At 59.8% G+C, this 57,671-nt stretch carries 50 protein-coding genes (1 of these 50 running past the window's edge); 23 read left to right on the forward strand and 27 right to left on the reverse strand.

The window, feature by feature from the left end; genetic code table 11:
* A partial coding sequence (locus tag ACFO3E_RS14505; RefSeq protein ID WP_380805536.1) for an asparagine synthase-related protein occupies window positions 1–990 on the forward strand: 990 nt, incomplete at its 5' end.
* Between the two features lie 14 nt (window positions 991–1,004).
* Here ACFO3E_RS14505 and ACFO3E_RS14510 read toward each other — a convergent pair.
* From ACFO3E_RS14510 to ACFO3E_RS14550, 9 genes are all read right to left on the reverse strand, one after another.
* Complete coding sequence (locus ACFO3E_RS14510; protein WP_380805539.1) at window positions 1,005–3,047, reverse strand: Atxe2 family lasso peptide isopeptidase; 2,043 nt, start codon at window positions 3,045–3,047, stop codon at window positions 1,005–1,007.
* Window positions 3,044–5,635, reverse strand: a complete 2,592-nt coding sequence (locus tag ACFO3E_RS14515; protein WP_380805541.1) for a TonB-dependent receptor plug domain-containing protein — start codon at window positions 5,633–5,635, stop codon at window positions 3,044–3,046. Before ACFO3E_RS14515 ends, ACFO3E_RS14510 begins: the two co-directional genes overlap by 4 nt.
* 76 nt (window positions 5,636–5,711) lie before the next feature.
* Window positions 5,712–6,737, reverse strand: a complete 1,026-nt coding sequence (locus tag ACFO3E_RS14520) for a FecR family protein (protein WP_380805544.1) — start codon at window positions 6,735–6,737, stop codon at window positions 5,712–5,714.
* A complete protein-coding gene (locus ACFO3E_RS14525; RefSeq protein WP_380805545.1) occupies window positions 6,734–7,270 on the reverse strand; it encodes a sigma-70 family RNA polymerase sigma factor in 537 nt (178 codons plus the stop codon). Before ACFO3E_RS14525 ends, ACFO3E_RS14520 begins: the two co-directional genes overlap by 4 nt.
* 836 nt (window positions 7,271–8,106) lie before the next feature.
* Window positions 8,107–8,964: a Ros/MucR family transcriptional regulator gene (locus ACFO3E_RS14530; protein ID WP_380805548.1), complete on the reverse strand. Its 858-nt coding sequence runs from the start codon at window positions 8,962–8,964 to the stop codon at window positions 8,107–8,109.
* A 531-nt stretch (window positions 8,965–9,495) separates the two neighbouring features.
* Entirely contained in the window at window positions 9,496–9,885 is a 390-nt protein-coding gene (locus tag ACFO3E_RS14535) for a DUF4186 domain-containing protein (RefSeq protein ID WP_380805549.1), read from the reverse strand.
* Window positions 9,886–10,123: 238 nt separating this feature from the next.
* Window positions 10,124–11,008, reverse strand: coding sequence for a phytanoyl-CoA dioxygenase family protein (locus ACFO3E_RS14540; RefSeq protein WP_380805551.1), 885 nt, complete (start codon window positions 11,006–11,008; stop codon window positions 10,124–10,126).
* Entirely contained in the window at window positions 11,005–11,640 is a 636-nt protein-coding gene (locus tag ACFO3E_RS14545; RefSeq protein ID WP_380805553.1) for an acyl-homoserine-lactone synthase, read from the reverse strand. The genes ACFO3E_RS14540 and ACFO3E_RS14545 overlap by 4 nt, the downstream gene beginning before the upstream one ends.
* A gap of 75 nt (window positions 11,641–11,715) precedes the next feature.
* Window positions 11,716–12,450, reverse strand: coding sequence for a LuxR family transcriptional regulator (locus ACFO3E_RS14550; protein ID WP_380805556.1), 735 nt, complete (start codon window positions 12,448–12,450; stop codon window positions 11,716–11,718).
* 320 nt (window positions 12,451–12,770) lie between these two features.
* Here ACFO3E_RS14550 and ACFO3E_RS14555 point away from each other — a divergent pair, with 320 nt between their 5' ends.
* Both ACFO3E_RS14555 and ACFO3E_RS14560 read left to right on the forward strand, forming a co-directional pair.
* The gene (locus tag ACFO3E_RS14555; RefSeq protein WP_156518595.1) at window positions 12,771–13,148 is read left to right on the forward strand and encodes a MarR family transcriptional regulator; all 378 of its coding nucleotides are present in this window, start codon (window positions 12,771–12,773) and stop codon (window positions 13,146–13,148) included.
* Window positions 13,149–13,210: 62 nt separating this feature from the next.
* On the forward strand, window positions 13,211–13,792 hold the full coding sequence (locus ACFO3E_RS14560) for an RNA polymerase sigma factor (RefSeq protein WP_380805559.1): 582 nt from the start codon (window positions 13,211–13,213) through the stop codon (window positions 13,790–13,792).
* Between the two features lie 42 nt (window positions 13,793–13,834).
* Here the strand turns inward: ACFO3E_RS14560 and ACFO3E_RS14565 are convergent, their stop codons facing one another.
* Complete coding sequence (locus ACFO3E_RS14565; RefSeq protein WP_380805561.1) at window positions 13,835–14,002, reverse strand: hypothetical protein; 168 nt, start codon at window positions 14,000–14,002, stop codon at window positions 13,835–13,837.
* A 375-nt stretch (window positions 14,003–14,377) separates the two neighbouring features.
* Here ACFO3E_RS14565 and ACFO3E_RS14570 point away from each other — a divergent pair, with 375 nt between their 5' ends.
* The 5 genes from ACFO3E_RS14570 (at window position 14,378) to ACFO3E_RS14590 (ending at window position 17,867) form a co-directional block, all read left to right on the forward strand.
* The gene (locus tag ACFO3E_RS14570) at window positions 14,378–15,265 is read left to right on the forward strand and encodes a DUF7146 domain-containing protein (RefSeq protein WP_380805564.1); all 888 of its coding nucleotides are present in this window, start codon (window positions 14,378–14,380) and stop codon (window positions 15,263–15,265) included.
* Window positions 15,266–15,398: 133 nt separating this feature from the next.
* Window positions 15,399–15,677 (forward strand): hypothetical protein, encoded by a 279-nt coding sequence (locus ACFO3E_RS14575; RefSeq protein WP_380805566.1) that lies wholly within the window; start codon window positions 15,399–15,401, stop codon window positions 15,675–15,677.
* Window positions 15,678–16,047: 370 nt separating this feature from the next.
* Complete coding sequence (locus ACFO3E_RS14580) at window positions 16,048–16,641, forward strand: TonB-dependent receptor plug domain-containing protein (protein WP_380805569.1); 594 nt, start codon at window positions 16,048–16,050, stop codon at window positions 16,639–16,641.
* 81 nt (window positions 16,642–16,722) lie between these two features.
* Window positions 16,723–17,520, forward strand: coding sequence for a universal stress protein (locus ACFO3E_RS14585; protein WP_380805571.1), 798 nt, complete (start codon window positions 16,723–16,725; stop codon window positions 17,518–17,520).
* A 56-nt stretch (window positions 17,521–17,576) separates the two neighbouring features.
* Window positions 17,577–17,867, forward strand: coding sequence for an NUDIX domain-containing protein (locus ACFO3E_RS14590; RefSeq protein WP_380805659.1), 291 nt, complete (start codon window positions 17,577–17,579; stop codon window positions 17,865–17,867).
* Window positions 17,868–17,942: 75 nt separating this feature from the next.
* Here the strand turns inward: ACFO3E_RS14590 and ACFO3E_RS14595 are convergent, their stop codons facing one another.
* A complete protein-coding gene (locus ACFO3E_RS14595) occupies window positions 17,943–18,938 on the reverse strand; it encodes an NADH:flavin oxidoreductase (RefSeq protein WP_380805573.1) in 996 nt (331 codons plus the stop codon).
* 79 nt (window positions 18,939–19,017) lie between these two features.
* Complete coding sequence (locus ACFO3E_RS14600; protein ID WP_380805576.1) at window positions 19,018–20,040, reverse strand: zinc-binding alcohol dehydrogenase family protein; 1,023 nt, start codon at window positions 20,038–20,040, stop codon at window positions 19,018–19,020.
* A gap of 1,032 nt (window positions 20,041–21,072) precedes the next feature.
* Here ACFO3E_RS14600 and ACFO3E_RS14605 point away from each other — a divergent pair.
* On the forward strand, window positions 21,073–23,427 hold the full coding sequence (locus ACFO3E_RS14605; protein WP_380805661.1) for a TonB-dependent receptor: 2,355 nt from the start codon (window positions 21,073–21,075) through the stop codon (window positions 23,425–23,427).
* Here ACFO3E_RS14605 and ACFO3E_RS14610 read toward each other — a convergent pair.
* Window positions 23,424–23,645, reverse strand: coding sequence for a hypothetical protein (locus ACFO3E_RS14610; protein ID WP_380805577.1), 222 nt, complete (start codon window positions 23,643–23,645; stop codon window positions 23,424–23,426). The two genes, ACFO3E_RS14605 and ACFO3E_RS14610, sit on opposite strands and share 4 nt — an antisense overlap.
* Before the next feature lie 570 nt (window positions 23,646–24,215).
* On the opposite strand from ACFO3E_RS14610, the gene ACFO3E_RS14615 reads away from it, so the two are divergent.
* The 8 genes from ACFO3E_RS14615 to ACFO3E_RS14650 all read left to right on the forward strand — a co-directional run bounded on the left by ACFO3E_RS14615 (window position 24,216) and on the right by ACFO3E_RS14650 (window position 35,938).
* A complete protein-coding gene (locus tag ACFO3E_RS14615; protein WP_380805580.1) occupies window positions 24,216–26,600 on the forward strand; it encodes a TonB-dependent receptor in 2,385 nt (794 codons plus the stop codon).
* A 213-nt stretch (window positions 26,601–26,813) separates the two neighbouring features.
* On the forward strand, window positions 26,814–28,139 hold the full coding sequence (locus tag ACFO3E_RS14620) for an MFS transporter (protein WP_380805582.1): 1,326 nt from the start codon (window positions 26,814–26,816) through the stop codon (window positions 28,137–28,139).
* Between the two features lie 49 nt (window positions 28,140–28,188).
* Window positions 28,189–29,151: a sugar phosphate isomerase/epimerase family protein gene (locus ACFO3E_RS14625; RefSeq protein WP_380805584.1), complete on the forward strand. Its 963-nt coding sequence runs from the start codon at window positions 28,189–28,191 to the stop codon at window positions 29,149–29,151.
* Window positions 29,152–29,159: 8 nt separating this feature from the next.
* The gene (locus ACFO3E_RS14630) at window positions 29,160–30,467 is read left to right on the forward strand and encodes an FG-GAP repeat domain-containing protein (RefSeq protein WP_380805587.1); all 1,308 of its coding nucleotides are present in this window, start codon (window positions 29,160–29,162) and stop codon (window positions 30,465–30,467) included.
* A 79-nt stretch (window positions 30,468–30,546) separates the two neighbouring features.
* Window positions 30,547–31,077 (forward strand): RpiB/LacA/LacB family sugar-phosphate isomerase, encoded by a 531-nt coding sequence (locus tag ACFO3E_RS14635; protein WP_066531568.1) that lies wholly within the window; start codon window positions 30,547–30,549, stop codon window positions 31,075–31,077.
* The gene (locus ACFO3E_RS14640; protein WP_380805588.1) at window positions 31,074–32,021 is read left to right on the forward strand and encodes a ribokinase; all 948 of its coding nucleotides are present in this window, start codon (window positions 31,074–31,076) and stop codon (window positions 32,019–32,021) included. The genes ACFO3E_RS14635 and ACFO3E_RS14640 overlap by 4 nt, the downstream gene beginning before the upstream one ends.
* A gap of 104 nt (window positions 32,022–32,125) precedes the next feature.
* Complete coding sequence (locus ACFO3E_RS14645; protein ID WP_380805591.1) at window positions 32,126–33,304, forward strand: TolB-like translocation protein; 1,179 nt, start codon at window positions 32,126–32,128, stop codon at window positions 33,302–33,304.
* Window positions 33,305–33,574: 270 nt separating this feature from the next.
* Window positions 33,575–35,938, forward strand: a complete 2,364-nt coding sequence (locus ACFO3E_RS14650) for a TonB-dependent receptor (protein WP_380805593.1) — start codon at window positions 33,575–33,577, stop codon at window positions 35,936–35,938.
* Between the two features lie 127 nt (window positions 35,939–36,065).
* Here the strand turns inward: ACFO3E_RS14650 and ACFO3E_RS14655 are convergent, their stop codons facing one another.
* From ACFO3E_RS14655 to ACFO3E_RS14670, 4 genes are all read right to left on the reverse strand, one after another.
* Window positions 36,066–36,842, reverse strand: a complete 777-nt coding sequence (locus tag ACFO3E_RS14655) for an SDR family NAD(P)-dependent oxidoreductase (protein ID WP_066529675.1) — start codon at window positions 36,840–36,842, stop codon at window positions 36,066–36,068.
* 111 nt (window positions 36,843–36,953) lie between these two features.
* On the reverse strand, window positions 36,954–37,487 hold the full coding sequence (locus ACFO3E_RS14660) for a cytochrome b/b6 domain-containing protein (protein WP_380805596.1): 534 nt from the start codon (window positions 37,485–37,487) through the stop codon (window positions 36,954–36,956).
* Window positions 37,484–37,630: a hypothetical protein gene (locus ACFO3E_RS14665; protein WP_225870646.1), complete on the reverse strand. Its 147-nt coding sequence runs from the start codon at window positions 37,628–37,630 to the stop codon at window positions 37,484–37,486. Before ACFO3E_RS14665 ends, ACFO3E_RS14660 begins: the two co-directional genes overlap by 4 nt.
* Before the next feature lie 14 nt (window positions 37,631–37,644).
* A complete protein-coding gene (locus ACFO3E_RS14670) occupies window positions 37,645–38,190 on the reverse strand; it encodes a c-type cytochrome (protein WP_082919693.1) in 546 nt (181 codons plus the stop codon).
* Window positions 38,191–38,441: 251 nt separating this feature from the next.
* Between ACFO3E_RS14670 and ACFO3E_RS14675 the strand changes: the two genes are divergently transcribed.
* The 5 genes from ACFO3E_RS14675 (at window position 38,442) to ACFO3E_RS14695 (ending at window position 44,967) form a co-directional block, all read left to right on the forward strand.
* Window positions 38,442–39,734, forward strand: coding sequence for a glycerate kinase type-2 family protein (locus ACFO3E_RS14675; RefSeq protein WP_197486388.1), 1,293 nt, complete (start codon window positions 38,442–38,444; stop codon window positions 39,732–39,734).
* Window positions 39,735–39,994: 260 nt separating this feature from the next.
* Window positions 39,995–42,022 carry an alpha-amylase family protein gene (locus ACFO3E_RS14680; RefSeq protein ID WP_380805599.1) on the forward strand — a complete coding sequence of 676 codons (2,028 nt, stop codon included), beginning with the start codon at window positions 39,995–39,997 and terminating at the stop codon, window positions 42,020–42,022.
* An 83-nt stretch (window positions 42,023–42,105) separates the two neighbouring features.
* Window positions 42,106–42,834 (forward strand): FadR/GntR family transcriptional regulator, encoded by a 729-nt coding sequence (locus ACFO3E_RS14685; protein WP_380805601.1) that lies wholly within the window; start codon window positions 42,106–42,108, stop codon window positions 42,832–42,834.
* A gap of 189 nt (window positions 42,835–43,023) precedes the next feature.
* Window positions 43,024–43,824: a cyclase family protein gene (locus ACFO3E_RS14690; RefSeq protein WP_380805604.1), complete on the forward strand. Its 801-nt coding sequence runs from the start codon at window positions 43,024–43,026 to the stop codon at window positions 43,822–43,824.
* Window positions 43,825–43,845: 21 nt separating this feature from the next.
* A complete protein-coding gene (locus ACFO3E_RS14695; protein ID WP_380805607.1) occupies window positions 43,846–44,967 on the forward strand; it encodes a helix-turn-helix domain-containing protein in 1,122 nt (373 codons plus the stop codon).
* A gap of 12 nt (window positions 44,968–44,979) precedes the next feature.
* Here ACFO3E_RS14695 and ACFO3E_RS14700 read toward each other — a convergent pair whose 3' ends face one another.
* The 10 genes from ACFO3E_RS14700 to ACFO3E_RS14745 all read right to left on the reverse strand — a co-directional run bounded on the left by ACFO3E_RS14700 (window position 44,980) and on the right by ACFO3E_RS14745 (window position 56,769).
* Window positions 44,980–45,459 (reverse strand): VOC family protein, encoded by a 480-nt coding sequence (locus ACFO3E_RS14700; protein WP_380805610.1) that lies wholly within the window; start codon window positions 45,457–45,459, stop codon window positions 44,980–44,982.
* Window positions 45,456–46,802 carry a DUF1552 domain-containing protein gene (locus ACFO3E_RS14705; RefSeq protein WP_066529665.1) on the reverse strand — a complete coding sequence of 449 codons (1,347 nt, stop codon included), beginning with the start codon at window positions 46,800–46,802 and terminating at the stop codon, window positions 45,456–45,458. Before ACFO3E_RS14705 ends, ACFO3E_RS14700 begins: the two co-directional genes overlap by 4 nt.
* On the reverse strand, window positions 46,799–48,475 hold the full coding sequence (locus ACFO3E_RS14710) for a DUF1592 domain-containing protein (protein WP_380805613.1): 1,677 nt from the start codon (window positions 48,473–48,475) through the stop codon (window positions 46,799–46,801). Before ACFO3E_RS14710 ends, ACFO3E_RS14705 begins: the two co-directional genes overlap by 4 nt.
* Window positions 48,472–49,590 carry a hypothetical protein gene (locus ACFO3E_RS14715; protein ID WP_380805616.1) on the reverse strand — a complete coding sequence of 373 codons (1,119 nt, stop codon included), beginning with the start codon at window positions 49,588–49,590 and terminating at the stop codon, window positions 48,472–48,474. The genes ACFO3E_RS14710 and ACFO3E_RS14715 overlap by 4 nt, the downstream gene beginning before the upstream one ends.
* Before the next feature lie 331 nt (window positions 49,591–49,921).
* Entirely contained in the window at window positions 49,922–50,749 is an 828-nt protein-coding gene (locus ACFO3E_RS14720; protein WP_380805618.1) for an IclR family transcriptional regulator, read from the reverse strand.
* 134 nt (window positions 50,750–50,883) lie between these two features.
* Complete coding sequence (locus ACFO3E_RS14725) at window positions 50,884–51,768, reverse strand: 2-hydroxy-3-oxopropionate reductase (protein WP_066529648.1); 885 nt, start codon at window positions 51,766–51,768, stop codon at window positions 50,884–50,886.
* Between the two features lie 5 nt (window positions 51,769–51,773).
* Window positions 51,774–52,556, reverse strand: a complete 783-nt coding sequence (otnI, locus tag ACFO3E_RS14730) for a 2-oxo-tetronate isomerase (protein WP_380805620.1) — start codon at window positions 52,554–52,556, stop codon at window positions 51,774–51,776.
* 48 nt (window positions 52,557–52,604) lie between these two features.
* Window positions 52,605–53,927 carry a glycerate kinase type-2 family protein gene (locus ACFO3E_RS14735; RefSeq protein WP_082919690.1) on the reverse strand — a complete coding sequence of 441 codons (1,323 nt, stop codon included), beginning with the start codon at window positions 53,925–53,927 and terminating at the stop codon, window positions 52,605–52,607.
* Window positions 53,927–55,600 (reverse strand): L-lactate permease, encoded by a 1,674-nt coding sequence (locus ACFO3E_RS14740; protein WP_066529645.1) that lies wholly within the window; start codon window positions 55,598–55,600, stop codon window positions 53,927–53,929. Before ACFO3E_RS14740 ends, ACFO3E_RS14735 begins: the two co-directional genes overlap by 1 nt.
* 95 nt (window positions 55,601–55,695) lie before the next feature.
* A complete protein-coding gene (locus ACFO3E_RS14745; protein ID WP_380805623.1) occupies window positions 55,696–56,769 on the reverse strand; it encodes a TolB-like translocation protein in 1,074 nt (357 codons plus the stop codon).
* Window positions 56,770–56,939: 170 nt separating this feature from the next.
* Between ACFO3E_RS14745 and ACFO3E_RS14750 the strand changes: the two genes are divergently transcribed.
* Window positions 56,940–57,671 carry the beginning of a ThuA domain-containing protein gene (locus ACFO3E_RS14750; protein WP_380805626.1) on the forward strand. It continues 1,473 nt past the right edge of the window, so only the first 732 of its 2,205 coding nucleotides appear in the window; it begins with the start codon at window positions 56,940–56,942; its stop codon lies beyond the right edge, outside the window.

The raw sequence follows: 57,671 nt of genomic DNA on the forward strand, positions 1-57,671 counted from the left end.
TACGCCCTCCGCCGCCTCACCCCCATGCCGACGATCCTGCGCACTATCAGGGGGTCAATGTTGGGCGCTTATCGGGGTGAATATCCGGTGCCGATTGACAACTATCCTCTGGTAGAGCAGTTTCTTGATCCTTCCCTGGTGGACTTCACGACCTGCGTGGCCCCTCATCTCCCCCGGCCCAAGAGGCGGCCTCTCTTCCAGGCGATGGGCAAGCTCGCCGCCCCCCTTGTCAGAGAGATGGACGCCGATGTGCTGGTGAATGGAAGCGGTGGGGACCAGGTTTTCTGTTCCACTCAGTCGATGAACGCGGTGATCGACAGCCTAGACGCCCGCCGGTCGCTGCTCGCCACCCTGGCAACGTTTGAGAATATAGGTGAACTGACAGGCTGCTCTCTCGGTGAAGGTCTCAAAAGCATCTGGAGGCGCGTCCGGCGGCCAGCGCGCCATGCCTGGACGATCAACACGGATTTGCTGGCTCAGGCCGAAAACGTTCGACTTCCGAGCCATAGCTGGCTCGATTGCCCAAAGGGTACGCCCCCGGGAAAGGCATTCCATGTAGGGATGCTGCTCCGCGTCCAGGAGAGTATCGAAAGTCCATTCGATGCTGACGGCCCGCCGATGCTCAATCCCCTGATCGCGCAGCCGGTCGTCGAAGCCTGTCTTCGCATTCCGACCTGGGCCTGGGTGCGTGGCGGGCGCAATCGCGCGGTCGCGCGTGAAGCCTTTTCGTCAGACCTGCCGCCAGCGATTTTAAACCGAAAGGCAAAATCCGGCCCAACCAATTTCTCTTCACAACTCCTGTCGAAATATCGTTCGCAGATGCGGGAAATGTTGCTCGGCGGGGTCCTCGCCGAGCAACAGGTGATCGATGTGGCAGCGGTTTCCAATGCTTTGGACAATGTCATGCAGCAAAGCGGACCGCGCAGTCTAAGACTGCTTCAACTCGCCGACACCGAAGCCTGGTGTCGGCATTGGTCTAGCCTTCCTTAGATTGTCATGCCCCGTCAGCCCGCCTTGTTCTCGGCCATGGGCTTCCTGTCGCGCAGCAGCGTCCATCGCTTTGCGGTCTCTGCATCCCCTGGCACGATGCCCTTCAGCCAGAAGTCGAACCAGGCGATATTGCGCTCATAAACGGCGAGGCGGTGGGCAGCTTGCCACTTGATATGCTGCTCGTCCGGGAAGACATAGGCGTCGACCGGTTGACCAAAAAAACGCAATGCCCGGATCGATACCAGGGAATGCAGATATTCGGCGTCGGCAAGATTGAACAAAATGGGAGTGGAAATCTTCGCTGCATTGCGGGAAACCGACATATTGGCCCAGAAGGGCTGATCATTGTCCGACAGGAGCGGGTAGCCACCTGCCTCGAAGCCCTTTGCGCCGCGTTCTCCCAACAGGGCCATCGAACTGATGGGTTCTTCACAACAGTGACTCACGGATGCTGCGGCAAAGAGATTGCTGTTGATGAGCGAGAACCACAGAATGGACGCTCCTTCGCTCAGGCCCGTGATGGCCCTCCGTGTCGGATCGGTCAGGCCGAGCCGCTCGACCGTCGCGATGCCCGCTTCCAGGGAGGACTGGATGCTGCGCCGGTTCGCCCAGTTTTTCCGGTTGATCGCATTATATTCCGCCTGCGAGCTTGTCTTTACAAATGATGCAATGTGTCGGGGTTCATCGAAGCTCAGAACCGCATAGCCCCGTGCCGCCAGAGGTTGGATCGGATATTCATCTCCGGTGCCCCCGCGAAGAAAGCCGCGGCTGCGATAGGTTGTGACGATCAGTGGAAGCTTCCCGCCTTTCCGGCTTTCGGGCGGAAGGACAAGATCGCCATAGGTTTCGATGCCGCGATCATTGCTCCAGAATAGTCGGCGAACCGGCCCCAAACGGAACTGTTTGAATTCGGGGTTCGGATCGAAGACCAGGCTTGTCGCACCTGTTTGCGGATTGAGCCTGATGATCCTCCTCGGGACGGTCGCTTCCTCCTGTGCGCAGACCAGCATATCTTGAGCAGGCTCGCAGCCCAGGAGAAGACCAGCGGTTCGGAAACGCTCGATCACCTTGCCCTTGTCGAGCCGCCATTGATACAGCGCCATGTCGCCATTGGCGCGGCCCACACGCCGGAGGAATAGAAGAGATTGGCGGTCGGCAGCCTGCCATGCTGCGAGAATTCGTCCGCTGCAGGCGGCATCCGGGCAGCTTCTCGTTATTCCCGCCTTCCGGGCAAGCTCCTCAATCGACACGGCCGCGCCCTGATCAACAATGACAAAGGCCAGCCAATGCGGAGGGGGCGTTGGCGCTGTCCCGACGTCCTCTGACTTTGTGAAAGAAGATGTCGGGAATGGACTGACCGGGATGGCTTCTTTATGCTGGGGAAGGGGCGCTACGAAAAATGGACGATCTCTCGTGATCGGAACAAAGCGATCGTCGAGATGATAGCCCCGGCGTGCTTCCTGGGCATCCGCTTGTTTGAGAGCAGTCAGATCCTCGAACGTCACGTCAATTACGCGCGCGTCCTTCACCCATTTCAGCGCGACCACATTGGCAGGACCGGTGGTGACGGCGCGCGATCCTCCGCCCCCCGCGTCAGCAACCCAGGCCTGCACCTGGCCGTCTACCTGCTTGAGGTACGCCAGCGAACGTCCGTCGGACGACCAGGCAGGTTTTATGGCCTTGGCGTTGCCCGAAGGGTAGGGCCCAAGGTCCCATTGCGGATCCTGCCGGAGGATCAACTCGCCGCCGCGATCGACAATGCGGGCCTCTCCATGCCCGTCTATGGGCATCACGATCATGGAAAGGCAGTAGCTGTTGCTGACAGGGTCCGCTTGACGGATCTGGAAGGCAACTTGCCCACCGTCAGGCGAAACACTTAAGCCAACATCCGATTGCGAGTCGGATGGCTCACCGAAATCGCGCAGACGGGCAAGGTCGTCTGGGGTCATCAACCGGCTGACGGCGGCCGAAACTTTGCCTTGGGGAACATCAGCGCAAGAGGGCTGCGCCGGTGCGGAAATTACCGAGGCGGCGAGCGCGAGAAGGAGGCCGGTCACCAGCTTTTCTCCACGGTAAAGCCGACATAGCGGCCGATGGCGGAATAGTTGGTCGAATCAAAGGCTGGGACAAAGGCGCTCGATGTTCTGATGCGGTCGGGCTTGGCATTGAAGATGTTGAGGACCGACAGCGCAAAGCTGATGCCGGGCAGAGCGGTCGAGTGCGGCTCATAGCGGATATTGGTGTCGACCGTGGTCATGGAAGCGACCGTTGCAATGGCGCCAAAGCGCCGGTCTTCAAGGCTGTCGGTGTAATTCACATAACCTGCGAACATCAGCTCGCTGATTTGCCAGGCTACACCAGCGCGAGCGCGCCAACTGGGCGGACGGAACACCGTGCCGGCGAGCTGCTCTGGGGCCTGGCCCGGCAAGAGCTGTTGGCGGCTCTTGAGGTAGGACATCGAAGCTGAAAACTGAAGATCGCCAATATCCCTGGTCTTGAGATGATATTCCAAGGCGAGATCGACACCCTGGATTTCCTGCCGCGCGACGTTCCTGCTTCTATTGTCGATAATATAGGCAACGCTTGCAGGATCGAACGGCCGGCCGGAATTATTGAGCAAGCCGCCAGTCGCCAGTGCGAGCGCACTTTCGACCTGCGCGATTGTCGGATCGCTGGTGATGATCGAACTGTACAAGGGGTTCGACAGCGCACCCACGCGGCTTGCAATCGGGGTTACCACCCGATCTTTGTAATCGGTATGGAAATAGCTGAGCTCGACTTTGAGCCCCGGAATGAAATGCGGTTTGACGGTGACACCTGTCGACCAAGTTTCCGCCTTCTCAGGATTAAGATCAAGATTGCCGCCAGTCAATTGCAGGACCGTATCGCCTGCCGAGCCTGTTGCGCCATAAAAGCTCGGCAGATCGATTTGGCCGCGTTGGATCAGATAGAGCTGGCGAAAAGTCGGGGCCTTGAAGGATTTCCCCCAACTGGCCCGGAAAGTCACATCGCCGACGGGAGCGTAAACCAGGCCAAGCTTTGGCGTGGTCACATTTCCGATTGCCCGATAACGCTCGTGCCTCAGTGCGCCCGTCAGCGTTAGACGATGGATCCCCGGCACATCATTGTCGGGTGAGACGATAGGAAGATTGGCTTCTGCGAAAACATAGGTCGATTTTCGAGTCTCATCGAACGTCGTTCCGGGAAGGATCGCGGTCGGTGTGACTGTCCGAAGCCGGGAGTTAAGGCCGTTGTGGCGAAATCCTCCACCCGCCGCGATCTTCGCCTCGCCGCCGGGGAGTTTGAACAGACTTCCCGCCAGGTTCAGTTCTCCAAGCAGGATCGAGTTGGCGTATCGCGCCTCACTGGTGCTCACGCGCACGCCGCCGGCATTATAGCCCGTCGCGACACTACTCTTGTCTTCGCCATAGGTGCCGGTCAGCGAGACCGACCAGCTTTTCGCAAAATCCCATGCAAGGCGCGGCGTAATCACGAACGATGAGAGGCGGGACGATGTGGGAAAACCTAACTGGCGATAATCCGCCGTCGGCGTGAGGGCGGTCGCAAAAAAGGAGGTGCGGTGGTTGTACAGTGCATCGAGATCGAAGGTCAGATCCTTGCTGACCTGCTGATGTCCGGTGAGCGCAATGGCATGATGTTTCTGCTCAGGAAGCAGAGTGGTGCTGTGATTAAGATTGCTTCCATAGCTTCGTTCGCCGGCCTTGATCGACGTGTTTCGACCCGTCTCCGCGGCAATGAGAAAGCCGCCATTGTTCCATCGACCGCCAGTGACAGCGGAATATTGCTGTTCGACATCTCCTCCATCCGTCGCCGCTCCAAGCCGCGCCGATAGATCGAGCCCTTCGAAATCGCGTTGCAGGATGACGTTCACGACGCCCGCGACGGCATCTGAACCATAGATAGCGGATGCGCCCTCGGTCAGGATTTCCACCCGCTCGACAGCTGCCATGGGGATGGCGGAAATGTCGATGGACTCGATCCCGCTATCATAGGCCAATCGCTTTCCATTGAGCAGCGTCAAGGTCGCATCCGCTCCGAGACCCCGTAAATTTACGCCGGTCGCGGAATTCACGTTCAGGTCGGCCGCGGTCGGACTACCCGCAAGCACGCCGGGATTCTGGCCACCGTTGAAATTCTGCGGCACTGAGCGCACGACGTCGCCCAACTGATATTGGCCGGCATCGCGCATCGCCTCTTTGGAAAGCGTGATGAGGGATGCGGACGGCTCAGCACCGGCGATGCGCGTACCCGTGACAATGATGGCCTCTGATTGGCCGTCACTCGGGGCTGCGGCTACAGCGTGGGCGCGCTTGTGAACGACAGCACTGCCTTGCGCATATTCAATCTGAAGCGGAGATGTCTGCTCCAGAACGGCAAGAGCCTGCGGCCCGGTCATGCGCCCCTTGATGGCAGGAGCCACCAAATCTCCGATTTCCTGCGCATCATAGAGGACCTCCAGCCCGCTGGCCTGGGCAATGGTCCGCAGGGTCGTTTCCATGGACTGCGACGGAATGTCAAAATCGGCGACGATATCCTGCTGCGCCGACGCGATGATGGGAAATGCGGCTGTATTGACGCTTACCGAGGCGAGGAGAGTCGGCAGGAGTTTGCGGGTAATACTCATAAAGCCCCCTTCGGCCCGGCTTGTTCATTTTGCCGGGCTCATCGGGCTTACACGCCTCAGTGAGGGCTCCCCCTAATCATGGACGAAATCTTTTTTGGTCCTGCCGGCGCCGCAAGATGATCCGCTCCTTGCCCACCTCTCGCTCCAGGTTAAAAAGAGCGGCAAGCTTGATACTCAAAGCCTTGGTGTTCTTCAGCGAAAATATCCCAGAAACGCGCAACCGCTCTGTCTCGACATCGCCGATCTCGATGGGTAGATCGGCGTAGCGATTGGCCTCGGTCACAACGTCGATCAGCGGCTCATCATGAAACTCGCCCTTCGCCTGTGTCCACAAATTTGGTTCGTGGTCGGCAATGGGTCGAGGGGCTTCCAGGCGAGGGGCAAAGGCTGTCTGTTCGCCCGGGCGCAATCGTTGACGTGAAATGGCTCTAGAACTGGCCACGGTGACATCGACCGCGCCCCGGAGCAGAGCTACCGATACTTTCCCACCTTCGGCGAGACGCACGTCGAAGATCGTGCCGCGCGCCGTTACCGTTCCCGCGCCGGCGGCTACGTTGAAGGGGCGTTGTTCATGAGCAACCTTAAATCGGGCACGACCGCGCACAAGTCTCAGTCGCCGGTCTGTTGCGGTGAACGATACCTGCACCTCGCTGTTCGTATCGAGGAGGATAGACGATCCATCGGGGAGAGCTACGCTGCGTATCTGGCCGACGGCGCTCGCAACGGTGAAATGATCGAGTGATGCATGCTGCAGCCGCCCGGCCTCCTGGCGATCGAGCGCTGTATGGAACATCAGCTTGGCCGAGATTGTACCCATGGCAATGAACAGAGCGATCATGGCGAGCCCGCGCTTGCCCGGGCGCAATCGGGGCTTGTCATTCGCGCAGTGTCTATCAGGATCATCCACTCTCCCACTGTCGGTGAAAATCTCCGATACCTTGTTATAGGCCGCCCGGTGCAATGCGCCGCGGGCTAGCCAGGCCTTGAAATAGGGCTCATGCGATTTTGCATCAGGGCCGCGCATTTTTGCGAACCACTCTGCCGCATCGTCATAAAGCTGATTGCCCAGGGGCGCGATCGGATCCGGTCTCTCGTCGGTCATGCCTGATCCACTCCCCTCACAAGCGCCTTCAACGCCGCTGATATGTGATACTCGATCGCCTTGACGCTCAGATCCATCTCTTGCGCTATCTCGATATAGGTTCGCCCGCCCAAGCGATGCATTAGGTAGATGCGTCTGGTTTTCTCAGGCAGTTGGTCAATAACCCTTTGATATTGTCGCTTCACGTCTTCAGCCTCAAGGTTTAATGACTGCTCTGCGGGCGACGCAAACAGGCTGCCTTCATCGACTGGCACGTCGGTGACAAGGCGCCTCCATCTGGCATGGCGCCGCATGCTGCTGAGGAGCAAATTCCTGGCGATCCTGAACAAATAGGGGAGGGGGTCTCCCTCGATACTGGCGCGGGACAAACGAAGAAATGCGTCGTGCATGAGATCCTGTGCCTCGGCTTCGTGCCGTGTTCGACGGGAGAAAAAGCGCAGGAGGCGCCTAGATTCATGCCGATAGAGCGCCTCGATTGTGGCCGCCGGCATGGGCGCGCGGCCTCCACGGCCGTCTGGAACAATGTCATTCATTGCCTGGACACCTTCCAGGCACTGCATCGCTGCCCAATAATGGGCAAAGGCGCGAGATGAACATGAGATACTGCTACATGCCGACACGAACCATCCGGAAAACCGGACCAGTCCGCTCATGCTGGTGCCGCCGTTCGCTCTACACCATTAGCGCAGGGCTTTGATCCGGTACGGCCGCTCGGCCGTCATGGACGAGCGTGATTGATGCCTGACGAGAAAATTCACGAGTGGCCGCCGGCAGTCCGATCTCGCTTCATCAGTCTGCATAGCAGGGCGGCAGTGTCAAGGGATGGGGGCATAGCCGACCTTTGTTACCGATACATCACCTGCTTCATAGGCTCTATGCGTCGGGGTTCCATCATGGGGTGACCGAGGTGATGACGATGTCGCTGGAAGGTTTCTGTTTTTTTCGTAGGCGCAAACTGCAATCTTCATCAGTCCTTGCCGCGGCAGAATATGCCTCAAATGATGTTTCCCTGACGATAGACGCCGCTGTCGCGGTCGAGGTAAATTTCACCATTGGCTTTGGACGGACGACGGGTGCGCTACTACGTGGTCACCCTGCGAAACGCCGCGTGTCATGCTTGCAGAGCGGTTAAGGGACGCGTCCAATGCCAGGGTTGATAGGGCTTCTCAGCCATGCGCGTCGTGGGGAGGCAAGCGGCATTTGTATACGGCACTCTTGGGTGACCATCAGCGCCGTCAATCAGAAAAGGGGGGCTCAATGAGCGATGGGCCAAGATGCGGGCACCATTGCGGAGGCATATAGCCCCTCGGCAGCTTTCGAAAAATCCGGGCAAGGGGAGCGAGACCGAAGGCCGCGCTCCCGCTCTGTATCAGGCTTTCACGGGTGCGAGTTCGCTCGCCTTAGAAGCCGGCTCTGCTTTCTTCGGGGCGGATCTGGCCGGTTTCGATGCGGGAGCGGCCTTGGCCTTTGCGTCGACCTTTTCAGTCGGAGCAGCGATCGACAGGCGCTTGCGCGCTTCCTTTTTCACGGCGGCAGGCGCGACACCAGCGGTGATCGCACCGCTCGCAATCATGGGAGTGGCCTTGGGCTGGGCATCTCTCGTTTTTGCGGTCTTTTTCCCAGTGGCCATGGTAGGTTTGGCGGCGACCTCCAGTGCCTTAGCCGCAGGATGAGCGGCGCTGGTAGCAGGCGAGACATTTGCCTTTGCGGACTTCTTCGCCGGAGCGGGAGCCGCTTTCTTAGGGGCCTTCGTATTTGCCGCAGCCACTGCAGTTGATGCAACTGCCAGAGCGGGTGCAGCTTCGACGGGCTTGGCAGCGACGACTGTCTTTTTGCCCAGTCCGATCTTTTCCGCGACAGCGCGGCGCGAGTCCGAATAGCTTGGCGCGACCAGCGGATAGGTCTTCGGCAGCTTATAGCGCTCGCGATACTGTTCGGGCGTGAGGTTGTTTGCGGCCAGATGACGCTTCAAAGTCTTGTAAGGTTTGCCGTCGATTAGGCTGATGATGTGTTCGGGCGAGGACAGGCTCTTGCGTACCGACACAGCGGGCGCGAAAATCGGGACGGCCGGTTCCTCGACCGCAGGCGTCGGCACAACAGTAAGCGCCGCCCGGGTCGTCTTGATCAAGTCCGCCAGGCTGTCGCTCGCGACAGTGTTGTTGGAAACAAATGCGCTCACGAGCTGAACAGTGAGAGCGGTAAGGTCGGTCTGATTGTCGTCTGCCATGTTGTGGACCCATATCAAAAGAATGTTGCTGCTATCTGCCCGCAAAGACCTCAAATGTAAATATCGCGATTTGGTTTCGCTTCAGGACCGGTTTTGGGTGATCACGTCTCACTTGCGAAGATTTCACCTCAGCTAGGTTCCAGGCCATTTTCGAACAAATCGAGAATATAGCTTCGAGGAAGTTGAAGGCGAACTCGTAAAGGCCATCATGTGGTGACGGCGGCGATGATGGTCATAGCTTTGAAGCTTTTGCTGTTGCCGTCGAAGCGGGATGCCCTTTTTGATGGCCGCACAGGGGTTCAGTGACGTTGACTGAAAAGGAATGCCGCGGTCGTGCACGACTTGGACCTAATCATTGGTGTGACGGGACGAAGGGTGACCTTCCGCGCAATCATCGACACAAGGGCAGCGGTCGCTGCGGGCAAAGGAAAAGCAAGAACTCCATTGAAATGTAGATCGGTCGCTTCGAGTAGGGCATCGTCTGAAACCTGACGTTCCGAGAACAGCTATATTTTGTGCGGTACGCAACGGCTATTGGGAGGGTCCATATTTGGAGCGAAGCCAATGTTCGATGACGCCCACGACATAGGTCTGCTGCTGAGCGCTCAGTTCCTGCCCCGGTGGAATAGCATGCCATTTGGACAGACAACCGCGGCAGCAGGTCGCCGTGGCATGCTGGGCTATGAAGACAGGGTGCCCGCGCATCGGCGTCTGCTTGCCGTCATTCTTTGGGGCTGCCGGGGCAAGCCGCTTCCCGACGAAGTCTGCGGCATGGACAAGGACCGTTTCGATCCCGCGTTCCCGAAGATAGGCTTCGTCCTTCGTGTTCAGACGGAAACGGGAGCGGAAAGACGACCTCGCAAGCCGCGAAAAAAGTGTGTCTAGGTCGTACATGGCTTGGATATAGATCGTGCGGCCCATTAGTCACGCGCTCGGTGCGCAGATCAGCGCCATGGCTTACGGGTGGCGTTCCGCGTTTGATACAGGGAACGCCGCCCCTATTAGCCGTTCAGCCGGTCATTGAGCGCCTTGGCGGGCGTGTTACGAACTTACTGACGTGCTCATCGGTGCCCTTTTTTGGAGAGACGAGCGCTGGTATTTGTCGCGGCGCCCCATCCCAGTCGGTAGCGAATGAAGGGTGAAGCACTCGGATTTGCCGTTAGCAGGCTGGCCGTTGAGCGTGGAATGCCTCAATGAGGGCAATCTGCTCGGCAGCGAGAGCATCGACGGCTCCGTTTTGCTGTAGACCGCCCAACAGTTCGGATGGGCACCGGCCCTCGACATTTCCCAGATTGGGGCGATGGATCTGGTAGCCGACCAATCGCGCAAGATCGGGCGTGAAGCGCCGCGCCTTTTCGGGCGGGTAGACGAGCGTCTGGATTTCATAGGGCTTGAGCCACCCCAACGCATAGCTAACGATCATTCCCCTGCGCGCCGCTGCGGTCCGGTTCGCGCCCCCACAGTGTAGCGTCGACCCCAGGAACAGGAGCGCAGAGCCGGGTGCGATTTCCAGCGATGTTGCCTGATCCGGAGCGATCAAATCTTCACTGCGGCGCCGATGACTTCCCGGCCATAGTATCGTGGAGCCGTTTTCCGGCCGATACTCTGTGAAAGGCCACATGACATTCACCAGATATTCGGCTCCGTGGTCGCATGGCAACATCCTGCTCACAGGCCACATGTCCTGGTCGCGATGGGGCACCTGCTGCTGGGCACCTGGACGTATCTCAATAGCCTGGGTGAGATTGAGCTGAATATTGTTGCACCATGGCCCAAGGATCGCCTCGACAATTTCGACAATGAGAGGATGTTGCACGAACAGGGCGGACAAGGGGGAGCGATCCAGCAGCCCGCCGAACCGGACCGTGTCAGCGCCGTAAAATGGACCCTGTGACGGCTGCGTGGCTGCGAAGCAACCGCCAAGATCTGAGGCAAGTCCCTGGACAACTGCTGCGGGTATGACATTGTCCACGACGCAATAGCCCTGCGTCATCAAAATATCGATGTGAGGCTGTGCCGCACTGCTAATGGGTTCGTGCTTCATTGAACGCCCCCCTCGCCAAGCGCCGCATCGACGTAGGTTTGAACCGGCGTCTCGTCCCAGGTTCCTGCCTCCGCCATCAGGCGGGGCGTTTCCTCGTTGATCGATATCTCCAAGGCGCCGACCATTCCGCCCGGGTCGAACTGAGGAAGGCCTAGCGGCCTGCATTGCCAGCCATAGGCCATGACCTCAGGGAGGTACCAAGCGTGCGTCACGCAGCAATAGCCGCTTATGCCATTTCGCAACGCGAACTGAACGGCGGAGGTCAGCAACCGGTTGCGGACACCGCGACGCTCCGCCGCGCGAATTCGAGGACTGAGGCATAAACGGGATAGCTCCCAGACCTGCCCGGACCTGGGCGCCCCGGTATCGCAAAGATGCTCGAAGAAATCGCCGATGATCGTGGGCCGGTCGGTTGGCAGCAATCGCATGGATCCCAGATGCGTTCCATCCGGCTGCCCCACGATGAGGTAAAGAGTATCGGGACTGTCAAACTGGTCTATCTCGAACTTGTCGTCCAAAACCGGTAAGTCCCAGCCCAGCAAATCGATGAAAACCCGTTTGCGATCCCGATACATGTCGGCCATGAGCGCGTCGGGCACGCGCGCAGATACACCCTGTTCAAAAGACAGCATCTTCGTCCTCCTCCTTAAGAGATTGGCAGGATGAGAAGGATCGTGATTCCGCGCTATTCCCCGAACAGGGGTGCTTTAATGCATCCGCAGCATGTCCCTGTAGCTCAGTTGCCCATCGAACAAAGCGCGCACGACGAGCAGTGTCCTTTTGCCCACGTCATATTTGCGCATCGCGCTTGAAACATGTTTGTGGATGGTATCCTCCGAAACTCCAAGGATCTTTCCGATCTCCCAATTAGTCTTGCCCGAGCCCACGAAAACGAGACAGTCAAGCTGGCGCTGCGTGAGCACGGGTATTTGGGAGGTCGATGCGCCGCCCTGGTTGGTGATCCGGCGGGCGACCTCGAAGCAGAATGTCCCGACGAGTTGGGCGCTACCGATAAGATCGGCGGTGAGTTCAATCGGATGGTCGCTGGCGAAGGAGCAGGTCCCACGATATTCACCCGCAAGCTGAAGCGGTACGGTAAAGCCATCCCGCAGGCCGTGCGCCCGTGCTTCGTGCAATATCCGGCGCTGACGCCGGCTGAGACGGATGATGTCGGGCACCTCCCGCCAACCAAAGCCGGTCAGCCGGCGATTGCTTGCAGCCAATATCGGATCGTCGTGAAAATAGCGGTATCGCAAAATCCGCTCCATCCAGCTGTCCTCATAACCCAGCAATGTGATCGAATGCGCGGGCGGCCGCACCAGATCGACGTGATGGAGTAATGCATACTGATTGAAACCAAGTTCCCTTGTCATTTGGCCGAGCATATCGCGAAGGCCGGTCTCGTCCGTGATGGCCCGGCAGCTGTCCATGAACTCGATCATTTTTGGTGACATGAGCATCGGTAAGTCCCCTGTTGCCTAAAACTAAGTAAGCATCTGCGACCCATCCTTTCGCGGGCAACTGCATCCAATCACCCCCTTTCAGGGAATGGGCGGAAGCGCGGCCGCGTGAAATATTTGTGACAGTTTTGCTATGGGGTGAATAGGGATGCGCCGGCCATTGGGAGATAAAATTTTCGCCGTATCGGCGACAGTTAAGGGGATTTACGGCACGGGTGAGGTCCTGGCGTTTAAGCTCGTTGCAGCTTGCTTTCAGCCTTCCTGCCTAGCTGATCGTTCCGCCACATATCGCCGGTGATGAGGTGGAGCGGAGCGACGACAGCCGGCGACATGAACGCCGGGTCGAAACATGCCTCAATCTGATTGCCAATCGCCACCTCGTCGGCAGGCATATCGGATTTGACCTGTGTGCCGATCCCGCCTGGGACATGCTGCTGGACCTCTACATCTCCGAATGTCGAGGCCGTAATATTGCGATCTCCAGTCTTGCCAGCGCGGCCAACGTGCCACCCACAACCGCGCGAAGTGCGATTAGAATTCTTCGGAAGCGGGGCTGGGTATCCCGTGAAGCGGATACACTCGATGGAAGGCGCATCTATATCCGCCTGACCGAAATGGCGAGATCGGCCTTGGTGGAAATTTTCGATGCGGTCGCCGATAGAGCGGACACTGGCCTGTGACATCCTGACGTCTGGGGGAGGGGAGAGGGAGGAAATGGCGGACCCTCAATCGGGAGTTCGTCATGTCATCCAAACCTTCCAATCAAACCGCCTCCAAGGGCGTCGACCCAGGCGAGACTAATATCGCCTTCGGCGGCAGCCCGATCCACCTTGGGCCCCTTCTGCGGGAAATCGCCGCAGCCTTGCGCAAGCCTTTATTCGGGCGCTTCTGGCCGATGCAACGACGGCGATATGCCGCGCTTGCCGACGATATCGATCGCCTCCTGCAGCAGCAGGCACCAACTCCTCTTAGCCTTGCGACGGCCGAGGCAGTTCAACTGGCGGACATTCCACCAGGCGTGCGCGTCGATGTCGGACAAACAAATGTTATGCCGACGGCTGCGGGGGTCTGGGTTCACGCCCAGTTTCTGGTCGATTGGAGCCTCATCCTGCCATCGTTGCCGAATTTCGCCCGTTCTCGCTACGTCGAAGCAATCGCGGCATTACCGGAAAGGCAGCGACAGGTGTTCATGCTGCACCGATTTGGGGGCCTCGATCTCAACGAAATTGCCAAGCGCCTCGATCAAGATATATCGGCCTGCGAGCGCGCGCTTGCCCAAGCGCTTGCCAGCATCGCTCGGCATATCGATCAAATCGATCAATAAGGGGTTATGCTTAGAACATGGCTTCCACGGGCGGCCATGGAGTTAGTCCGCTTGCTGATCGGGCTCCTGCTCCCCGCGAACAACGTCGATGGCATGCTGCAAACGCATAGCCCCAAGAGCATCGTCCATCGCGTCTAATTCCACCAGCGCCCGCTCCATCAGCTTGATCGCGCTTGATCGTCTTGCGGTAGCATCTTCGATTGTGACCATGTGAATTTCCTCTACTCTCAGCCGGCGGCACGCCTTGCTCATGAAGGATCAAGGCGTGCGGCCCCTGAGAACCGGATGTTCGAAACTCGCCAGCAGACGAGCGCAAGCGCCTTTAGCCGGATGGCCTGGACATACGCGCCCGCCATCCGGTCGAGGGAGCATTCGACCGGCCCTACTGGTGCGAGGTTTCGACGCCTCGGCCCGCCTGTGGACGGACGCGGCAACTAATAATCGAAAATGCCGTAAATCCAAGCGCTCTTGTCATTGGCCGGGACCCAACCCGCCGGTGTCAGTGGCATGGCTAGCTGCCCATGGTGTCAGAGGCCGTTCGCAAACACCTCATGAGCACGTCCAACCAATCAGGAACCACCTCAAATGAGCACGCATCTTGACAGGATCGGCGAGTCCCTCGTCCGCAAGCTGGGCGGCCACTGGAGACACGGAAAAGGCCTGTGCCGTTGTCCCGCCCATCCGGACAGAAGGCCCAGTCTCTCGATCCGGGTCGGGACCAGTGCGCTCTTGTACAAATGCTGGGCCGGTTGCGATACACGCGATGTCATTCGCCAAATACTGAGGCTCGACGGGAAGGCTCTCGATAGCATCGAGGAGGCCGGCCCGGCTCCTGCGTCATTCACGGCAGATCTATGGCGTAGGCAGCGTGCCCTGCATGTCTGGGACGCGGCGCGCCAATTGAGCGGTACGCCTGCGGAAATCTATCTTCGTCGCCGGCGTATCGCGATCTTGCCGCCCGCTTTGCGCTTTCATGCTCGAACGCCACTCGGCGGCGGCGAGAGGCTGGACTACCGCCCGGCTATGATCGCGGCCGTGCACGAGGGTGACCGCTTTGTCGCCATTCAGCGGACATTTCTTAATCGCGACGACGCCCGCCGCGCGCGCGATCTGATCGACCCCCGAATGATGCTCGGACGACCGCATCGGGGTGCTGTGGTACTGGCACCGTCTGGTCAGACACTTGGCCTCTCTGAGGGTCTCGAAACCGCGCTTTCAGCGATGATGCTGTTCGACATGCCCGTGTGGGCGGCACTTGGCTCTGAGCGCCTGGACCAGGTCGCAATACCGACCTATGTGACCCGCCTCGTACTTTTTCCCGACAATGACATGGCGGGCGAGATCGGCGCAGCAAAAGCCATGGCAGCCTATGCGATGCCCGGCCGCCTGATCGAAGTGGAATTTCCGCCAGCGCGGTTCAAGGACTGGAATGACGTCCTTCTGGCGGGAGGGCAGGGAGTGCGCAAGGGATGATGGCGAGTGCCCTCACGATGGTGCTGCCCCCGTCAGGAGACTGTGCTCAGGACCGCGCGCGGTCTAATGGTAGCAGCCGCCGGTCAGTGCGTGTTGACTGCGTAGTGCAGTTCCGCTGAACCTGGTCGAACTGATGTATGAGAGCGAGATCACCACGCCGCCGCTCGACCCGCGGCTGCAGGAATATCAGATGATGGGCCATGCGGGATTGCGGCGGCAGATCGTGGACGCGATGCCCGGCCTGTCGGACGAGGAAGCCGACCTGCGCGTGATCGCCTTCTGGTCGGCCATATATGGCTTTTCTTCGATCTGCAGAAAGGGCGTGATTCATATCAGCCGGGGCGCGGTGGCCACGGTCGATATTGCTCATCAGATCGTCCATAGGGCGGTGCTTTCGGCGCTATCTGCTTAGGTGATGATGATCTTGTGGTGGTTTGTTGCTGTTGAGCGAGAACCATGCTGCGGCAAGAGGCACGGCCTGCCGGATAGTCACGGAACTCTCCCTACCATCAGGAGCGTGAAGCCTCACCATTCACTCTGAATGGCCTATGTTGCAAAAGACATAGCCATTTAATCAGCGATCAAATTACGCCCGGCGCGCGGGCTTTGCGCTGGCGAGAAGGCCCGCTGCTCTTCCGAAACTGTTGCAGGGCTTGACGTTCCCGCGCCAACATCAAACTAATCACCGATTAAATGGATGTGGTAAGCGCGCCTGATAAGCCCGCATGGGCAGCCGCGCCCCATGAAAATCCATGATCGAAGAAAAACAGTGAGGGAGGATCATGATGAACAAGTCTCTGGCTCGCCTGCTCGCTACGGCTTCGTTGATCTATTGCGCTCCGGGGCTTGCGCAGGATGTGCCGTCAGCAGAACAAGACGCCGCCGCAACCAGCAATGTCGGCGTCAGCGACATCGTAGTGACCGCGCAGCGCCGCGTAGAGCGTATTCAGGACGTGCCGATCGCAATTGCCGTCGTAAGCGGCGAGCAACTGAACCGGCAGCAGGTGGTGGAGGTCCGCGACCTCGCGCGCACCACCGCTTCGCTACAGTTCGGCCCGGCCGGCGACGGAGCGCAGGGAGGCGGGGGCATGATCCGCGGTATCGGCACATTCGGCTTCGTCAAAGGATCGGAAGCGGCTGTCGGCATCGTCGTCGATGGCGTGGTCCAGGGCAACACGAACATCACCAACCTCTTCGACATCGCGCGCGTTGAGGTGTTGCGCGGGCAGCAAGGAACTCTGTTCGGGAGCGCACTCGAGTACCGCCAGTACCGTCTTGGTCGTTGTATCGTTCATGCTGCGGCGTTGAAGATCGACTTACGGCGGCAAAAATTTTCCAAGCCGCTTCTGGGAGGGAGCCAGCCGGAGTGGCTATGAGTGCGGGGTGCCTAAGTATGTTTCCTCATACCTGCTACAGATGCCGCATCGTAACCTGATGCCTTTCTAGTGGAGGCAATCATGAAGAATGTTCTTCTTCTGGTGCACGATGATGAAGGCCAGGAAGCCCGACTACAAGCAGCGCTGGACCTGACGCGTGCCCTTGGCGGCCATGTTCAATGCATCGATGTCACACCATTTCCTGTGATCGCCGGCGATCTTTATGCAGGATTTGGCGAAACCGCCCTCCTGCTCGATGAACGCGACAGCGAAACCCGCAACAAGGCAAGGATCAGCGCGCGCCTTGGCAAGGAAGATGTTAGCTGGGACTGGGTTGATACCACCGGGGAAATCGCAAGTTGTCTTCTGAAAGAGGCAGCCCTTGCAGACATCGTCGTCCTCAACCGGCAACTGGACAGCTACCCTCTTCCGGACATGCGGACAATCGCGAGCCAGATTTTGATGCACGCCAGAGTGCCGGTCTTGGCCGTTCCGCAGGATGTTAAGGGCTTTGCCATGAAAAGGGCGCTGCTGGCATGGGATGGCCACCCCTCATGCATCGCGACGATGCGCGCCTGTACGCCTTTGCTCGCGTTGGCCGAGGAAGTGGAGGTGATGACAATCAAGGATGGCTCGATACAGGCCGAACCCAGCGATGCGGCACGATATCTCTCACGTCATAATGTGAATGCGAGCATTCGGGTTCTCAACGACCGTCTTCATCCTGTGGATGCGATCATCGAGGAAGAGGCCAGCCAATGGAAGGCAGATTATGTCATCATGGGCGCCTTTGGACGCGGAAGGATTATGGAAACATTTGGTGGCGTGACAAGGCGTCTGCTAACGCACGGTAAATTGCCGTTGGTGCTGGGACACTGAACGTCCGCCGCTTGTATGTTCAACAGCGTTGCGTGAGCGGCGGAGATGCAGAGATGATGGCATCACAAATAAGTGCAGGGCCGCTCCCCTATCGCTGGCACGCGGGAACGCTGCAGGTCTTTCTCGTTCATCCCGGAGGACCTTATTGGCAGCGAAAGGATGACGGGGCATGGCAGATCGCGAAGGGTGCCGCCTTGCCAGGAGAGGCTCTTCACAACGCCGCACTTCGGGAGTTTGAAGAAGAAGTTGGCGCGCGACCTGCTGGCAAACCGTGGCCAGAGACCGCCTTGTCAATGCGAGTTGGGCCTGCCGTGCGGGAGCCAATTGTCCCCCAACAGCGTCTGTAAATCAGCTGATCGGGATCCAGACAGCAAGGCTCGCAGCCGCGGCCACAAGAGCGGCGAATAGCGGTAGCGCGGCTCTCATGCCGCCATGACCCCAACCGATGACCACAGTAATGACGCCTTTCGCCAAAGTGTTAGCGAGCACCGCAGTATGGCCGCCCGGCCGATTGACACGAAGTCGCAACCGGCCTCGATCACGCTGGCGGCTGCGGGGCCGCTCATCACCTTGCCCGCTGCGCCCAAACGAACATTGCCCCGCGGTAGATCGGTGAAGCAACTGAGCAACGTGCGTCCCTTGAAGCGTTCGTCCTCCGGCTCCTTGGTCACGTCCCACAGCGACAGGTCGAGATAGTCGATCTTGTCCTGACGCATTACCTCACCAGCCACGGCGATGATTTCCTCAAGGCTTTGTTCATAACGCTCGGGTGAGAGACGAAGGCCGATCTGAAAATCGGAACGGCACTGCGCACGAATGCCCTCGATGATCTCGAACAACAAACGCGAGCGGTTCTCCGAGCTGCCGCCGTAACGGTCGGTGCGCTGGTTCACCTCTGGCGACAGGAACTCGGCCAGCACATAGCCATGCGCTCCATGCACTTCTACGCCGTCGAAACCGGCCTTTTCGGCACGCACGGCTGCTGCGATGAAGTCGTCGCGGAGCGTCTCTACCTCATCCAGCGTCAGGCCACGTGCACCCGTCTCGGGATTGTCCGAGGGGCAGACCGGCGTGCCGACCAGATCCTTGGGCGCGCGATAGCCTGCATGATGAAGCTGCACGGATGAGATTGCCCCGCGCTCCTTGATTCCTGCGGCCAGCCTCGTGAGGCCCTCGATATGTTCGTCACCGAAGATACCGAGTTGGCCCGGAAAGCCCTGACCGACAGACTGCACATGCGATGCGCAGGTCATGACCAGCCCGAAACCGCCGGTGGCGCGCTTCGTCAGCCAATTATATTCCTCGTCCGACAGGCGGCCGTCCGGATGGCTTTGTTGATTGGTCATCGGCGCAAGCATGAAGCGGTTCCTCATCGCCGGACCATGGGACAAGGAAAGGGGAGAAAACAGGTCGGTCATGAGGTTCACTCGACTGGAGAATAATCAGCTTTTCCTAAGCACATCTTAGGTCCGAAAAAGAAGGAATTAGGTCAAACGGTTAACTAAGCGGCGGGAAGCCGGCGAGCGCGACCTTGCCTATCATTTGGCCGGTTTCGACCAGGCGGTGCGCGGCTTTCAGGTGCGCGGCATCGATCGGCCCCAATTCCTTGGTCAATGTACCGCGCAGGACGCCTTCATCGACGAGACGCGCAATCTCGTTCAGGATGTTGTGCTGCTCGATCATGTCGTCGGTCTTGTAGATGGAGCGTGTGAATACCCCTTCCCACGCGACGGTAATCGACTTCTGGCGCAGTGGAACAATGTCAAAGGCCCGGACATCATCGATCAGGCATAGAGCGCCTCGTGGAGCGATGATCTTGGCAATTTGCGCCAGGTTGTTGTCGCTGGCAGCCAGGCTGGCGACATAATCGACACAGCGTACACCGATCCTCGCCAGTTCCTCATCGAGCGGCCTGTGATGATCGATTACGTGATGGGCGCCCAAACCCTCCACCCATTGCACCGTGTCGGGCCGCGATGCAGTGGCGATGACCTGAAGGTTGGTGAGTTGCCGCGCCAATTGGACGAGCATGGAGCCTACGCCACCTGCGCCGTTGACGATCAGGATCGATCTCCCGGCATCCTTATGACGCGAAACCCGCAGGCAATCGAACAGGATTTCCCAGGCGGTGAGCGCGGTGAGCGGCAGTGCTGCCGACGCCGCCCAGCCAAGCGACGACGGTTTACGCCCCACTATACGTTCATCGACGGCGTGCAATTCGGCATTTGTCCCGGGCCGAACGATGGTTCCGGCGTAATAGACCTCGTCTCCCGGAGTGAAAAGCGTGACCTCAGGGCCGACGGCTTCCACAATGCCCGCCGCGTCAAAGCCGAGGATCATCGGCTGTCCGCCGCGCGGCTTGGCGGCGGCGCGCACCTTAATATCCACCGGGTTGACCGACACTGCGTGGACCCGGACCAGAAGGTCGCGAGGACCGGCTACAGGATCGGGAACTTCGATGTCGAGCAGGGCATCGTCACGGTCGATGCTGCCGCTCTCTGTGAATCCAATCGCTCTCATTTCGAACCTGTCTCTATCATCTTTCAGGGCGGATAGGTCCACCCCCTGCCAATCTGCAACCTTACTAAAAGCGAATGATAGCTTACGTGCCTTAAAGGTCAGCCATCACTTTGCAACGCATTCTATCGATCACTCTATCAACGCGACCTGGATTTCATCTCCTATTCTCGCCGCCGGTAATGCCATGCCTGCTTCAGGCATGCTCATCGAAGCGCGGGTCAGATCAACTCGACGAGCGCTATGCCTTGGAGCGGTAGTTGAACCGACAGCGTCGGCCGTTCCGCTCAGCCGGAAGCCGATCGCTGCCCCTTGACTCTGCGGCCCCCGCATGGCCTTCAGCCGCTACGCCGTGCGGCACGAATGCAGTTTTGCTGTGAAAAGTCGATAAGCCGATTCTCTGTATCTTCGGCTTCTGCTTTGGTCTCCTGAATGCTCGTCAGAGCAGCAAACTTACGAAGCATGAATAGGATTTCGGCCTCAGACGGTTCGACGGCTTTGAAGCGCACTGGCTTTGCAATCGAAATTCCGCGTGAACGTCGAGACGAACCGCAGGGACGTAACCCATTTAAAGCCGGCTTTTTTCTTGTGCTGGCGGCCCATGCAAAGGTGCTCACTACGTCAGAGATAGATGCTTGCGCCTCTGTCTCGGCTTGTGTGTCAGAAAAATAGCACAGTCAGAAAAAAAGCTCCGGAGGAGTTTACTTTGTGATCCGTTGGCGTAAGGTCCAACCGTCGCGCACGAAAGGGGGAATCGACTGCCAGCTACTCAATGACGCTTCCATCCTCGAGAGAGCGCTACCACGGTCTGTCCTAGCAGACGTAAGCGTCAAGTTGCGGCACGAAAGTTCGGGCCGATGCTCGAGACGGCCTGGCCGATCCTAAGGTTGTGCGCGACAACTCGCAATTCGGATAAAGAACAGCCGCTCCTTTTGGGGTGACGCTGAAGAGTGGTTACAGCTGCGTGCGGCTGAATAAGAATGAACTTTGAACGTAAAATGGGAGAGGATGATGCAAAGGAATTTGCACCGTAAAATGCTACTGTTATCGACTTGTACTTTTTGCGCACTATCATTGCCCGCCTGGGGCCAAACCGAGACTGGAAATGTCTCAACAGGGGCTAATCAGTCCAACGCTGAGATAGTCGTGACAGCCACTCGCCGGGCGCAAGCTCTGCAGGATGTTCCGATGAGCATCAATGTCGCGACGGGCGAGCAGATCGAGCGCCTGAAAATTTTTGACGTCAAGGATGTGCAACAGCTTGCTCCGGGTCTTGAACTTCGGAATGACAATGGCCGCGCCAATTCGGCAACGCTGCGTGGCGTGACCTTTGATCCCGACCAGGGCACAGGTCCTGCGGTCGACCTCTATTTCAACGAAGTTCCCATCGACGCGCAAACCGCCTTCACGGCCATTTACGACATCGATCAGATCGAAGTGCTGCGCGGGCCGCAGGGCGGTCTTCGCGGCCGTACCGCGCCGTCGGGCGCCATCACCATCCGGACGCGTCGCCCGAACCTGAGTTCGATCGAGGGATATGTGCAGGGCACCGCGACCGAGGATGCTGGTTACAACGTCCAGGGCGGAGTCTCCCTGCCGCTCATTACGGACAAGCTCGCCATCCGCGCATCGATGCTGGTGGATGGCAACCGTCTGAACCAGGTGCGCAACATCGTTCGTGGGGACCGTTCGCGAAGCCGCACGGAAAGCGCCCGCCTGTCGGTCGCCTTCCAGCCGGTGGAAGGTTTCGACATCAACGTTATGTATCAGTATCTCAATGCTGATAATCGCCTTTACCCTCAAGTTTTCGGCCCGGGAAATCCGGTCATCGGCAATCCGGCGGTCGGGCTCGATGACCGCTATACGCTCGCTGAGGGGCGCAGCCGCTTCATCAACAACAGTCATCTGGTTACCGTAAACGCGAAATATGACTTTGGGCCTGTGACCCTCGACTTTATCGGCGGTCATCAGGAAACTAAACTCACGCAATATGGCGAATCCGACCCAGGCAATGCGATCCACAGCTACGCGCCGACGCAGATTACGCGTTCGCCTTATAATGTGGATTCAGCGGAACTTCGCCTGCTGTCTAACAATGATGGTTTCTTCAACTGGTCGATCGGTGGAACATACTCCAAGCAAACCGGCAATGTCACTGTGGATAGCCCGCTAGACTACATTCCTAGCGTCCCGGGCGTACCGGTACCTGTTGCACCGATCTTCCCCCTGACAGGGTTGATTTCTATACCCGTCAGCGCCGAGACCTATTCCTTAGCCGGAAGCATTCGTCTTCAGCCCACAGATCAACTGACTTTCGAAGCTGCCGGGCGTTATTCAGTCATCAGTTCAAAACAGTTTGCAACTATCTCAATTCCGGGCGCAGGAACTTTTCCGATCGTCGATTTCGAGAAGAAGTCGCACCCGTTTACCGGATCGGCAACACTGACATATGAACCGACCTCGGACTTGACGGTCTATGCTGCTTACGGCCGATCTTTCCGGGCACCCACAGCGGGCGTCGGAATCCCTCAGAATGTCAGCCAGGATCTAGCGATCAGCAAAGCGGAACGATCGAACACCTATGAAATTGGCTTAAAGACAGCTTTCTTCGATCGCAGGCTCTCGCTCGACATTGCAGCCTTCTATCAGAAGTTCGACAATTTCATTTCGCGCTTCACCGGGATAGCGACTGACCAGGGCACGAATATCGACTTCAACGGTGACGGCATTCCTGATGGCGTCTTCGTCGGGCCGCCGGACGGCACCGTCGATACGAATGCCGATTACAATTATAATGGCGACGCCACGGTCAAGGGCGTGGAAGCGACAATTTCCGGCAGGCCTATGGACAATTGGGATGTTTCGATCAGTGCGTCCTACGTAAAGGCGCGTTATGATAACGCTGTGCTGCCTTGCAACACGGTGGATCCAGTTACCGGTCAGTCAGTGATCGTTCCAAATCCGGCGTTTGGTGGTGTCAACAACGTCAGCTACTGCCAGCGTGACTCACGTCTTGCTGACGTTCCGGACTTCAGCCTGACCGCAAACAGCGAATTCCGTTTCGGAACCGGGCCTGTCCAGCCGTTCATCCGCGGTCTGATCACCTATCGTCCGAGCGTCTTTTCGGAAAGGCAGCAGTTCCGCTTTCCGCACCGGGAACTCATCAACCTGTTCGTGGGTGTGCGCGGTGAAGAGAATAAGTGGGAGGTGTCGGCGTTCGTGCGCAACCTCCTCAACCAGAACAAGATTACAAATATCTCGTTCAACAACGCGACGATCACTGGCGACAATGTGCTGGGCGGGGCTGGGGTAATCTTCGACTCCGGATACCGAACGGTGAACCTCACCAATCCGCGGGAGTTTGGCCTTTCGGGAACTTTCAAATTCTAAGCCTCTCCACCTCCCGCCAGCCTTCCGGCTGGCGGGTCTTTTTTCCTTGTTGAGGGCTTTTGTGCTTTAGAAGGTTGTTCGAGAATACTCATCGGGATCCCGAGCCAAAAACAAGTGTTGCCAACCAATAATGCAACGCCGCGGTTTACCTCTGCTTTGGTCATGTTGTAAGACGCGCGGATGACGATCAGCAGCAGCAAAGGGGATCGACGACCCATTTGGACGGAGAATGTCTTGGCTGATCAGCTCGCAGTTACGCGGCGAATGTTCATCGCTTGAACCGCTTTGGCGATGCCTGTGGCCGCAATGGCTGAAGATGCAACTCGCAGTGGCATCGGCCACGTTATCCACATCTCGGCTAGGATACGCTTCGCCGCTTCGAGAAAGTCTGGCTGCAGGAACACGAAACCAGCCCTTCGATGCGGAATGGACATTTTATCGCGGCGATGACGATGGAGCTTCAGCACCGTCTTTTGATGACTCCGACTGACGCAAGTTGGATCTTCCCCACGACTGGAGCATCGAGGATGTCGAACCGCAGGAGCCGTCCGTCAACGCCATTGTCCGGGATGCTGACACTGCCCCATTCTGGGCCCCGGTCAAAGACGCGCCGAAGCTCATAGGCCCCTTTGACAAGCTGATCGGTGAGGGGGCCCGTAAGGACGATCTCGCGCGCATAGTTGTCCCGCATGGTGGAATGGGCCCTTATGAGCCTCCGCCCATTCTTCTAAGGCAACGGCGCATCCGATATCTGGCAAATGTCAGTTATCTCAGAAGAGGAGGGGACTATGAAGGTTTCAAGGGGCCGTCACATCATATCGCTGCTGGGTTGCGCGTGCGGGCTGGCTATCGCCACCGGTGCATCTGCGCAGCAGGCTGAACAAAGCGCGATTGAGCCGCCGACGGCGGAAATCGTCGTTACCGCGACGCGGCGCGCCGAAACGTTGCAGGAAACGCCGCTGGCTGTTGATGTCGTGTCGGGTCAGGACGTCGCCAAGCTCAATTTGTTCGATGTCAAGGAAATCCAGAACGTCGTTCCCGGTCTGACGCTGGAAAATAGCGACGGCCGCAGCAACATCGCGACACTACGGGGCATTTCGTTCAACCCGGACAGCGGGTCGAGCGATGCGGTGCAGGTCTATTTCAACGAAATCGACGTAGATCCCAACACCTTCTTCAGCGCGATCTATGACATCGGCCAGATTCAGGTGCTACGTGGGCCCCAGGGCCTGTTCCGCGGCAAGGTCTCGCCGGCCGGTTCCATCGTCATCGGCTCGGCGCGCCCGGATCTCAGCAAGCCGACCGGCTATGCTCAGGCGGCGGTGAGCGATCTTCACGCCCGCAACTTCCAGCTCGCGGCCTCTGTGCCGATCATCCAGGACAGCCTGGCGGTTCGCGGAGCGCTTCTCTACGACCGCAACCGTGCCGGCCAGGTTAAGAATATCGACGGGCGCCAGTCCTACAATGAAACGATGAGCGGCCGCTTCTCTTTGGCGTGGGAGCCGTCATCCGACGTCCGTGCGGACCTCGTTTATCAGTATCTCTGGACCGACACACGGCCGTTCCGCGCGGTATTCGGCTCAGGCAACCAACCGAGCCCGAACTCCTTCTTCCCGCTCCGCAGCGGCCCGGCGATGGATCTTGATGACCGTCTGGCGGTCAGCGAAGGCGCGCTGCGCTTCACCAATGAAACGCATCTTATCACGCTGAACACCAACTATAATCTCGGCTGGGGCGAACTAGTATTCAACGGCGGCTATCAGAAAACCCGCCTCGAACAGCAGCGAGACCAGGATGAGGGCAATGCCGTGCCCGGCTATCAGCTGAACCAGCACGTCCACACTCCTTATGACCTTTGGACCGCTGAAGTCCGCCTGCAGTCGCCCAGCAATTCGCGGCTGAACTGGGCCATCGCGGCGAACTATGATTATGGCAAGTTCAACAATGTCCGCGTCAATCAGAGCAACGACGCCTTCTTCACCGATCCGTTTGGCACCATCTTCCCCGGCATGACCGGCCCGGGTCCGGTGCCGCCGCAGATATTCGTGTTCCCGGTCGACGTCTCGGTGATCCTGCCGATCCTGAGCCAATCCTATGCCGTGTCCGGCTTGCTGGGCTACGAGGTTATCGATGGGGTTACCATCACCGGCGGTCTGCGTCAGACTTGGGGCAAGACCACCCGCTCGCAGCGGCTGATCATCCCTGCTATCGGCCTCGACAGCACCAACACCAGCATCGTGAAGCCCAGCGCTCTCACTGGCGGTGCGTCGATCAGCTGGAAGATCAATCCGGATCTGAATGTTTATGCCAACTATGGCCGATCGTTCCGCCCTGGCGTCGCAGCGACGGGCGTTTCGACGCCGTTAGACCCGCAATATCTGCAGACGCCTGACGAAACGTCGGACGGTTTTGAAGTCGGTCTGAAATCCAGCTTGTTCGATCGGAAGGTGACGCTGAATGTCGCTGCTTTCTATCAGAAGTTCAAAAATTATGTGGATTTCGCGGCGTCGCTCACGACCAACTCGTCGCGTATCCCCGGCAACGTCGATACGGCGACTGCGCCGCTGCCGACCTTCGGCGACGCGATCAGCAAGGGCGTCGAGGTCCAGTTGGGCTTCCAGCCGTCCGAATGGGTCGATTTCAACGTGAACGCTACCTATGCCGACGCGCATTATGACGACGCGCTGCTCTATTGTAATGACTATAATGGCGACGGCGTTCCGGACTCGATCGGCACACCCAGCGTTCCCGGCACCAACCAGGTCGCAGTTTGCCCACGTAACGACCGCATCGCCGATGTTCCCAAGTTCAGCCTGTCGAGCAATGGTGAAGTCCGCTTCGGCATGGGTTCGCTGACGCCGTTCATCCGCGGCCTGTTGTCCTACCGGCCGGGCTTCACGTCGCAAAACAGCAACTACACCTACCGCGACTTTACCAAGATTGACGTTTTCGTGGGTATTCGCGGCGAGGATCGCTGGGAGTTGAACCTGTTCATGAAGAACCTGCTCGATCAGACCCGTGCGCAGCGCGTGTCGCAAGGCAATGCCCAGGTCGCTACGGGTGCGCTGCCGGGCCTCGAGTCCTTCGGCACCATTCCGTTCGATTCGGGTTATCGCACGGCGTCGATTACAGCGCCGCGTGAATTCGGTGCGACCCTTCGCTTTAATTGGTGAGCCACAAAGCGGGATCGCTTGAGGATCCCCGCTTTGATCCGAGTTGAAGGATATCAGAGCGGCCCGTGGCTCGGTTGAGCGCGCGGGCCGCAATTTTCGTTAGCCTCAAACCCATCGGTTGCTGTGCTCCGTCCCGCCACAGGCCGGCATTTCAAAATCCGCTGGCTAAGCATTTTTGATCTGGTATTACCAGCTGCGATCGGATGGGATGACATGATGCACGAGAAAATTGAGACTGTGGCTGCGTCACGGCTTGCCGGCTTTTGCGCCACGGCTCTCGCGATCCAGGCGTTCGCGACACTCATTACAGTGTTCCTGCCCGAATTTTACGCCAACGCCATGGCCCTGCCGGTCGCCGCCGTCGGCACTGCGTTCATGACGGTGCGTGTGCTTGACCTGCTGATCGATCCAGTGCTGGGCGGCATGATGGACGCGACGCGCAGCCGTTTGGGACGGTATCGGCCATGGCTGGTGGCGAGCGCTCCCATTCTCATGCTGTCAACCTACGCGCTGTTCCAAGCAGAGCGCGGCGTTGGCATGACCTATTTATGGTCATGGCTGTTCGTCGCCTTTTTGGGCTTTTCCATGATCGTATTGTCGCATCTGGCGTGGACGGCAACGCTATCGTCCGATTCCAAGGGCCGCACCCGCATCTTCGCCTGGTGGCAGATATTCGCGACGGCAGGCCAGTTTTCGATCCTTGCCATCCTGCCATTGGTCGCACGCGCCTACCCCGATGATCCGGCGGCAGGGATGCGCGCTGCCGGTTGGGTCATGATGCTGCTTGTTCCCGGTGCGATTTTCATGGCGTTATGGGCGGTGCCTGAAAAGCGCGTTTCCGTGGAGCAGGGTCGCATGTCGATCGGGGATTATGTCGCGTTGTTCCGGCAGGGTCCGGTGGTGCGCCTCGTTCTGGCGGACCTGCTGATCGCACTCTCAACTGGTGTCGCCAACGCCGTGGCTCTGTTCTTCTACATGGGCCAGTTGGGGTTCGACCGGGCGACCGCGAGTACGTTGATTCTCATCGCCTATGCCGCAGCCTTTGCCGGAACGCCGCTGTTCGCAAAACTTGCGGGGCGGATCGGCAAGGCGCGAGCGCTCCAGGCGGGCGCTTTCCTGCAGGCGGTGCTGCAATTGGGCATGGCCATCCAGCCGCCGCAGGTCTTCTGGTTGACGGCGGCCAATGTCGGGGCGCTGGGGCTTTGCATTCCGATCGCCTGGTTCCTTCCCCGGGCGCTGATGGCTGACGTCGCGGACGCTAGTCGGGCGCGCTTCGGCGTCGATCGTACCGGTCTCCTCTATGCGACGTTGAATGGCTCTATGAAGCTGGCGCTCGGGCTTGCGGTCGGCTTGGCCTTCCTACTGCTCGGCTGGTACGAATTCGACCCCGCGCATGCAGGCGACCCCCGCAATGCCGGGTTGCTGCGCGCCTTGATCGGTGTGGTGCCGGCGCTGTTTTCATTGTGCGTCGTGCTGTGCATGCTCCGCTATCCCGAAGAAAGGTTACGGGAGGTGTCCAGAATGACCGCCCTGGCCTGAACGCCGCCTCGCCACCAACGAGAGCTTCATTCTCCTTCAGGAAAGTAAAATGCCAATGAACCGCCGTGAGATGCTGAAAAGCTCCGCAATCATGATGTTGGGGGCGAGCATGCCTGCGATCGCGAAGTCGGGCGGCATCTGGGGTACGGATGGTATCGGCGTTCAGCTCTATGCGCTGGACCCGGATTTGCGGCGAGACCTGCACGGAACTTTGGATAAGGTCGCGAAGCTCGGCTTCCGCAGCGTGGAAATCGCTTCGATGCATGGTCGTACGGCCGCCCAGATGCGCGCTGCGCTGGACCAGGCGGGGTTATACTGCCGCAGCGTCCATGTCGCCGCGTCGTCATCCGTTCCCGGCGCCAGCGGGCTGACCTTTGACGATATGGATAAGCTGGGCGAAGATCTGACGACGCTGGGCGCACGCGAAGCCGTCCTGCCTTTGTTTCAGTTCCCCAAAGACCCGAAATGGGGCGAGCCGGTGCCCTTCTCATCCTTGATGCGTGCCGATGGATCGCCCCTGTCGGCGGCACGCTATGAACAGATGGCCAATTTTCTGAACCAGGCGGGCTCAGCCCTCAAAAAGCATGGCCTTCGCGTTGGTTATCACAACCATAATGTCGAATTCGCGCCCATCGGCGAGAAGACGGGACTGCAGATCCTGCTGGAGCGCACCAATCCCCGGCTGGTCGACTTCGAGATGGATGTGGGCTGGCTTGTCACGGCGGGTCACGACCCTGTGGCATGGTTACGCAAATATCCTGGCCGGTTCAATCAGATGCACGTCAAGGATATCAAGGCGAGCACACCCGTAAACTTTCACTTGCGGCAAGACCCCGTCGAAGTCGGCGGAGGCAAGATCGACTGGAACAGCATCCTGCCGGTCGCAAGGACCTCGGGGGTCCACCGCTATTTTGTGGAGCAGGACCCGCCTTTCACCGGACCGCGCATCGATGCGATGGCGCGGAGCCTCGCCTATCTTCGTTCGCTTCCAATCGCGCGCGGCGGCCATTGAGCCAAGTCATGATCAAAAGGAGCAAAGTGGCGGTGACACTATCTTCGACCAACCGGAGCGCTGTATGGGCTGTCCGTGCCCTGTACAAGCCGTTGATGATGGCGTCGCTCGCGGCTGTCAGCTTGGTCCCCGCTCATGCGCAGGACAGCGCGGCTGCGCCGACCCTGTTCGAGGATGTGACGGATACGCACGTTCCGGCGGCAAAATATATTCATGCACTGGATGTGGCTCTGGTGGACGTGGACGGGGATGGCGATCTCGATGCGGCGCTGGCTGTCGAAATGGGGCCGAACCGTCTGTACATCAATGAAGGCAAGGGCCAGTTGAGCTGGCGGCAAGGCGCGTTTGGAACCAAGGCGCATGACAGCGAACATGTGCTCTCCGCCGACTTCGACCGCGACGGCTTTCCCGACCTGATCTTCGTTGCGGAGGAGGACCATGCGCATCAGTTGTTCCTGGGTGGAGTGGGCGGTGTCTTCACTGACGCGTCGGATCGGTTGCCCAGCATGAGCGAAGGCAATGGATTGGCGGTCCACGACGTGAACGGTGATGGCCTTCCCGATATCGTTATCGGCAATTCGGCGGAGGAGCGACCGGGCAAGCCCCGCGCGTCAGCCCAGGATTTCCTGTGGCTGAACAATCCGGAGAAGCCCGGCACGTTCATCGACGTCACCACCACGCATCTGCCCCGCGATGCGGACGACGCGCAGGACATTGCACTTGCCGATATCGACGGAGACGGCGATCTCGACATGGTCGTCGCCAACGAAAGCCCGCCGAACCGATTGCTTCTGAATGATGGAAAGGGGCATTTTCGTGAAGCGCCCAAGGCTCTGCAACTGTTGATGCCAATCGAAACCCGCGAAGTCCATGTATTCGATGTCGATGGGGACGGAAGGAAGGACATCTTATTCCTAAACCTCACCAGCAATAACAAGGCGTGGGACAAGGATCCGCAAGCCCGTCTGCTGATCAACAAGGGCGGAGCGAAATTCCGCGACGAAACGGCCAAGCGCCTGCCCGCGAACCGCTTTTCCAGCTGGGGGGGCATGCCGATCGACTTCAACCATGACGGCGCGATGGACCTGATTGTCGGCGCGATCGATGTGCCTGGTTTCAAGCCGCTGCAACTGCGGGCTTATGCAAATAACGGGAAGGGCTATTTTTCTGACGTCACCGCCTTGGTAATTCCTGCTGCAAGCGTCGGGCGTAGCTGGAGCATGGCCCAGGGCGATGTGAACGGCGACGGAAAGGAAGATCTGTTCGTTGGGACCTGGGGTACGCAGGCGAGGCTGCTGCTTTCAAAGGCGCCTTGAGGATCGCCCAGCTCGAATGAGCTTCGTGATGATTGGAACTGGAAATTCCGCGTCGGCGGGGACAGTGGGGATTATTGAGATGGCAGTTGCGGAAACTTTGGCAGCCGACGAACAGGCTATTCCCTTCCGTGAAAGGATCGGCTTCGCGAACGATCATGCGGGATTTAACCTGCGCGTTCCCGTGCTCGAACTGCTGAGCCGTCATTGCGGCCGGATCATCGATGTGGGCACCCGGTCAGAAGAGCCGGTGGATTTTCCCGACATCACGCAGCGCGCCGTGCGGGCGATATTGGAAGGCGAGGCGGATCGCGTCATCTTGTTGTGCGGGACCGGCGCGGGGGCGTGCATCGCGGCGAACAAGATCAGGGGCATTCGCGCGGCGGTGGCTCACGACACATATGTTGCGCGGCAGGCCGTGGTGCATGACGATGTCAACGTGCTTTGCATCGGTGCATGGATAACCGGGCCCCAGATCGCACTCGACATCGTGCGGCAATTTTTGGCCGCGCGGTTTAGCGAAGAAGAACATTTTCGCCGTCGTGTCGCCAAACTCGCGCTGTTGGAGGAAGCTCTGGCGACGTCCGGCTCTTCGGACCTGTCTGCCGGATGACGCCGCGGCCTTTCACTGGCTTGAAGGATGGCGGCAAGGTTGTCGTGCTGGGAAGCGTCAATGTCGATCTGATCGTCAGCGCATTCCGCCTGCCCAACGCGGGTGAAACGGTGGAAGGCCGCGGCCTTGTGCGCCAACTGGGGGGGAAAGGCGCCAATCAGGCGGTCGGAGCGGTGAGGGCCGGCGCGGCCTGCACCCTGCTGGCCGCGGTCGGATCGGATGTTGAAGGTGCGACGATGACCGCCACGTTGCAAGACTATGGCGTGGACGTAAGTAAAATGATCCCGGTCGGTTTGCCGACCGGGGCGGCACTGGTCGCGACATCTCCACACGACAATCAAATCATCGTAGTGGCGGGCGCAAACAGCAAGGTGGACGCGGGTCTGGTAAAAAGCGTGGAAGTCATGCCGGGCGACATTTGCCTTACTCAGATGGAGACGCCCGTTTCGGCAGCGACGGCATTTTTCAACATGGGGCAATCCGCTGGAGCGACCACCGTCCTCAACGCCGCACCTGCCAGCATGGCGGCCAGGGAGCTACTGCCTCTATGCGATATATTGGTGGTCAATGAAGCAGAACTGTTTCTCCTGGCGGGCGCCGATGAAGGACTGAACGATGCGGCGCTTCTTTCCTACAGGGATCGTATGGGAATGAGCGGCCGCCAGGCGCTGGTCGCGACGATAGGCGCTGACGGATTGGCCATCGTCCGCAGCGGATCGGTGTTGCGCATCCCAGGGCATAAAGTTGATGTGATCGATACCACAGGTGCGGGGGACTGCTTTTGCGGCTATTTGGCTGCTGGGCTGGCGCGAGGCGATGATCTTGCAACCGCAGCGATCGAGGCGAACGCGGCAGGCTCCATTGCCGTCCAGACAGTGGGCGCCGCTGCTTCCATCCCGGACCGTTCAGCCGTTCTTGAAAGGTTGAGGCAGTGTTCCGCGTAATGCTGTTCCGCCATTTGGAAGCGATGATCGCTTAAGTTGAAAGATCGCGAAGACCTGCGACGACGCTGCATATTTGCGCGAGGCAAATTGAGGAGTTTGATTCCATGAAGAAGACCGACGGAAAATCCCGGATGCACATGTGGCGGCTTGTGCTCGCCGCCGGTGCGGCCGGCGCGATTTTGCCGCCCTTGGCGTCCATGCCGGCGCGCGCGGCGGAGCAGGAAGCGGTTGTTGGCAAGATTGATTATCTGACAGCGCCGTTCCGGCAGGAGCGAATATTGGATTGGGGCAACCGGCCCAACTGGTCGCCCGACGGGCGCAGGATCGTCTTTACCAAGGACGATTTGGTCGACGGCCCTGCCTATGAAGTCGACGTGAAGACGAAGAAGGTGCGCTGCCTTACCTGCAAATTCGGCAAGACGCAGTTTGTGACGCGCATATTCTATCTGCCGGACAATAGCTTCCTGATCGAAGCGGCCCCGGGAATGGCTGGTGGCAGCGGCGGTAGCGGCGATGCAGGGCGCACCGAATTGTTCTGGATGCCGAAATCTCTCGGCAAACCGGTGTCGCTGGGTACGGGAGCCATGGGCGACATTGCCATCGCACGCACGCCCAATGCAGACAAGTCGGTCAATGTTGCCTGGTCACGGCCGAGGGACAAGGGCCTGCAACTCGTCAAGGCGAAGTTGAAGAATGATGGCCGCACTGCGCAATTTTCCGACATTGAGCTGCTATATGATTATAAGATCGGTCAGCCGGGCGAGACGAGTTTTCCCGAAGCCTATGAGTTCATCGACGGCGGTCGCGCCGTAATGTTCTGGACGATCGAGCCCAGGACCGTGGACAGCGAAATGTACAAGGTCGATGTCGCGAGCAAGGCGGTCAGCAAAGTCTACGCAACGTCAGCGCATAATGAGACGCACCTCTTCCCCGATGAGCGTTACGGCCTGGAGGAGTCCAATTATGCATCCGATCCCGATGGGCAGTATCGCGGCGTCAGCGGGCTTGGCAAAAGCGGCGTCGAAATGGTTCTGGAGATGAACGGCGTAGCCAATGCGAAGGAAGTGGCCGCCGCCAATTCGGATAAGGGCTTCGACATCTTCGTCGTCACCATGGATGGCAAGTCGCGGCGACCGCTGACGAACATCAGCCCGTCGGGTGCGCAGGCGCATCAGTCGACCGTCTCGCCCGACGGTAGGCAGATCGCCTTTGCCATCAAGGGGTCGAAGGATGGCGTTTCGCCCTACCCCGTCGGCCTGTATGTGGGTACGTTCGGCAAATGAAGAGAGGGTGGGGCAGTCGAACTGTTCCCACCATAGGATCCATACCGGCATCCAACGGCGAAACACATCTGTTCCACTATGCGGAATAGAGGCGCGACATCGTTGTCGATTGCCGATCAAGCCCTCAAATATTTAATGGGCCGAAAGGTAGAAAGGGGAGCTGCGAAGGCTGAGGCCCCTCACTGACACGGCCCGACGACAAAATCCTTTGGTCAGAAATGGGGGTAGGGGATGCCTGGGCACAGTTCCAAAAGGCTTGCGCTTTTATTGATGGCAAGCGCCGCTGCGTGCGTCAGCACTGCGGGTTGGGCGCAAACGGATATACCGTCCGAGAATGAAAAGGCTCTTCCGGCGGACATCATCGTTACGGCGGGCAAGCGGGAAGAAAAGCTAAAGGATGTTCCCATGGCGGTCGATGTCGCCACCGGGGAGCAGATCGAGAAATTCAACCTGTTCGATTTCAAGGATGTGCCCGCCCTGGCGCCGGGCCTCCAGATCGCGAACACATCGGGTCGCGTCAGCATTGCGACATTGCGCGGCATTTCATTCAACCCCGACATCGGCGGTCCGGCGGCGGTAGCCGTCTATTATAATGAAGTGCCTGTCGATATCCAGACTGTGACGACGGCGATTTACGACATCGGCCAGGTAGAAGTATTGCGCGGACCACAGGGAACCTTGCGAGGCCGCACCGCTCCTGCTGGCGCGATCACACTCACGACGAGGCGGGCCGATCTCGACGCTGCCGACGGCTATCTGCAGGCCACGGTCAGTAACAAACATGCGCGCAATTTCCAAATTGCGGCCTCGACGCCGCTCATCGAAAACAAATTGGCCCTTCGCATCGCCGCCCTGGTCGATCGCAATCGCGTCAACCATGTCTATAATATCAACCGCGATGAATGGTCGAACCAGGAAACCGAGAGCGTCCGCGCCACTCTTTCTTTCGCGCCGACTGAGCGGCTGCGCGGCAACATCATGTATCAATATCTGGAAAGCGATCTGGTGCAGAACCGCGCGGTTATGGGCACGGGTAATCGCCCCAGCCTGTTCTCGCCATTTGTGACTGGCCCGGCGATCAGCGCATCGGATCGCCTAGCCGTTCATGAAGGGCAGTCCTTTTACACAAATCGCACTCACCTGGTCACTGCCGACGCGTCCTTCGACCTGGGTAGTCATTTGATTTCGGTGCTAGGCGGTTATCAATATAGCAACCTCAATTCCCGTACAGATCAAGATGTTGGCAATGCAGTGCAGGGATATGACCAAGTCTTGACCGTTCCTAATCCCACTCATGTCTATACAGCGGAAGCGCGCGTCGCATCCGCATTTGAAGGGATGTTCAACTATACGCTTGGCGTCTTCTACAACAAGACTACCTCGCATAGCCTTTCATCGATCCGTGTAGACAGCTTCTTCGCCAATCGTGTTCCGAACACGCCGTTCCCGGCCAGCATGTTCTCGCTGCCTTTGCTGGCTGTCGTGGATATCGACAATAACACGACCGACCTCGCCTTCTTCGGTCAGACGCGGTTGCAATTGACCGACAAGCTGAGGGTCGAACTGGGCGCGCGCTACACCCGGGTGTCCGCAACGGCGCAAAGCTTTCTGGAGGTGACGACGACAGGTGGCGTGGGAATACCCGTACCGGCGGGGGTGATTGTGCCTCGCGCGGCGACCGTCGATCCCGATTTCGTAACGCAAATCAATCATCCGCTGACCGGGACAGCCAGCATCAGCTATGACTGGACGCCAGATGTAACGACCTACGTCACTTATGGCCGTTCCTATCGGCGTGGATCGGCCCAACTTGGTGTGAACTCGCCATTGTCGTCCGATCTTCTGGTGCTGAACCCGGAGCGTTCCGATGCGGTCGAGGCCGGTTTGAAGGCGCAACTGTTTAATCGGCGCGTGTCGCTCAACCTGGCCGCCTTCTATCAGAAGTTCGACGGCTTCGTCGGCCTTGTGACCGCTCCGACATCTTCGGCGAGAAACGGTGTCATCGACGGGTCGGCCAATTCGATCAGCTTCAACGGCGATGCCATATCCAAGGGGGTCGAGATGCAATTCGACGCACGCCCCGTCGACGATTGGGACATTTCCATAAACGCGTCCTATGCCAATTCCCATTATGATAACGCGCTCGTTCCGTGCCGTGACTCCAATGGCGACGGCATCCCGGATACAGCAGGGCAGCCCGCAGTGCCGATCGGACAACAAGTGGCGTTCTGCCAGACGAGCGATCGCTTGGCGAATATTCCGCGTTTTGCACTAAGCGCGAACAGCGAACTCCGCTTCTCGGTCGGCAGTTTGCAGCCATTTTTCCGCGGATTGGTGAATTACCGGCCCGGTTTCTATTCGGAGACGGCTGACTATCGGTACAAGGCGTTCACGAATGTTAATCTGTTCGCTGGTATTCGCTCGCATGACGCTGGGTGGGAACTTACGGCTTTTGTGAAGAACCTGTTCAACACGACGCAGATAACCAGTGCGTCCCGCGCTGAACTGCAAGTCGCAACGCGGTTCCTGGTCCCCGGTCCGGCAGGCAATCCTGCGCCTTTCCGTTCGGGATATACCGCCGTGTCGGTCAATGCGCCGCGCGAGTTCGGCCTGACCGCAAACTACCGTTTCTAAGGGGGAGTGGCGTCTGGAGTAATCCGGGCGCCACTGAACTGAAATCGGCCACATCAGAATTTGAGCCAAGGAAAGGCCTCCTTCCCTCATCGAGGGAAGGAGGCCTTTCCTTGGCTGTAGCGGGTGATCAAGCGCGCATCAGCGATCCGCCGTTCACGTCGACGATTGAGCCATTGATCCAGCGGCCATCAGCGGAGAGCAGCAGCGCGACGACGGCGGCATGATCTTCGGATTCGCCCAGCCGGGTGTGGGGCGTGCGCGACATGAAATATTGCGCCCATTTTTCGGCTTCGGGGCCATTAGCTTCCATCTGCGCCTTCATCTCGCCAGTCACGGTGAAGCCGGGGGCGAGGACGTTGGCGGTCAGCCCTTCCTTGCCCCAGCGCGATGAGACGTGACGCATCAGGGCGTTCACGCCCGCCTTCGACATTGCGTAGGAGGGACGGGTGGGTTCCGCGCCATGGGCGGAGCCGGAGCTGGTATAGACGATCGCCGACTCCTTGTTCTTCAGCAGATGCGGCACCACGGCGCGCGTGCACAGCAGGTGGCCGCGCAGGTTAACGGCGATGGTGCGGTCGAACACGGCAAGGTCGAGCGCCAGGGCGTCAGAGTCCTCCATGATCACGCGCAGGTCCGCTGCGTTGATATGCGCGCCATCAAGGCCGCCCAAGCGCTCCACCGCAGTCTTGACCGCTTCGTTCACCGACTGTTCGTCAGAAATATCGACATGGACGGCAAAGGCGCCATTGCCTGCCGCCTGCGCCGCTGCCTCCGCTCCGGCTAGGTTGATGTCGGCCGCACAGACTCGCGCGCCTTCTGCGGTCAGCCGCTTGACGGTTGCGGCGCCGATGCCTGTTGCGCTACCGAATATGATGATGCGGCGATCCTTGAGTCTGCTGTTCATCTGATTTCTCCCAAAATAGGTTGCTGCACTATTTCTATCCCTCGCGATGAGGACTGTTTTTCCAATCTGCCGTTCCGTTTTCGCTACGCGCCGTGGCGAGTTGCCCGTAAATCAGGCCCTGCCGAACTGCGCGATCAGCAGACATGACCCGCCCGCGATCAGCAGGAAGATCGCCAGCGCGACCCGGTTCGACGCGAAACGCAAAACCGGCTGTTCGCCAGTCCATCGCCGCGATCCGCTGATCATCGGGCCGATAAGGTTATCGCGGCGATGGATCAGGTAAAAGAGGATCGCCACGACATGCAGCGCCGTCAGCGTCAGGATGATGTTGAAGACGAACGCGTGCCATTCCGCCGCGACCCGTCCGGTGTCAAAATCCACCAGATAGGCGAAGGGGCCGGATTCCATGCCGTCGATATCGACCGAGAAGAAGCCGAGGCCGACTTGCGTCGCCAGCAGCGCAATCATCGCCAAAACGCTCCAGCCGCCAACCGGATTATGGCCGGGCGCCGGAGCAGCCCCCCGCTTGAACATATGACCGCGCACGTAGCGGAACAGCTTTCCGGGCCCACCCACGAAATGGGAAAAGAGAGCGGTGCTGCTGCCCGCAACGCCCCAGATGAGGCGGAAGAGCAGCAGCGTCAAGATGCTGTATCCTGCGAGCCGATGCAATCGAGCATCCGTTCTTCCGCCGTCCACCAGGCGAGCCCCAGCAGGGGCACCAATGTCCAGTGGAACAGACGGGTTGGCAGGTCCCAGATGCGCAGGCGCGCAGGCGCGCTGCTCATGTCCGCCTCCGCCATCAAAGCTCCGCGCGGAAACGGTCGTGGCAACTCTTGCAGGTGCCGCCCAGCGTGTTTCGTGCTGCGCTGAGGCCGGCAACGTTGCCGCTCGCGGCGGCAGCGTCCAGCGCGCGCGCGGCGGTGATCATGTCGCCCTGAAGCTTCACGAAGGCGGCGTTATCCTTCCAGATTTCGGGCTTGGCGCGGGTCTTGAGACCGGCCTCCGGGCCGCTGCCCTTCGGGAAATATTTGGGCAGCAGTGCGGCGCGTGCGGCGATGTCACGCGCCAGCGGCTTGACGCTGTTCATGTCGGGCGCGCCCGACTTCAGCTCGTCATTGATGCTTTTGAACGCTCCGCCGATCTCCTTGTAGCTCGCCTGGCGGGCCTTGATCGCGTTGGTGACTGCAGGCGCCGCAGCATAGGCCGCATAGCTGGCCAACATGCCCAGCACCACGAATGCTGTCGAATAGGGGAGCTTCATCTTCACTTCGTCCTCTCTGAAAACATCCTGTCGGTCAGCCAGCGCTTCGTCCGGTCGGTAGGCATCGGAGGGCTTGGGCACCATCCGTGACTTTTCATGGTCAAATGACGCCTGTCGAGATCATGGACCACCCGGTTTGGGATCAGTGAACACGGGTTTTTGGAGCAATCCGTCGATTTTGGACGAACAGTATGATCTTCCGCGTCGATCGGAAGCCTGTTTCAGGGAGCAAGCGTTCTGGACCGTTCCAGTGGACGGAATAGAATGGCGGGCATTTGCAGCCGCACACGAGACCGATTAGAACAGGCAGATGTAACTGGGGAGAATGTGTGGGCGTGGATATCAGGACCGGAAGTCGCGGCGTCCACGCGGAATTGCTGAGCGAAATGTTGGAGGTCGCGTTATCCGCGGTGTCGGCGGACCGTTGCCTGCCCGCCTATCTCCCCCCTTATCCCAAAGGCCGCAGGCTTGTCGTTGCCGTGGGCAAGGCTGGGGCAGCCATGGCCAGAGTCGCGCTGAGGGACGCCCCGCCGCAGACGCGTGCGATCATACTGGTTCCCTATGGGCACGGCTGCGCGCTGGCCGATCTACCCTCGAGCGCTATGCTGCTGGAAGGGGGCCACCCACTGCCGGATCAGCATGGGCTGGAAGCTGCCAAGATGATCCGCGAGGCGGTGTCCGAACTGACGGAGGAAGACCAACTGCTCGCGCTGGTATCGGGGGGGGGCTCAGCGCTCCTCGCTCTGCCAGCGGAAGGTCTCTCCCTTGAAGACAAACGCCAACTGACGGAGGAGCTACTGCTGTGCGGCGCGACGATTTCCCAGATCAATTGTGTCCGCACGCATCTGTCGCAGGTCAAGGGGGGGCGCCTCGCGGTGCTGGCGCATCCTGCCGAAGTGGTGACGCTCGCCTTTTCCGATGTGTCAGGTGATGACCCGGCGCTGATCGCTTCCGGACCGACCGTCGCGGACCGAACGACGTTACAGGACGCACGGCGGGTGCTTGAACGTTTCGCAATTCCGGTGCCCGATCATGTGCGGCGCATTCTTGAGGATGAGCGGCACGCAACGCCGCGGCCAGATGCCGCAGCGATGACGCGGGCTGAGGCGCATATCGTCGCGCGCAACCACATGGCCTTGCAGGCCGCGGGCGAGATCGCGGCATCGCAAGGATTTATGCCGGTTTATCTTGGGGACGATCTGGAAGGGGATTCGACAGAACTGGGCATCGTGCACGCCGCCCTCGCGCTGCATCATCGGCGCAAAGGTGGCAAATGGGCGTTGCTGTCCGGTGGAGAAACGACGGTGCTGGTGCGCAACAAGGTGGGGAAGGGCGGGCGCAATAGCGAATATGCGCTCAGCCTCGGCCTTTCACTAGACGGTGCCGCGGGGATTTCGGCGATTGCCTGCGATACAGACGGTATTGACGGCGTAGGAGGGCATGCCGGGGCGATCATCGATGGATCGACGCTGCGGCGGGCGAAGGCAGAGGGGATTTCCCCCGCTGGGATGCTGCGGCGGAACGACAGCTACGGCTTTTTCGAAGCGCTGGGCGATCTTGTCTTTACGGGGCCGACGCGGACGACCGTGAATGACTTCCGGGTGATCCTGATCGACGACGCAGCCTGAGCGTGGGTCGCTCTCGCCGAAAGATGTGACAGCCACTTGAAATGCTCGCGCAAGGAAAATGTCCACATCGTGAGACAGGATAGTGCGCCGCTTGCGACGGGAGTCGGCCGCCATCATAGACCGACCACTTTTGGGAGAGTTGCATGGATCGCCGGGATTTCAATCTTTCGCGCCGTGACATGATGGCTGCCTTAGGCCACAGTGCGATAATTTCCGCGACATCGGCTGTCCTGGGTTCCGCAAACGCCGCGACATCAGCCATGACGAAGGACTGGTGGAAAAGCGAATATCGCATCCTGCAGACAAACCTGCGCGAGATAGATGCACAGCAGGATCCGGCCGTGATCGCCCGCGCAGCCCGCGATTTCGGCGCCACTGCAATCGTTTCGAATATTGGCGGGATCGTCGCCTTCTATCCCTCCGCCCTGCCGCTTCAATATGCGAACCCCTATCTGAAGGGCGATTTCGTGGGGCGGATGGTCGATGCGGCACACGCCAACGGCCTCGCCTATATCGGCCGGTTCGATCTGTCCAAGACAACCAAGTCCGTCTTCGATGCTCATCCCGACTGGTTCATGCGCAACCGGGACGGGTCCGTGCGCGAATATGAAGGTACCTATCAGGTCTGCCCAAATGGCGGATGGGCGCAGGATTATGCCCTGCGCATCCTGGAGGAAGGCATAGGGCGGTATGACATAGACGGCCTGTTCTTCAACATGGTGGGATATACGCGGACCGACTATGCGAATGTCGATCATGGCATTTGCGTCTGTGACAATTGCAGGAAGAAGTTCCGCGCCATGTATGGGCTGGACCTGCCGAAAACCGACGGCGCGGATGATCCCAACTGGCTGCCCTATATCGCTTTTCAAGGCCGGACGCTGGCGGAACTGGCCCAACGGACGACTATGCTGGTGCGCTCGGTCAGGCCCGATGTGCCGCTCATGGATTTCTTCGTAGGCCAGGTGGCGCGCGGAGAGGTACAGCGGCGGGTGGATCGTCCAGCGCCCGAATGGCCCTATGCGATGGGGGAACAGGTACGCTGGGCCACAGGCGTCAATCCCAAGCGCCCCTTTTCGGCTGCTTCGGCCGCCCATATCGACTATCCGTGGCGACAAGCGACCGAGAGTGCGGACAATCAACTGCTCCGTTTTGCGCAGGCGCTGGGAGCGGGCGGCAAGCTCGACCTGTATCTGATGGGCACCCTGGCGGATCAAGACGATCAAAGCTGGCTGCAGCCTGTGTCCCAACTCTTCAAATGGCATGCAGCCAACGAACGTCATTATGCGGGCCTGACACCCGTCGGACGCGTCGGGCTCTTCTCCCCCGCCTCGGGCTTCACCGGCGGCGAGCGTGGATTTTCACCCGGCCTGCGGGGTGCCTATCAAGCGTTGATCGATCTTCGTCAGCCCTTTCTCAGCCTCAATGCAGGACGTCTGGTGAAGGAGGGGAGGGCGCTGACCGACAATTTCGACGTCGTTCTGGTGTCCGACGGCCAACGGCTTTCGGACGAGGAAGCGGCGGCGCTCGACAATTTTGTCGCGGCGGGCGGCTTGTTGATTACGACAGGCAAGACGGGTGCGCTCGATGCGAAAGGTCAGCCGCGCGCGCGGCAGATATTGGCGAGCAGCCCGGTGGAGATGTTCACCGGGGAGTCCGACGCCCATGGCTGGTCGTTGAAGGATGATGGCTCTCAACTGGATTTCGGCGGCGCGCGCATTCCCGTTGACGGCCGCTACTTCCATAGTCGTCAGCGCCAGGGAGCGACGACGCTGGTCCCCTTCGCGCCCGATCAGCGCTTCGGTCCGCCGGAATTCAGTTATGCAAAACCGGACGCCATGGCGCGTCCTGACCCCGGCGTTGTCGCCATCCAGTTTGGCAAGGGTACGGCGGTCCACATCCCCTGGATGCCCGAAACGCTCTACTATCGGGACGGTCTGCAGGCGCACCGAGGCTTGTTCGGCGCGATCATCGACCGCTTCGCGCCGCCACCGTCAATCCGCCTGGAAGGCGAAGGCCCTGTCGAACTGACCGTTCAGCGGCAGGATGGCACGGGTGCCCTGATGGTCCACCTTATCAACTATGCGGGGCAACGGAACACCGCTTACACCACGCCGCCGGCTCTTCACGGACTGCGGCTGGGGGTGCGCGGTTCGTTCAGCTCTGCGGGATCAGCGCTACGCACGGACCGCACGATCCGAGGCGCGAGAAAATCGGGCGATGATTATCAGTGGTTCGACCTACCACCCGTCGCAGCTTTCGAAGTGCTGCGGCTGCTGCCGCGTTAGCTTTGGCGGGTCGCGCTCACGCCGGAGGGCGCCAAATAGTAATCACTGGTGAAATGATGAAACTGGTTGTACGCGAAGGGGTCATGACAATCGAATGCACCGCAGCAGAAATACAGGAATTTTCCGGTTACCGCAGGGTGCTCGCGCACCTGCGCGATCTGCTGATCAATGGTAGGGTTCAGACCGGTGACCGCTTGCCGGGTGAACGCGAACTCGCCTTGCAATTGGGGGTCAGCCGACCCGCTGTGCGTGAAGCGGTGCGGGCGATGGAAATGATCGGCGTCATTGAAACGCGCCACGGTCGTGCAAGCACGGTTCGCATTCCCGACGCCACAGTTCTGGGAGAATTTTTCTCGCTGGCCCTCGCCCAGCAACCGGCGATCATCGAAGACATCGTCGAAGTTCGGATCGCCTTGGAACGGCAAGCTGCGCGGCTGGCTTGCGAGCGTGCGGCCGAGGAGGATCTTCAGCGTCTGGCCTTGGCCCTTGAGGATATTTTGGCCACCATCGACGACGCGCAGTCAGGGGGCGATGCGGACTTCCGTTTCCACGCGGAACTCGTCGCAGCAGCGCACTCGCCCGCCCTTTCCACCGTTTATGGGACGATTACCCATTTGCTGGAACGATCGCATTTCGAACGGAGGCAGCGGATCGTGGAGACCTCAAAGGCTCGCGATTTCCTGATCGACCACCATCGGAAAATATTCGACGCGGTAGTGTCCGGCGACGCCCGCCTGGTTGATGACCTGATGCTCAGCCATTTTGCAATCGGCGCAGCCTTGCACAAGCAGGGGGCGACCAGCTTGTCCTAAGGCTGTTTCGCAAAGCGAGGCAAAAAACAGCAAACACACGCCATCACGCCGTGGTAAGACCAGATGAATAATGGGGCTGCATGCTCTGCTGCTTACAGGTGAGAGGAGGGGGATGGTGCATGAACCTACGCCAAAGGGCTATCGAGGGATGAGGTTCTACGGCTCATCTACTAGCGCGGAGCAGCTAGCATGATCGACCGCCGCGCTGTTTTGGCTGCAAGCCTGGTCACCGCCTTTGCTAGCCGGTCCCCCGAAGCCTTTGCATCTGCGGTTTCGCCCGATGATGCGACGATCAAACTGCATGGGCGTAGGCTTGAAATCGTCGATCTGACACATCGGCTGACCCGCGCTTTCGCCTTCACACCTGGACGCCTGTCGATGGAAGCGGTGGAAGGGTCCGGCACCGGGGCTGGCATGCGGCTTAACCGACTTTCGATCGTTGAGCACACCGGAACCCATCTCGATGCGCCCCGCCATTTCTCTCCCGAGGGCCGCAGCGTTGGCGACTTGTCAATCGCCGATCTGGTCGTGCCTCTTGTCGTGATCGACATCAGGGCAAAGCGCCAGTTGGACCGCGATGCGCAAGTGGGACCAGAAGACCTGGCCGCTTGGGAAAAGAAGCATGGCAGCTTGCCGGCCGGTTGCTGTGTCGCGATGCTCTCAGCTTGGGATCCACTGGCGGAAGTGGCCCGCTATGGCAGCTTATCACCGGAGGAGCGGCGCAAGAGCCCCGGTTTCAGCCGGGCCGCAGCCGATCTTCTGCTAAAGCGGGATGTACGGGGCATCGCGGTCGATACGCTCTCCCTGGATGCCGGGCGCGATATGCCTGATTATCCGGTTCATCGAAGCTGGCTGCGGAGCGGCCGCTGGGGCTTAGAAGCCGTCGCCAATCTCGATCGGGCGCCAGCCTCCGGCGCCATAATGTTCGTGGGCGCACCTCCCATTGCAGAGGCCACCGGTATTCCCATTCGGGCCATGGCGCTCTTCTGACATTTGACGCGGAAGCAGGAAATGACGGAACCATCCTCTTCATCGGATCGCGGAAAAGGGCTGGCGGCGAAGCAGCCCCCGGGAGTGCGCCGTCCGAATGAAAATCTGCTCGCCACCGGCCACCGCTTTGTCGCGCGGTTGCTCCGCCTGATTGAGAGCAGGGGCGGCGATGCGCAGTCTGTATTGGCTACTCGGAACATCGACCAGCCCCTGGCCGAATTTCTGGGTCCTGGATTGCTCGCCGTCGAGAAACAGAAGTTGCGGGCGATCGCCTCCCACGCGAGCGTCGTCGCTGCCGACATGCAATCGCGCAAGGCGGGCCGCGCGCTTTTTCGCGCGGGCGACTGGCGGCTGCTCTTCTATTGCCTCACCGGTAGCAAATCCCTGCGCGAAGCGATCCAGCGGATGGAGGAGCTGCTGGTGGCGATCGACGGTCGCATGGGGTTCGCTTCGCTCAACTGCTCCGGTTCCTGGGCACGGCTGACGCTCCGCGGCGCTCGCAGCGGAGACGAGGAACTGGACTTCATCGTCTCGCTTCATGGCGAGCTCATGTTCCACTCAATCTTCAGCTGGCTTATCGGCGTCCCGCTGGGTGGCATCGCAGCGCTGGATTACCCAGAATCCGCAGCATGTTATCTGGACGATGACAGCTGGCCCTTCGAACTCCGTCTTGGGACGCCGCGATCCGAATTGATCTTTGCCGAACGCATGCTCGACCTTCCTGTCCTAAGGACGATGGATGATTGCGAGGCGGCGCCGACGCTCAATTTTCTGTTCGGCCTGCGTGACGGAAATGATCCAGAGGAAATCGCACGGCGATCACGGCAGCTCATGGCGCTGGTCCTGCGGGAAGAGGCGCGCATGCTGTCGCTCGATGAATTGGCGAATGAGCTGGTGCTGGGTCGCATGACATTGCGCAGGCGGCTGAGCGCGGCAGGCACGACCTTTCACAAGTTGCGCGATGAAGTCCGGCGCGGCATCGCCATCGATCTTGTCGTCAACTCCGATCTGCCGATCGAGGAAATCGCCGAACGCCTGGATTTTTGCGATTCCGATTCCCTGCGATCGGCATTTCACGCCTGGACTGGCATGGCTCCGACCCATTATCGGCGGAGCATGAAACCGGCGGCCCACCCCAGTTGAAGGCGATGGCGGTCAGGGCATGCGAAGCTCGACAAGTTCCACGATCACCCCGTCCGGATCGCGCACGACGCTGTTCAGGACCGGTCCCTTGGCGTCCGCAGCCGGCTGGCTGACCAGCGGATATCCGGCGGACTTGACCTTCGCCGCGATGGCCCGGGTGTCGGCGACCCGCAGCCCGATCTTCGCGCCGGATGATTTATTCTGATCCGCCTTGGGACGATCATAGTGGATGAGGATCAACAACGTTTCGTTCGATTGCGGATTGCCCGAGAAGTTGTAAGCGATCTTTTGGAACGGGTCAGTCGGCTTGCTGATCGTCAGGATCGGCTTCATACCCAGCGTATCGGCATAGAAGCTTTTGGCCCGGGCCATGTCCGCCACCTCAAGCGAAACAAACCCCATTGCTGGGGTAGATTGCGGATCGGCCTGTGCCGGTGCGGCGGCCATGGCCAGCGGCAGCATCAGCAACGGTGCGATGAAAAGTTTCTTCATACCATGATCTCCGAAATGGACCGATTTGTGCGCATCGACCCCGTGCCCCATCCGTCGAGCGGGACGCCCATCAGTTGCTGCATTGTCAGCCCCACGCGGGAGATCGCGTCGCCCTGACTGGCGACATGGATTCCGCTCTTGACCTTGCCGCCTGCCCGTCCGGCCAGCATCACCGGTATGCCGTTGACGTCATGGTTCTTGGCATAGCTGACTTCGGAATGGGCCATGACCAGCATGTTGTCGAGCAGGGTGCCATCGCCTTCCTTCACCGCCGCCATCGACGCCACGAAGTCCGCCCAACCCTGCATGCTCTGTGTAGAAAAGGCATCCACCGTCGGCTGATAGCCTTTGGTCTTGTCCACAAGTTCTTCATGCGTGGCTTGATGATAGGCCGTGGTCGAACCCGCTTTGCGCAAGTCCGCTGTCGCGGTGGAAAAGACCATGTTGAAAACCTTGGTCTGATTGCAGGCGAGGGCCATTGCGAGCAGATCCGCCATCAGCTTATGCGACTTCTGACGCTCGATCACGTCAGTGCTGGGGGCCATTTCAGCGGGCCTTTGCGGAACGACGCATGCTTCGGCCTTTGGCGGCTTTTCCAATTGCAGGGCGAGCTTAGTCTCGACCTCGCGGATGGCAGTGAAATAGCTGTCCACCCTCGCTTTATCTTCCGCGCCGAGTTTGCCCATCATCCGGCGGCGCTCGTCAGTCACAGCGGACAGCACGCTCCGCCGCGCCATGATGCGCGGATCGGGCTTGAACTCGGCTGCGTTGGGATCGTGGAAGTCCGCCCCGAATACGCGCTGATACAGTTCCATCGGCGACGCGACGCTGGCGTTCATCTCCGTGCCGCTGCGGTAGGAGAAGCTCGTCCGTGCATTTCCATCGGCGCTCAGGTCCAGGCTGCGGAAAAAGGAACCCGATCCGATAGTATCCGCGATCGTGGTATCCAGCGTGGGCGCGACGATCTGCTGCCAGGAATCCACCGGCGTTCCGGTGCGCAGGCCGATATTGCCGGAAATATGCGGCTGGTTGCTCTTCCCATCCAGCGAGACGCTGAAGCCCGACAGGATCGTCACCTTGTCCTGCACAGGCGCGACCGGCGCCAGTTCGGGCGGCAGGTCATAGCCCGCCCCCTGCTTTTTCGGGTTCCAGCGGTCGGGGATCATGCCACAACCCCAGAACCAAGTACCGAAACGCACCGGCAATCGACCCCCGCCATATTCAGCGGCGAAGGCGGTGCCGTTATCATCGAGGAAATAGTCCAGGAACGGTAGGCCCACGCCCACCGCGGCCCCGGCAAAGGCCCCGCGCAGCAAGAATCCGCGCCTGTTCATGTTGGTCATGATGACTTCCTAGCTGAATGCCGCGCCGCCGTGGTGCGAGTTGGCACGCGCGATGTGGCCGCGAAGAAATGGGGATCCGTGGCAATTTGCCGGAACAGCGCCCGGATGCGAAAACCGCTCTGCGCGAAACCATTGTGAAGCGCGGCGGTCACCGGTTCCTCGCTCGCCAGCGCCTCTCGACCCACGGCATAGCGCCACGCCGACTGAGCGAGACACTGCGTCACTTGCGGGCTGTCATGCAGCGCTTTGCCGAGGCCCGCAGCATCTGGGAAACTCACATTGCCGAGCGATCCCGATGTATCGATCGCCATGCCATTTTCGCTCGCCCGGAACTGGCCCGCGCCATCGAAACTATCGAGGGTAAGACCCATTGGGTCGGTCAGTTTGTGGCAGCTGGCACATTCTTCATCGTCGAGATGCGCTTTTAGCCGCTCCCGCGTGGTGCGCAGGCTCGGATTGGACGTATCCTGCACGATGGTGAAGTTGACGTTCGCGGGGGGCGTTGGAATATGCTCGCACATCAGCACTTCCCGCAACGCCTTCCCGCGCAGCGTCGGCGACGATCGTCCTTCGTGCGAATGAAGGGCCAGGAAACTTATCTGCGTCAGCAAGCCCACGCGCGGATCACTGTCCGGCAGGGTGATCACCGACCAGTCGCGCGGTGCGTAGGGCATGCGGTAAAGCGGACTGAGTTGGCGATTCATCGCCACCCGCCTGGTCGTGAACAGGTCACGATAATCTCCGTTTTCCCGCGCCAGCAGCGTGACGATCGTGCGCAATGTCTGCTCTCGCGCCGCAGGACCGGCGGAAGACCGGAAAGCGGGATAGATGAGCGAGTCCTTCGACAAGGACATCATGCCTTCCAGCTGCAGAAAGTCGTCGAAGAAGGCCGTGACGCCGGTCTCGAACCGGGGTGAGGCCATCAGGCGGCCGACCTGCTGGGCAAGCCCCGCCTGCGTCATCAGCGAACCATCCCTGGCGGTGTTGAGCAATTCCTCGTCAGGGGTGCTGTTCCAGAGGAAATAGCTGAGCTTGCTCGCCCGCGACCAGGCATCGAGGGTCTGGGCCGAACGGTGCGCCGGGTCAGCCACCACCCTGTCCATCTGGAACAGGAATGGCAGATCCGACAACATGGTCGTCAGCATGACGGCCACGCCTGCATGGAAGTCATTGAGCGTGCGCGCCGAGGCTAATGTCTGCGAAACGGCCAGTCGGCTTTCGGTAGGGCTCAAAGGCCGCCGGTAAAGCCGCAAACCCACCCTGTCGAAGAAGCTCTCCGCGCAGGCAGCTCCGTTGGGATCGGTAGGACCAGGCTGACATGTGATCAGCCGGTCCCGATGCGATTTGTCCACCACCTGCTCGGCGATGCCGCGCGCAATCTGTTCATATTGTTCGGCACCGGACGGCGTCAGCGAAACCGCGCTTGTTCCGGCGGCCAGCAGGCCGCCCACCCGCAAATCAGGCTCGAACCGGCCGCTGATCTTGATGTCCGGTCCGAAAATGTCGGCGATGGTCGCGCGATACTGGGCTTCGGTCAGGCGGCGCAGCTTCGGTACGCCCGCCTCCGGCTGATCCGCACGCCCCGCGGTGCCGGCAAGCAGGATAGCGCCTACCGCGCACAATGCCGTCACCGCCGAACCGATGCGAATGGCCTTGGAAGTCTTATCGTTCATTGCTGCGACCCTTGGGCCACCTTTTGAGCCGGTTTGATGAGAAAGGCGGGAATGCCACGGAACCGCAGAGCGGAAGAAATCGCCGTGTTGCGCCCGCTCTTGGGATCGGGGAAGGCGTCAGCGTGACTGCGGACGGATTTGATGAGGGCGGGACAGGACATGCGGGTCAGATTGGCGCCGACCTGCGTCGATTGATGATATCCTTCCTCGATACTGGCGAGCGTGTGGTAACCGTAGATCCCGCCTTCGATGCTTTCCCCCGCCTTGATCGTCGCGCGGATCTGTGCCTTCCGCACCTCGCGATAACTGTCGACGATCTGTTCACGCAGGCGCACCCGCAGGTCGAACGGTTCGGTGCTCAGCTCGCCGTTGCGGATGCGCCCCTTCACCTGGGTCTGAAAGCGCGGGTCGGGATCGACATCCAGGCTTGCCCAGCCCAGTCCCTTGCCCGAACCCGAGACTTCCAGAGGACTGGCGCTCGCATAGACATGGACGGTCACGTCGTCGTCGTTCAACGGATCGTCAACGTCGGTGATCTCTACAAGCGTGGGCGAGCCGATCGACGTGATCACTTCATCCGCGACCTTGGGCGTACCATAGTCCCGCGTGGCGAAGTTGCATCCGGTCGCGCGGATCAGTTCGTTGTCGACGCCCTGTTCCCCATTGGGGCCCCGAAAGTCATTCTTACCGTTACGACCGTCCAGGTCGATCCCATAGGCGACCTTTCCCAGATAAGGTTCATTGCCTTTGGCCAGGAACGGAAAATCCTCGGGATTGGTGCAACTGTCATAGGCTAGCCGCGTACCGAGGAAGGACAATACGCCCTTGCCCTTGGGGATATGATATTTCTGCCGGAGCGCCTCTTTTTCCGTCTCCGGAACCGCCGCCATGCTCCCATTTGCTCCCGACGCGTGACCGGTGGGCACCATCTTGAAACCGAGTTTGTCGCTCATCAGCCTGTGAAGGGCCTGAACCTTTTCGGGAGCTTCATATTTCGTCCGCTCGGCAGGCGGCAGGCTTTGCAGGAATATGTCGCTTGAACTGAGCGATAAGGCACGACATGCCTTGTCGTCCTCATAAGACGGCACGTAGATGTTGGTCAGTGCGAAGGACAAAGGCGCCGGCGCTGCGGGCAGTGGATTTGCCGTCAGGCAGCCACCTATCGCAAGCACTGAAATAAACGCGATCCGCCTGATTGTATAAGGGCGTCTTCCGCCTTGGCGCCATGTGGCGTTCATCACCCTCTCCTGCCGCAGTGCTTATCGCCCGCGTGCTCCCAAATTACCGTCTTCTTTATCGCTTGATTTTTGACCAGGTCGCCACCCGAAAGCTGTTCATCGACCCGGCAAATCTGTTCGCTTTTTCGGTGGTGGATGGCTGTCCCCAAAGACCCGAACGGCTCACGCGACGTGCAACCGACGTCCGGACAGCCGGTCTGAACAAATCTCAGAAATATTGGGCGGCGATCTCGCTGCTCATCTGCTGGGCGGCCATTACCAACGTCGGTCCCAACTCATACAGCCTTGTCCGCGCCAACTGCGATGACCGATCGGACACAGACAACGCGCCCTTGGGCAAGCCATCACGATCATGCACCATCGCCGCGACACAGCGCAGCCCGGCGTCATATTCCTCATCATCCATGGCATAGCCACGGTCGCGGATAGTCGCCAGTTCCTTGCGGAGACGGTCGGCATCTACAATGCTGCGGGATGTGCGTCCCTTGAGGGGGGCCTGAGCGACATAGTCGTCGAACTCCTGGCGCGTCCAATGCGCCATCAGCACCTTCCCCGATGCGGTCGTGTGCAGAGGCAGCACTGCACCAGGGCGCGCAGCGGTCGGACGGAAGCCATTTTGCGCGACCTGCCCGACATAGCATATGCCCCGCCCTTCCGGCACGGCGATATTCACGCAATGGTTTACTTCGGCCATAAGCGAACGCATGATTGACCGGCCGAGTTTTCCAAGATCCCGCGTCTGCGCGAAAACGGCTCCGACGGTAAACGCCTGTACCCCGATCGACCAACGATTGGTCGCTCTATCGAACGCGACGTAACGCAGCGCTTCCATCGTTGTCAGCAGGCGATGTGCTGTTGATCGCGGGAGACTGACCGTACGCGCCAAGTCGCTCAGGGTCATGCTGTCACTTTTGGCCAGTTCATCCATCAAGCCGAATGCGCGAACCAGGGACTGCACCCGACCTAAGGCACCCTCATCCAACTCTTCGCGGATATTGCTCACATTTGCATCCTCGCCTGCATGGGCCATCAGCATGACAAATGCTCCAGCCCTGAAACTGGTATGACCTGTTTGCCGGCAAATGTCGATAAGGAATTGGCGCAGCTCCCCTGGCCGTTGAGTGACGCACATCTGCGGGCGTTTACCGGCCAGCAGATTTGACGCTCGGTCTAACCGCTGACCTTGTGATTGGCGGCCAGTTCCAGCGCCTCGACCAAAGCTGAATGGTCCTTGTCACCACCGCCGTTCGCGACGCAGCTGCTCATCAACTGCTGTGCAGAAGCCGTGCCGGGTAGGGAGAGGCTTAGCGTGCGAGCGCCCGACAGAGCCAGGTTGAGATCTTTCTGATGCAGACTGAGGCGGAAGCCGGGCGCAAAGCTGCGGTCGATCATCCGCTGGCCATGCACCTCCAGCACACGGGACGCGGCGAAACCGCCCATCAGTGCCTCGCGCACACGGGCGGGATCGGCGCCGGCGCGCGATGCGAATAGCAACGCTTCTGCCACCGCTTCGATATTCAGCGCGACAATGATCTGGTTCGCGACCTTCGTGATCTGCCCCGCGCCCACATTGCCGACCAGCGTGATATTCTTGCCCATGGCTTCGAGCAGCGGTTTCACCTTCTCGAACGTCTCGGCCTTCGCGCCGCACATGATGGTCAGGCTTGCGTTGCGCGCGCCCACCTCGCCGCCCGATACCGGGGCATCGATGTAGGCGCCGCCCAGATCTTCGATCCGCTTCGCGAAATCACGAGTTGCGATCGGGTCGATCGAACTCATGTCCATGACGATCGTGCCCGGCCTCAATCCGGTCGTGACACCATCGGGACCGAACAGCACATGATCGACATCGGGCGTGTCCGGCAGCATCAGGATGACGCATTCCACCTCGGCCGCGACCGCTGCGGGATCGCTGCAGGTGACGACACCTGCTTTTTGCAGTTCCTCGGCAAGAGGCGTGCGATTGATGCAGCTGTAAAGGCCGTGCCCCGCCGCCAGCAGATGGCCCGCCATAGGCCGTCCCATGATGCCTAGTCCGATGAATCCGATCTTCATGTCGATTATCCTGTTTGATTCAGAAATGGTTCGGCCCAGCCCAGGCCAGCGGCTGTATCCCCGGCCGGGCGATACTCGCACCCGATCCAACCGGAATAGCCTAGGGCGTCGATATGGGGCAGCAGCCAGGTATAATTGATCTCGCCCGTCCCCGGTTCGGCGCGTCCGGGATTGTCGGCGAGCTGGATGTGGCCAATTTCCGGCAACAAACGCTCGATGTTGCGGGCAAGATCGCCCTCCATGACCTGCATATGGTAGATGTCATATTGCAGCTTCGTGTTCGGCCGCCCCACCTCGCTCAGGACGGAGAGAGCCGCCTCGCTGGTCGAATAAAAATAGCCGGGAATGTCCACGCGAGTGTTGATCGGCTCGATCAGCAAATCGATGCCATGAGGTGCAAACAGGTCTGCGGCAAAGGCGACATTATCGACCAGCGTTCTCCGGTTTCGCGGGTCGGCGGGCGCTTTCCCGGCCATGAGATGCAATCTGCGGCACCCGAGACGGCGCGCATAATCCAGCGCCCAAGCCGCCCCGCGCCGACATTCATCGATCTGGTCGGGTAGCGCCCCGATTCCGCGCTGGCCGCGTTCCCAATCACCTGCGGGAAGATTGAAAAGGACGATCTCCAAACCGTTCCGAGCGGCTCGCGCGGCGATCTCATCGGCGGAAAACTCATAAGGGAACATGAACTCGACGCCACGAAAACCCGCATCTGCCGCCGCGTTGATCCGATCGAGAAAAGCTAGGTGCGTGAACATCAAGGACAGGTTGGCCGCAAGCTTAACCACGAAAATTCACTCCTATTCCAGACCTCGGACGCCGCCCGGGCAAGTCACCTAAAATGCAATGCCAAGAACAAGGTCCATCACATTGGTCCCCGTGGGACCCGTGCGCAGCAGATCCTGTGTCATGTTGAACAGCGTGTAGCTGTCGTTTCGCGCGAGCATTTTGAGCGGCTTGAGGCCAAGAGCTTGCGCCCGCGCGACCAGAGAGCCATCGGCAAAGGCTCCAGCGGCATCGGTGGGTCCGTCAGTTCCATCAGTGCCAGCGGCGAGCAGTGCGACCCGTTCGACCGCCTCCAGCTCCAATGCGGCGACCAGAGCGAATTCCTGATTGCGTCCGCCTTTTCCGTCGCCCGTCACGTGCAAGGTCGTCTCGCCCGCCGATATAAACAGTGCAGGGCGTTGCGCGGCAGGACAACTACGCAAAACTTCAGCCATCGACCGGGCCTGCACATGCGTGTTGCCGGTCATGTTTGGATTCACGACATGGAAGCCGAGCCCTGCATCCCGAGCGCCATGTCGCACTGCGTCGAGTGCGCTGCCGCTGTCTCCCAGAAGCACGACGTCGGCCCTGCTGACCTCACGATGCGGAAGAGGGGCTGGCGGCGTGGCGAGCAGGGCGCGCACGGCTGAAGGGATATGATCGAGCAAACCGTAATGTGCGATGATCTCCAGCGGGTCGTCACCGCCGGGTGATGAGCGGATGGTCGGCCCGGACCCTATCGAACCATGGTCCCCGCTCGGCACGTCCGATAAGAGCAACGTAAGGCAGGCGGCAGGCGCGATATAGTCGAGCAATTGCCCACCTTTTACCCGGGATAGTTGTTTGCGCACGCAATTGATTTCTTCAATCGAGGCGCCGGACCGAAGCAGGAGTTCGGTGGTCGAAGACTTTTCCGATAATGTGATGCCTGCCGCGGGCGCGACAAGCAGGGCGGACGCGCCCCCCGAGAGGAGAACGATAACGCTGTCATTCCGGGTCAGGCCATTCACCGTCCTCAGCAATTCCTCCGTGGCCGCGACACCCGCCTCGTCCGGCAGGGGGTGCCCGGCCTCGAGTTGCCGGATGCGGTACAAGGGCGCGCGATGATCGCGCTTCACGATGATGCAACCATCATCTATCCTGTCGCCGAATAGCGTTTCAATGCCCTGCGCCATCGCCGCGGCCGCTTTGCCCGCGCCAATCACGATCAGACGCCCCCGGGGATCCATGGGCCAATCGATCGCCTGCCTGTCTTTCTTAATGAACCACCCGGTTTTAGTGGGAGGGCCCAGGCTTTCGACCAGATGATCGCCTCGCACCGCGTCCAGCGCTGTGCCAAACAGCAACTTCAGAAGGCTTCGTGCTTCCTGCACCGTATCGATCGTCACTGGCATCAGGGTACAAGCAAGGTGAAAGGATAAACATAGGCCTGCAACATCACGAATAGACCTATCAGCGATCCCAGAGCCAGACTGTGCACAAAGACATGGCGCAGGATGCGTCCTTCCTGCCCGAACCATTGAGTAGCGGTCGAAGCGACGACGATGCTCTGCGCATCGATCATCTTGCCCATGACGCCGCCTGCACTGTTCGCGCCCGCCATCAGCACCGGCGACAGGTTCAGCTGCTCCGCCGTCACCTTCTGGAGACCGCCGAACAGGACATTCGACGCCGTGTCCGACCCGGTCACCGCAACCCCCACCCAACCCAGCATCGTACCGAAGAAGGGGTAAAGCGTCCCGGTTGCCGCGAATGCGAGGCCCATCGAGGCATCGATACCGCCGAAACGCGTCAGATAGCCAAGGGCCAGCATCGCTGCGATCGTCAACAGGGACGGCAGGACCATTATCCAAGTGCGAGCATAGATAGTCCCCAATCGGCGCGGCGAAATGCGCAGCAACGCTGCGCTCAGCAGCGCCGCCACCAAAATGGCCGTTCCGGTGGCGGAAAGCATGTTCAGATTATAGACGGCTTTTTCGAACTCAGGATGCGTGACGACCGGAGGTAACCGCTGGATGACGCCGTCCAACCCGGCAAAAGACAGATGGAGCGCGAAGATGTCGTCGAGCGAGCCTTTCACGAATGGCAGACCCCATATGAAAACGCAGGCGGTCAGGATTATCCAGGGCATCCATGCCCGCTTGACGGCCGCAGCCTCATAGCTTGCCGATGGCGCACTCACGCTGTCGGTCGTAGCGGCTGCATCACGCTCATCACCAGGCGCCAGCGGTGCTTCGTTCACTGCCATGATTCGCGCGGGTTGCCATATCCTGAGGAAGAGGATGAGCGCGACGATGGAGGCAAGCGCAGCGCCGATCGAAGTCAGCCAAGGCCCATGCAGATTTGATATCGCGAGTTGCACTGCGGCGAAGCTGGTCCCTGCCACCAGCAAGGCAGGCATCACCTCCATCGTCCGGCGCCATCCGCAATAAGCGACGAGCAGCCAGATCGGCACGATAAGGGCGAAAGGCGTCATCTGTCGCCCTACCATGGCGGACAGTTCCAGAAGCGGAAGACCCGTCACCCCGGACAGAGTGACGAGCGGCGTGCCGAGCGCCCCGAACGCCACAGGAGCAGTATTGGCAATCAGCGACAAGCCGGATGCCTGCAGCCGGGTAAACCCCAACCCGATGAGCATGGCGCCCGTCACCGCCACCGGCGTTCCAAAACCAGCCGCACCTTCGAAAAAGGCGCCAAAGCAAAAGGCGATCAGCAGCAGTTGCAGGCGGCTGTCGGGCGTAATCGTGGTGATGGCTGTGCGCAGCACATGGAACTGCCCGGTCGCTTCGGTCAATTGATACAGGAAGATGATGTTGAGCACGATCCAGCCGATCGGCAACAACCCATAAGCCGCGCCAAAGCCGGCGGCGCGCAGGGCAAGCCCCGCAGGCATGCCGAATACCAAAATCGCCACCAGCAATCCAGCGGCCAGGCCCATCAGCGCGGCCACATGCGCACGGACATGAAACAGGCCGATCGCCCCAAGAAGGACGATGACAGGCACCGCTGCAACCAGCGCCGACAGCCAGCCACTGCCCAGCGGATCATAATTTTGCGACCAGATCATCCCGAAACCTTTTGCGCTATCCTATGCCGGTCCTGGGGCCGCAAACGGGACGGAGCCGGTAAACCGCTCCGCCCCGCCGCCCCCTTTGGACCAATTCAGAACCCTGGCGCCAAATCCATCAGCACGATGCCTTGCCCCACACCCGCGTCGATGACGTCGGCGGAACCTACCTGCGCTGCGATCATGCGGCCATTGGGTCGAACCACCGGGTTACCGTATTTCCAGCCGCCATATTGGACGATGTCGGTCATGCGCGTGTAGCGGGGCTTGCTGGGATCGAGATCGAGAACGCACAGGTCCATACCCTTTGCGCGATCTTGGGCACATTCGACCAGCGCACGGCGCCCGTCCGGGAAAATCCCCTCAACCTCGCCATAAAGGGTGGTGGGTGTCGGATAACGGGTGATCTTCTTCGTTTCGAAATCAACGGAAATCACCTGCGTCTCAACGCCTGTAGGTCCCTTGCCATATCCATAACAGGGCATCAGCAGCCCCTTGTCGCCCGGAAGGAAATCCTGGGCTTCCACAAAACAATCCGTGGTCGTGACGATTTCCCGCTTGTCTTCCATCTTTGCTGCGCCATCTCGCACCGCGATGCGGCCGGTATAGACCGTTGTCGCGGCGGGCTTTCCCGCCGCCGCAGGACGCATCTCGCTCCAGGCAATCATGTTGCTGCGCGGGCTGGTCGCAATCCCTTCAAATATGGTGACACCCAATGGCACGGGCGCGCGGGTCGCCGATGGGTCCATCCAGAACAGTTCGATCCGGCTGAAACGGGTTTCCTCGCGCGTCTTGCCCAAAATGCGGGGCCCCAGCAGCGCGAAGCTGCCGTCCGCGATATAATGGACCCGCAGAAAACCCTCGCTTGGCGCGTGGCCGGTCAGATTGCGGATCTGACCGGTCGCCATGTCATATTCGAAGGCGTCGCCATAGGACTTGCCGATAAAGGCTAGCTTGTCTCCCTTTGGCGAGAAAACCGGACGCTCGCCGAAAGCCGAGATCAGGCGCTGTCCAGGCGGCATGTCCAGGATCGGATTGCCGGGCTTGTTGCCGAGTGGAAGGGTCACCGGAACCGGATCGCCGCGCGTGAATGTTTGCGCCGACAGCGCCGACGACAGCAGCATCGGCGCGGCCATCGCTGCCAGAAACTGGCTTACCTTCATAGTCATTCTCCCTATTTCAATCCCGCTCCAGCGTGGGAGTGATCGCCAGTCAAGCAATGGCGGCGCCCATCCCACCATGCGGCAAGCCATTTCCCGCATGGTGGGATGGCTGATTGTGGCGACGCCGTCTTGGACTAGAGGGAGAGGGCAATGACGGATATCGACAGGGAGAGATCATGCCGGACATCATGCCAGTCAGCCGACGCACCGCGCTGGCACTGAGCGGCGGAGCGCTTCTCTCCCGCCTCGAGTCCGCCATGGCCGCACGCGCAAGCCGCGATGTCGCGCCGGACTGGGCGACAGAACCGATGCGCTGGTTCCAGCTCGCCTTCACAGAGGATGACGTCGGCCATTTCGATCCCAAATTCTGGACCGATTATTTCCGGGACATCCATGCCGACGGGGTGTGTCTGAGCGCTGGTGGCGGGATCGCTTTCTATCCGACGGCGATCGCCTATCACGGCATGGCTCCAGGGGTGGACAGGGGGCAGGACCCGTTCGGCGACATGGTCTTCGCCTGCAAGAAGATGGGCCTGCGCGTGCTTGCCCGCATCGATCCCCACGCGATGAATGCAGCGGCTGCCGCCGCGCATCCCGAATGGGCACTCACTGGTCCAGATGGCAAGAGCAAGCGCCACGGCAGCGCGCCCGATCTGACGCTGACCTGCGCTTACGGCCCCTATAATTTCGAACTGATGCCCAAGGTGATTGAAGAGATTGCCCGGCGCTATCCCATTGACGGCGTTTTCGGCAATCGCTGGAACGGAAGCGGTACCTGCTATTGTGAAAGCTGCCGGACGCAATACCGGGCCGCGTCGGGGCTGGACATACCGCTTGATCCGGATCCATCGACACCCGCGGGGCGCCGCTATGCCGCCTGGGTGGAGACCCGCCTTTTCGCGCTGATC

Source organism: Sphingobium tyrosinilyticum (assembly GCF_042654265.1).
GTDB lineage: Bacteria > Pseudomonadota > Alphaproteobacteria > Sphingomonadales > Sphingomonadaceae > Sphingobium > Sphingobium tyrosinilyticum.

Excerpts from the sequence above, each read along its gene's own strand:
- ACFO3E_RS14515 (WP_380805541.1), bottom strand. The coding sequence starts at position 5,635 with ATGAGTATTACCCGCAAACTCCTGCCGACTCTCCTCGCCTCGGTAAGC.
- ACFO3E_RS14520 (WP_380805544.1), bottom strand. The coding sequence starts at position 6,737 with ATGACCGACGAGAGACCGGATCCGATCGCGCCCCTGGGCAATCAGCTT.
- ACFO3E_RS14525 (WP_380805545.1), bottom strand. The coding sequence starts at position 7,270 with ATGAATGACATTGTTCCAGACGGCCGTGGAGGCCGCGCGCCCATGCCG.
- ACFO3E_RS14530 (WP_380805548.1), bottom strand. The coding sequence starts at position 8,964 with ATGGCAGACGACAATCAGACCGACCTTACCGCTCTCACTGTTCAGCTC.
- ACFO3E_RS14535 (WP_380805549.1), bottom strand. The coding sequence starts at position 9,885 with ATGGGCCGCACGATCTATATCCAAGCCATGTACGACCTAGACACACTT.
- ACFO3E_RS14540 (WP_380805551.1), bottom strand. The coding sequence starts at position 11,008 with ATGAAGCACGAACCCATTAGCAGTGCGGCACAGCCTCACATCGATATT.
- ACFO3E_RS14545 (WP_380805553.1), bottom strand. The coding sequence starts at position 11,640 with ATGCTGTCTTTTGAACAGGGTGTATCTGCGCGCGTGCCCGACGCGCTC.
- ACFO3E_RS14550 (WP_380805556.1), bottom strand. The coding sequence starts at position 12,450 with ATGATCGAGTTCATGGACAGCTGCCGGGCCATCACGGACGAGACCGGC.
- ACFO3E_RS14560 (WP_380805559.1), top strand. The coding sequence starts at position 13,211 with ATGTCATCCAAACCTTCCAATCAAACCGCCTCCAAGGGCGTCGACCCA.
- ACFO3E_RS14565 (WP_380805561.1), bottom strand. The coding sequence starts at position 14,002 with ATGGTCACAATCGAAGATGCTACCGCAAGACGATCAAGCGCGATCAAG.
- ACFO3E_RS14570 (WP_380805564.1), top strand. The coding sequence starts at position 14,378 with ATGAGCACGCATCTTGACAGGATCGGCGAGTCCCTCGTCCGCAAGCTG.
- ACFO3E_RS14575 (WP_380805566.1), top strand. The coding sequence starts at position 15,399 with ATGTATGAGAGCGAGATCACCACGCCGCCGCTCGACCCGCGGCTGCAG.
- ACFO3E_RS14580 (WP_380805569.1), top strand. The coding sequence starts at position 16,048 with ATGATGAACAAGTCTCTGGCTCGCCTGCTCGCTACGGCTTCGTTGATC.
- ACFO3E_RS14585 (WP_380805571.1), top strand. The coding sequence starts at position 16,723 with ATGAAGAATGTTCTTCTTCTGGTGCACGATGATGAAGGCCAGGAAGCC.
- ACFO3E_RS14590 (WP_380805659.1), top strand. The coding sequence starts at position 17,577 with ATGGCATCACAAATAAGTGCAGGGCCGCTCCCCTATCGCTGGCACGCG.
- ACFO3E_RS14595 (WP_380805573.1), bottom strand. The coding sequence starts at position 18,938 with ATGACCGACCTGTTTTCTCCCCTTTCCTTGTCCCATGGTCCGGCGATG.
- ACFO3E_RS14600 (WP_380805576.1), bottom strand. The coding sequence starts at position 20,040 with ATGAGAGCGATTGGATTCACAGAGAGCGGCAGCATCGACCGTGACGAT.
- ACFO3E_RS14605 (WP_380805661.1), top strand. The coding sequence starts at position 21,073 with ATGCTACTGTTATCGACTTGTACTTTTTGCGCACTATCATTGCCCGCC.
- ACFO3E_RS14610 (WP_380805577.1), bottom strand. The coding sequence starts at position 23,645 with ATGGGTCGTCGATCCCCTTTGCTGCTGCTGATCGTCATCCGCGCGTCT.
- ACFO3E_RS14615 (WP_380805580.1), top strand. The coding sequence starts at position 24,216 with ATGAAGGTTTCAAGGGGCCGTCACATCATATCGCTGCTGGGTTGCGCG.
- ACFO3E_RS14620 (WP_380805582.1), top strand. The coding sequence starts at position 26,814 with ATGATGCACGAGAAAATTGAGACTGTGGCTGCGTCACGGCTTGCCGGC.
- ACFO3E_RS14625 (WP_380805584.1), top strand. The coding sequence starts at position 28,189 with ATGCCAATGAACCGCCGTGAGATGCTGAAAAGCTCCGCAATCATGATG.
- ACFO3E_RS14630 (WP_380805587.1), top strand. The coding sequence starts at position 29,160 with ATGATCAAAAGGAGCAAAGTGGCGGTGACACTATCTTCGACCAACCGG.
- ACFO3E_RS14635 (WP_066531568.1), top strand. The coding sequence starts at position 30,547 with ATGGCAGTTGCGGAAACTTTGGCAGCCGACGAACAGGCTATTCCCTTC.
- ACFO3E_RS14640 (WP_380805588.1), top strand. The coding sequence starts at position 31,074 with ATGACGCCGCGGCCTTTCACTGGCTTGAAGGATGGCGGCAAGGTTGTC.
- ACFO3E_RS14645 (WP_380805591.1), top strand. The coding sequence starts at position 32,126 with ATGAAGAAGACCGACGGAAAATCCCGGATGCACATGTGGCGGCTTGTG.
- ACFO3E_RS14650 (WP_380805593.1), top strand. The coding sequence starts at position 33,575 with ATGGCAAGCGCCGCTGCGTGCGTCAGCACTGCGGGTTGGGCGCAAACG.
- ACFO3E_RS14655 (WP_066529675.1), bottom strand. The coding sequence starts at position 36,842 with ATGAACAGCAGACTCAAGGATCGCCGCATCATCATATTCGGTAGCGCA.
- ACFO3E_RS14665 (WP_225870646.1), bottom strand. The coding sequence starts at position 37,630 with ATGAGCAGCGCGCCTGCGCGCCTGCGCATCTGGGACCTGCCAACCCGT.
- ACFO3E_RS14670 (WP_082919693.1), bottom strand. The coding sequence starts at position 38,190 with ATGGTGCCCAAGCCCTCCGATGCCTACCGACCGGACGAAGCGCTGGCT.
- ACFO3E_RS14680 (WP_380805599.1), top strand. The coding sequence starts at position 39,995 with ATGACGAAGGACTGGTGGAAAAGCGAATATCGCATCCTGCAGACAAAC.
- ACFO3E_RS14685 (WP_380805601.1), top strand. The coding sequence starts at position 42,106 with ATGACAATCGAATGCACCGCAGCAGAAATACAGGAATTTTCCGGTTAC.
- ACFO3E_RS14690 (WP_380805604.1), top strand. The coding sequence starts at position 43,024 with ATGATCGACCGCCGCGCTGTTTTGGCTGCAAGCCTGGTCACCGCCTTT.
- ACFO3E_RS14695 (WP_380805607.1), top strand. The coding sequence starts at position 43,846 with ATGACGGAACCATCCTCTTCATCGGATCGCGGAAAAGGGCTGGCGGCG.
- ACFO3E_RS14700 (WP_380805610.1), bottom strand. The coding sequence starts at position 45,459 with ATGAAGAAACTTTTCATCGCACCGTTGCTGATGCTGCCGCTGGCCATG.
- ACFO3E_RS14705 (WP_066529665.1), bottom strand. The coding sequence starts at position 46,802 with ATGACCAACATGAACAGGCGCGGATTCTTGCTGCGCGGGGCCTTTGCC.
- ACFO3E_RS14710 (WP_380805613.1), bottom strand. The coding sequence starts at position 48,475 with ATGAACGATAAGACTTCCAAGGCCATTCGCATCGGTTCGGCGGTGACG.
- ACFO3E_RS14720 (WP_380805618.1), bottom strand. The coding sequence starts at position 50,749 with ATGCTGATGGCCCATGCAGGCGAGGATGCAAATGTGAGCAATATCCGC.
- ACFO3E_RS14725 (WP_066529648.1), bottom strand. The coding sequence starts at position 51,768 with ATGAAGATCGGATTCATCGGACTAGGCATCATGGGACGGCCTATGGCG.
- ACFO3E_RS14735 (WP_082919690.1), bottom strand. The coding sequence starts at position 53,927 with ATGCCAGTGACGATCGATACGGTGCAGGAAGCACGAAGCCTTCTGAAG.
- ACFO3E_RS14740 (WP_066529645.1), bottom strand. The coding sequence starts at position 55,600 with ATGATCTGGTCGCAAAATTATGATCCGCTGGGCAGTGGCTGGCTGTCG.
- ACFO3E_RS14745 (WP_380805623.1), bottom strand. The coding sequence starts at position 56,769 with ATGACTATGAAGGTAAGCCAGTTTCTGGCAGCGATGGCCGCGCCGATG.